Origin of the sequence: Luteibacter sp. (genome assembly GCF_009912395.1) — a bacterium.
Lineage (GTDB): Bacteria > Pseudomonadota > Gammaproteobacteria > Xanthomonadales > Rhodanobacteraceae > Luteibacter.
Map to the genome: position 1 here is coordinate 1 of NZ_WNDO01000001.1, position 57,070 is coordinate 57,070.

Consider the following 57,070-nt stretch of genomic DNA (forward strand, 5'->3'; position numbering starts at 1 on the left):
TGCCTGCTGCCTGAACTCCAGGCTGAACTCCTGCCCCTTTCTGCCTGCCTTGCTCTTGGTCATCGTCCACCTCCTATTGCGATAGTTAATCGCTTATAGGGGTGTCCGTGAAACGGGGGCAAGATCAGTAGGTGACGGCTGGCACCTTCGTGCCCTCTTCGTCATTTTGGTCGAGTCAGGACTTCGACTCCGCGAGGCGTTGAACTTGCGATGGAGAGACCTGGTAATGAAAAAAGAAGCCGGTCTCATCCGCCTGTGGCGCGCAGGTGAGTTGAAGAACGGTCGAACACGCACTGTACCGATGACCGCAGCGTGTTACGAGGTTCTAGACGCGTGCAGGAAGGTCCCAGGCGGTGCCTTCTCGACCATTACTAACTGGCGAGCAGGTCACGCCTGGAAGAAGGCCAAGAAGCATGCCGGGATCACTGAGCGCGAATGCGTCATTCACTCGCTCCGACATACCTGCACAACGCGCCTCCTGGAGAGCGTCAATGACCTCAAGTTAGTCCAGGAGTGGTTGGGCCACACCTCCATCATCACCACGGCGAGGACCTACGCTCACGTCCAAACTCACCGGATGGTAGATGCCGCTGCCGTACTCACTGCGGCGCGGCACCTGAATTGCAAACAGTCATGAGTTACAGGACAGGAACTATGCATTACACGCAACTGTTGCATATATGCGTGAATGCAAGTTCCTGCCCCGATTAACTTACTTCGCCGGCACGCCCATTTCCTTGAGCAGGTTGTCGGCGTGGTCGAGGTGGTGCATCACCCACAGCATGTAGCGGACATCCACCTGAATCGAGCGGTTGAGCTTCGGGTTGAACAGCCAGTCGCCGCTCACCGATTCCCAGTTGCCGTCGAAGGCGAGGCCCACGAGGTGGCCTTCGGCATCGAGCGCCGGGGAGCCGGAGTTGCCGCCGGTGATGTCGAGGTCGGCCAGGAAGTCGACGGGCAGCGTGCCCTGCTTCTTCGAGGCATACGAATCGAAGGCCTTGGCCTTGATCGCGTCGGTCTCGGCCTTCGGCGCGTTGAACGGCTCTTCGCCGGTGTCTTTCTCGACAATGCCATCGACCGTGGTGAACGGCGCGTAGCTCACGCCATCACGCGGGGCGACACCCTGCACGTTGCCGAAGGTGACGCGCAGCGAGCTGTTGGCGTCCAGGTAGACGGGCAGGCCCTGCGATTCCTTCCACGCGATGATCGCCTGCATGTAGCGCGGACGCAGGCGAGCGAGTTCGCCTTCCTGTGCATCCTGCTGGTCCTCGATCTTCTTGAGGTCCGGCAGCAGCGCGTTGGCGAGCTTCAGCATGCTGTCGTCGCTGGCGGCGATGGCCTTGTCGTCAGCCTTGAACCACTTCAGGCGCTCGGCGGTGTCGCCCAGCTTGCTACCCTTGTACAGCTCGGCCACCTTCGCCTGGATCGCCGGGCGGGTGTTGGCGCTGCCCAGCCACTGGTCGAGGCCCGGCAGGCGCTGGTCCTTCGGCAGGGTCACATAGCGGACCAGCGCGTTGGTCAGCAGATCCTGGTCGGTCTTGGCGTCGTAGCGACGCTCCATCTGCTTGAGCGCGCCCTCGATGCGGACCTCGTCACGCTGCTGGTAGCCAGCTTCGCGCTGCATGTCCGGCTTGGTGCGCTGCTGCGCCAGCTTGGCCAGGCGCACGCCGCTGGAGAACAGCTGGGTGCGCGAGATCAGCGACAGATCGACGTCGCGCTCGCGGGTGGCCTGGTAGGTGTTGAGCTTGGACTTCAGCTCGGCGATGTCCTTGATCAGCGCCTGATTCTCGGCGCCGCCCTGCTTTTTCAGCCACGCGTCGAGGTCGGCTTCCTGCTTCTGCTTGACCGCCACCGCATTGGCGCGGCGCAGGCCTTCGAGCTGGCCGCCGAAGTTCTTCAGGTAGTTGTTGAGGCCGGCGACGAGGCTAGCGTACTTCACCGTCACGTCAGGGTTGGCCTTGCCGTTCTCGGCGATGGTGTCCAGTTGCTCCTTGTAGAGCTTGATCTGGGTCGGGTACACCCAATCGATCGAGCTCTTCACTTCCTGCGCCAGACGGTAGCGATTCGTGCGGCCCGGATAGCCCACGACCATCACGTAGTCGCCGTCTTCCAGGCCCTGCGGGTTGACCTTGATGACGTGCTTCGGGTGATAGGGGACGTTGTCCTTCGAGTACGTGGCGGACTTGCCGTCCTTCGACACGTAGGCGCGCAGGTAGCTGAAGTCGCCCGTGTGGCGCGGCCACATCCAGTTGTCGACGTCGCCACCGAACTTGCCGATGGATTCGGGCGGCGCGTAAACCAGGCGCACGTCCTTGATCTCGAGCTGCTTGATCAGCTGGTAGCTGTAGCCGCCGTGGAAGGTGTAGACGTCGCAGCGGTAGCCGTCGCTCTCGCAGCCCTTCACCAGCTCCTTCTTGGCCAGGTCGATGGCCTCGTAACGCTGCTTGCCGGTCATCTGCGGAGTGATCTTGGCGTTCACTTCCTTGGTGACGTCACGGATCTCCTCAGTGACGAACACGCGCATGTCCGGCGAGCCGGGCAGTTCCTCGGCGACGATCTTCGCGAGGAAGCCCTGCTCGATGAGGTTCTTCTCCTTGGTGGAGTTGTACTGGAGCGCGCCGTAGCCGCAGTGGTGGTTGGTGACCACCAGGCCGTCGGGCGACACGAAGGAGGCCGTGCAGCCGCCGAGGCTGACGATGGCGCCCATCGGGTAGGCGGTCAGATCGGTGAGCGTCGACGGGTCGAGCTTCAGGCCGTGCTGCTTGAGCGTGCCTGCGATCTTGGGGAGCTGGGCGGGCTGCCACATGCCTTCGACGGCATGGGCGGCGGGAACGAGCCCGGCCGCGAGGGCCGTGGCTAGTGCGAGTCGACGCATGAGGATTCTCCTGGAGGAACGACAACGTCCATGGCCCGAAGGGCGAGACGTTACACAGTAACATTGGCGCACATGACCTCCGGCAGGGAGTGCCGGAGGTCATGTCGCGACATCACTTGCCGGGAACGCCCAGCTCGCGCAGCAGGGCCGGCGACGGGTAAACCTTGTCCATCAACCAACGCATGTAGCGCATGTCCACGTGAATGGCGCGCTTGTAGCGCGGGTCGTACATCCAACTGGCGCTGACGGCTTCCCAGTTGCTGTCGAAGTTCAGACCGACCAGCTCACCCTTGGCGTTGAGTACCGGCGAGCCGGAGTTACCGCCCGTGGTATCGAGGTTGCTGAGGAAGTCCACCGGCATCTCGCCCGTCTTCGGATCGGCGTAGCCGGCGAAGTCGCCCTTCTTGATGGCGTCGAGCAGCGGCTTGGGGGCGTCGAACGGCGCCTTGCCGGTGTTCTTCTCGACGATGCCCTTGACCGTGGTCAGCGGTGCGTAGGCGACGGCGTCGCGGGCGATCAGCGGCGTGACCTTGCCGTAGCTGACACGCAGCGTGGAGTTGGCGTCCGGATAGACGGCCTTGCCCTGCTTCTCGCGATAGGCGATCAGCGCTTCCATGTAGGCCGGGCGCAGGCGCAGCAGGTCGCCGTCGCGGCCCTTGCGCTCTTCCTCGATGCGCAGCAGCGCCGGACGCAGCGTACGCGCGGCGACGAGCAGCGGATCGGCGCTCTTTTCCACATCGGCCGGCGAGGCCTGGAACAGGCGCAGGCGCTCGGCCTCGTCGCTGAACTTCGTGCCCGCGTAGATGGCATCCAGCGCCTTCGCCAGTTCCGCCGGCGTGCGACCGAACACCTTGTCGACCTCCGGCAGGTGACGCGCCGCCGGCAGCTTCTGGTAGCGAGTCATCAGCGAGGTGATCAGCGCCTTCTCGACACGCGGGTCGTAACGACGCTGGATCTGCTTGAGCTGGCTCTGGATCAGTTCCTCGTCGCGCTTCTGGTAGCCGGACTCGCGATCCGCGTCGGCCTTGGGGCGCTCGACCGAGAGGCGATCCACGGCCAGGGCGCCGCGAAGCAGCTGGGTCTGGCTGTTGAGGATGGCCAGCAGCAGGTCGCGCTCGCGCACGTCCTTGCCCTGCTCGATCAGGGTCATGACCTGGTCGATCTCCGGCTTCAGCGTCTTCGCCTCGGGGCGCGTCGCCAGCCAGGCCATCATCGCCGTTTCGTCCTCGCGACGGACCGTGACGGCATCGCTGCGCTCCAGGCCTTCCAGCTCGCCGCTGAAACGCTTGATGCCGTTCTTCAGCGTCTGCAACTGCGAGGCGTAGCGGATGCCCGCGTCCTTGTCGGTCTTGCCCTGGGCTTCGATGATGTCCTGCAGTTCCTTCATCACCGCCACCGTGGTGGGCAGGCGCCACTGCACCTGATCGGCGAACTCGGCCGCCGTGCGGTGGCGATAGGTGATGCCCGGGTAACCGGCAAGCATGACGAAATCGCCCTCGGCCACGCCTTCGGTGGCGAGCTTCAGGTGCGACGGCGGGTGATAGGGCTGATTGTCCGGGGAATAATCGGCCGGCTTGCCGTCCTTGCCGACGTAGGCGCGCAGCACGGTGAAGTCGCCGGCATGGCGCGGCCAGACGAAGTTGTCGACCTCGTCGCCGTAATTTCCGATGGCGCGCGGCGGCGCGTACACGAGACGAAGATCGCGCAGCTCCAGCTGCTTCACCAGGTAGAAGTCGCGGCCGTAGAACATGTTGGCCACGCTGCAACGGATGCCGTCTTCCTTCTCGCACTCGGCCACGAGCGCCTTGCTGGCGGCGTCCACGGCGTCGTAATAGGCGCGGCCCGTCTTGCCCTTGGCACCCGCGAGGATGCGATCGGTCACCTTATCGAAGCCGACGGTGACGCGCAGGCGGTAGTCCGGGTTGGCCGGCAGTTCGCCCGCGCGGTCGGGGGCGACGTAGCCGTTGGCGATCAGGTCGCGATCCGGGCGCGAGTTGTACTGGATCACGCCGAAGGCAACGTGGTGGTTGGTCACCACCAGGCCTTCGTCCGACACGAAGGCGCCGGTGCCGCCGCCGATACGCACCACGGCGTTGAGCGGTGCGCGGGTCAGATCGGCCAGGTCACGGGCGTCGCCACGGAAGCCAGCTTCCTTGAGGTTCTTCGCAATGCCGGGCAATCGGGACGGCATCCACATGCCTTCGTCGGCCTTGGCGTCGAGGGCGAGCGCCATCGCGGCGCTGAGCATCATCGTGCGGATTCGCATCGTACGGGTACCCCTGTCTGGTTCGCAAAACCCTGCGACCATAGAGGCCCGGACGAGCGCTGGCAATGGCGCAGCGCACAAGATGAACGCTTCCGGCAGGCCTATAATGGCGGTTTGGTCCGCGCCGCGGACCTTTCCCCACGGAATGCGAATCCCCATGCAGCAGACGATGAAGGCGCTGGTCAAGCGCAAGGCCGAACCGGGCATCTGGCTGGAAGAAGTGCCGGTGCCGCAGGTCGGTCCGAACGAAGTCCTCATCAAGATCGAGAAGACCGCCATCTGCGGCACCGATCTGCATATCTACAAGTGGGACGAGTGGTCCCAGCGCACCATCAAGCCGGGCCTGACCATCGGCCACGAATTCGTCGGCCGCATCGCCGAGATCGGCCCGGGCGTCACCGGCTACAAGGTCGGCGACCGCGTCTCCGCCGAAGGCCACATCGTCTGCGGCCACTGCCGCAACTGCCACGCCGGCCGCCAGCACCTGTGCCCGAACACCGTCGGTATCGGCGTGAACCGCAACGGCGCCTTCGCCGAATACATGACCATGCCGGCCTCGAACCTGTGGCCGATCCCTGACCAGATCCCGTCCGAGCTGGCCGCCTTCTTCGACCCGTACGGCAACGCCGCCCATTGCGCGCTGGAGTTCGACCTGATCGGCGAGGACGTCCTGATCACCGGCGCCGGCCCCATCGGCATCATCGCCGCGGGCATCGCCAAGCACGTGGGCGCCCGCAACGTGGTGGTCACCGACGTCAACGACTACCGCCTGAAGCTGGCCGCCGACATGGGCGCCACGCGCGTGGTCAACGTGTCCAACCAGTCGCTCAAGGACGTGGTGAAGGATCTCCACATCGAAGGCTTCGACGTGGGCCTGGAGATGAGCGGCAACCCGCGCGCCTTCAACGACATGCTCGAATGCATGTACCACGGCGGCAAAATCGCCATGCTCGGCATCATGCCGCGCGGCGCCGGCATCGACTGGGACAAGGTGATCTTCAAGGGCCTCACCCTGCAGGGCATCTACGGCCGGAAGATGTACGAGACCTGGTACAAGATGACCCAGATGGTGCTCACGGGCTTCCCGCTTCAGAAGGTGCTCACGCACCAGATCTCGATCGACGACTTCCAGAAGGGCTTCGACCTGATGGACGCAGGACATTGCGGCAAGGTCGTGTGCTCCTGGACCTGATCGTCCGTTAAAGAGCGCCGATAACGACTCCCTCGCGCAACCTCCACCGGTTTACACTGCCGGCGGGGGGGATTACGTGCGCGAGGGGTTTGGTATGGACACGCCCGGGAAACGGATCATCCACTGGAAAAAAGGGCGCGACGCCGCCCTCACCGTCTATCGCTCCCAACGGGGCCGGCGCATCGCGCTGGGCCTTTTCGTGGCGATCGTCGTCTTCGGCCTGCTCGGCTTCTTCGCCGCGCCACCGCTGATCCGGTCGCAACTGGCGTCACGCGCCAGCGCCGCGCTCGACCGCCCCGTGACGGTACAGAGCGTCAGCCTCAACCCCTTCACCCTGCGGCTCACCATAGAGGGCCTGCATGTCGGGGAGAAGGACGGCAAGACGCCCTTCGTCGATGTCGGCCAGCTCACGGCCAACGCCTCCTGGGCCTCGCTGTTCCGCTTGGCGCCGATCCTCGATTCGCTCACGCTCGACCGGCCCTACGTCCACCTCCAGCGCAGCGCCCCGCAGCGTTTCAACTTCTCGGACATCATGGAGCGCTTCGCCTCGCCGCCTGACGCGAAGCCCTCCGATCCGTCGCGCTTCGCGCTGTCCAACATCGCCGTGCACGGTGGCCGTGTCGATTTCGACGACCGGGTGCTAGATGCCACCCATCGCCTCGACGCCATCGAGCTGGGCATCCCCTTCATCGCCAACCAGCCCAGCGACGCCGACATCTATGTGCAGCCCCTGCTGACCATGACGGTGGACGGCAGTCCCCTGCGCCTGCAAGGACAGACCAAACCCTTCGCCGACAGCCGCGAATCAATCCTGGACCTGCGCCTCGACCGCCTCGACGTGCCCCGCTACCTCGGTTTCATTCCGGTCGACCTGCCGGTGAAGGTGCCCGACGGCAAGCTATCCGGTCGCCTGGGCGTGCATTTCCTTATGACGGCCACGCAGCCCAGGATCGTCGTCGATGGGCGCCTCGTCATCGACGACCTCAAGGTCGATGGCAAGGATGGCGGCGCCCTGCTCGGCCTACACCACGGCGAACTCGGCCTCACGGCGCTCGAACCGCTGACCTCGCGCTATCGCCTCGGCCAGGTCGCACTGGATGGTTTCTCGCTTCGCTACGCCCGCCTGCCCGGCGGCAAGAGCAACTTCGACGCGCTGACGGGCAGCTCCGATACGCCGCCCGCCGCCGACGCCAAACCGACCGATGTGCGCATCGACGGGCTCGCTCTCAGCGATAGCCGCATCGAGTACGCGGACCTCGCCGCCCCTTCGCCAGCGCATCTTGTGCTCGACCAGTTGCAAGGCAGCCTGCGCGGCTTCAGCACGGTCAAGGCACCCGAGGCCCAGCTGGACGTGAAGGCCCGGCTGGCCGGCGGCGCGATCGCCACGCAAGGCAAGTTCGACCTGCCGTCGAAGCGCTATGCCGGCTCGCTGGACTTGAAGAACGTGTCGCTGGCCACGCTCATGCCGCTGACACCGCCGATCCTCGCGGCGGACATCACCGGCGGCACCATCGGTGCACACGGCGAACTGGTCTTCGACTGGCATGACGCCGTGGCCTTGCGCATCGCCAAGGCGAAGGCGTCCCTCGATGGCTTCCAACTCGTGCCGCACAACGGCAGTGCGTCTCCGATGGCGTGGAAGTCGCTGTCGGCGGATATCGCCCTGGTCGACATCGCCACGAGCGAGGCACGCATCGACACGCTCCTGCTCAACGGCCTGACGCTCGACCTGAAACGACTCGCCAACGGCAACCTGGATCTCGCCAGCGTGATGCCACCCGGTGCACCATCGACAACGCATGCTCCCGCACCGAAAGCCACGGCCTGGCGTTGGAGCATTGGCCATGTCGGCCTCAGCGACGGCACGATGAGCCTGCGCGACGCCCGTGCCACGGGCAAGCGGGACGGCGTGACGATGCAGGCCACGGCCTTCGGCATCGACGGCCTGTCCGACGACATGCGTCAACCGGTGAAACTGGATCTCAAGGGAACCGTCGGCAAGGGCGGCTTCGATGTCACCGGCCAGATCAAGCCGCAACCGCTCGACGCCGACCTGACGATCGCCACCACGCGCCTGGACATTGCGCCACTGCAATCCCTGGTCACCGTCCCCCTCAACGTGCGCGTCGGCAGTGGCTTGCTCAGTCTCGACGGCCAGCTCCATTACACCGACCGCGGCACCCAGGCCGCCCTGGTCGCATATCGCGGCAAGGCCACGCTGGGCAACGTGCGCGTGCTCGACAAACTCACCGACGACGACTTCCTGCGCTGGTCGTCGCTCAGCGCGTCGAACATGGCGATCCGCCTCGGCGAGGATGTCCCGCACATCGCCATCGGCGGCCTGGCGCTCGACGACTTCTACGCCCGCGTGATCATCAACGCGAACGGACGCCTGAACGTGCAGGACGTGGTCGCCCATCCGGAAACCCAGGGCGCCGTGTCGGTGACCCAGGCCCAGGCGAACCCCGCGCCGGTCGCCCCGAAGGAAAAGGACGAGACGCCGCCCACGCAGGCGCTGGCCGCCGACGTGCACATCGGCCAGATCAGCCTGACGCGGGGCCGGCTCAATTACACCGACAACTTCATCAAGCCGAACTACACCGCCGATGTCGCCGAACTCACCGGCAAGATCGGCGCCTTCGGCACCGACACCGCCACCACGCCGGCCGAACTGACCCTGCAAGGCCAGCTCGACGGCAACGCGCCGGTGAACATCGGGGGCACGATCAACCCGCTCACGCCGGTCGCCTTCCTCGACATCACCGCCAAGGCCGAAGGCATCCAGCTGGCCAACCTGTCGCCCTACTCGGGCAAGTACGCCGGCTACCCGATCACCAAGGGACGCCTCAACGTCGATGTCCATTACCAGCTCGACCAGCGCAAGCTCACGGCCGACAACCACATCTTCATCGACCAGTTGACCTTCGGCGACCGCATTGAAGGGCCCGGCGTCAGCCACCTGCCGGTGAAGCTGGCCGTGGCGCTGCTGAAGGACTCCCAGGGCCGTATCGATGTCCGCATCCCCGTCACCGGATCGCTGGACGACCCGCAGTTCAGCGTAGGCGGCCTGGTCTGGCGGGCCATCGGCAACCTCATCGTGAAAGCCGTGACCTCGCCTTTCCGTTTGCTGGCCTCGGTGGGCGGCGGCCGCCAGGACCTCGGCTACGTGGAATTCGCCCCCGGCTCCGACGTGCTCGACACCGCTGGCCAGGCCAAGCTCGCGGACATCGTGAAAGTGCTCAACGACAAGCCCTCGATCAGCCTCGACATCGTTGGTCGGGTCGACCCCGCCAAGGACGAAAGCGGCCTGCGCAAGGTGATGGTCGATAACCTGATCCATGACGAGCAGGTCCGGGACAAGGGCGACGACGCCACGCCGCCTACGGCCGACGAACAGGAGAAATACCTGGAACGCGCCTACCGCCATGCCTCCTTCCCCAAGCCCAAGAACTTCATCGGCCTGGCCAAATCCCAGCCGCCGGAGGAAATGCGGACCCTGATGGAGACCAACATGCCGGTGGACGCCGATGCCCTGCGCCACCTGGCCGAGCGCCGGGCCAACGCCGTGCGCCAGTGGCTGCAGGGCAAGGCGGACGACAAGCGCGTGTTCGTCGTGGCGCCGAAGACCGACGCCAAGGGCATCGACGACGGCGGCAAGACCACCCGGGTGGATTTCGGGCTGCACTGAGGCCGACCATGCGCGTCCGAAGGTTTTCCCGGACGCGCAAAGGCGCCACAATCGGGAGTCTCCCACCCTCCCGGACCCAGCACCATGACCTACCCCGGCCAGACGCGTTTCGCCAGCGAACTCGAATCCATCCGCGAACAGGGCCTGTTCAAGAGCGAGCGCATCATCGTCTCGCCGCAGTCTGCCGAAATCGAGCTGGAAGGCGGTCGCAGGGTCCTCAACTTCTGCGCGAACAACTACCTGGGCCTCGCCGACCACGCCGACGTGATCCAGGCCGCGAAGGATGCCCTCGACACGCACGGCTTCGGCATGGCCAGCGTCCGCTTCATCTGCGGCACCCAGGACCTGCACAAGGAACTGGAAAAGAAGATCGCCGACTTCTTCGGCAAGGAGGACACCATCCTCTACGCCGCGTGCTTCGATGCCAACGGCGGCCTGTTCGAGCCCCTGCTGGGCGAGGAAGACGCCGTCATCTCCGACGCGCTCAACCACGCCTCCATCATCGACGGCATCCGCCTGTGCAAGGCCAAGCGCTTCCGCTACGCCAATTGCGACATGGCCGACCTCGAGGCCCAGCTCCAGGCGGCGGACGCCGCCGGCGCGCGCACGAAGCTGATCACCACCGACGGCGCGTTCTCGATGGACGGCTTCATCGCCCCGCTGGCCGAGATCGTCGCGTTGGCGAAGAAGTACAACGCCCTCGTCCACATCGACGAATGCCACTGCACCGGCTTCCTCGGTGACACCGGCCGCGGCTCCGCCGAAGTGCATGGCGTGCTCGACCAGATCGACATCATCACCGGCACCCTGGGCAAGGCCCTGGGCGGCGCGCTCGGCGGTTTCACCACAGGCCGCAAGGAAGTGATCGAGATGCTGCGCCAGCGCTCGCGCCCCTACCTGTTCTCCAACTCGCTGCCGCCGCACGTCGTGGCCGCCGGCACCAAGGTGTTCGACATGCTCGCCGCCGCGGGCGACCTGCGCGCGCAAGTGAAGGGGAACACCCGCTACTTCCGCGAGAAGATGACCGAGGCCGGCTTCGACATCCGTCCGGGCCAGCACCCGATCGTCCCGGTGATGATCTACGACGCCAAGCAGGCCCAGCAGATGGCCGCCGAGCTGCTCGACGAAGGCATCTACGTCACCGGCTTCTTCTTCCCCGTCGTCCCGCAGGGCAAGGCCCGCATCCGCACGCAGATGAGCGCGGCCCATACCCGCGAGCATCTGGACAAGGCGATTGCGGCGTTCACGAAGGTGGGCAAGAAGATCGGCGTGCTGAAGAGCTGAGAGACGCTTTTGATCCTGTAGGAGCGCGCTTGCGCGCGATCGCGCGCAAGCGCGCTCCTACAGGGCGATCTCGGCCCACCCGCCACGTCAGCGTCGGCGGAGTGCCGCAACCTCATCAGCGGTAAGGTGCCGCCACTGCCCCTTGGCCAGCTCGCCCAGCAGCAGGTCGCCGATGGCGACACGCACCAGACGTTGCACCTCGAATCCCAACACCAACATCAGCCGGCGGATATGCCGGTTGCGGCCCTCGTCGAGGGTCACCTCCAGCCAGGCGGTCTTCTCGCCACGCCGCAGCACCGACGCCGCGCCCGCCCGCAAGGCCTCCCCTTCGTCAACCACCCCTTCGAGCATGGCCGCGACCGTGACGTCGTCCGGCTGCCCCGACACCTGTACGTGGTAAGTCTTCGGCACATGGGTCGCCGGATCGGTGATGCCCGCCGCCCACACCGTGTCGTTCGACATCAGCAGCAGGCCTTCGCTGGCCTTGTCCAGCCGCCCCACCGCACCCAGCCAGGGCAAGCCGGCGCCATCCAGCAGGGAATAGACCGTGTCCCGCCCGCGCTCGTCGGAAGCCGTCACCACGAGACCACGCGGTTTGTTCACCACGATATAGACCGACGCCGCCGACTGCGCGCCTTCGCCGTCCACCTCGATCCGTTCATGCCCCGCGATGGGAAACTCCGGATCGCGTATCACGCGTCCGTCCACGCGTACCCGCCCCTCCCTGGCCAGGCGTTCGCCTTGGCTTCGTGAGCAGATGCCGCGCTTGGAAAGGACCCTTGCGAGGCCAAAGACGGGGACGGAGCGGACGGGACGAATGGGCATCAAGGAAGGATAGTGTAGGAGCGCGCTTGCGCGCGATCCCGCGACAGCGGGCTAGGTTGCCGCTACCGCGGGATCGCGCGCAAGCGCGCTCCTACAGTAAAGCGACCAAAAAAAACGGCATGCCGAAGCACGCCGTTTCGGAAATATACGTTGAAGGGTACCCGTCAGATCTTGGAGATGCCTTCGGGACGCTTGGCGCCCACGAAATGCTTGGCCCAGTAGGCCTCGTTCAGGCTGTCGACGCGGACGGTTTTTCCGGCCGACGGAGAATGAATGAACTGACCGTTGTCGATGTAGATGCCCACGTGGGAGATGGCCTTGCCACGGGTGCGGAAGAAGACCAGGTCGCCCGCCTTCATATCGGTGCGCTTGACCTTCAGGCCGGCGAGGAACTGGCTGGCCGAGTTGGCCGGCAGGTCGAGGCCGACGCTGTGCAGGAACACGTAACGAACGAAACCGCTGCAATCGAAACCGGTGGAGGGTGCACGACCGCCACGGTGGTAGCGGATATCGCGGAGCTTCATGGCGAAGGCCAGGAGGGCCTCGCGGGCATGACCGTCCACGTGGCCGGCCAGCTTGTCGGTGGCGGCGGCGACGAGGCTGTCGTCGTCATCGTCACCATTGTCGTCGGCGGCGACCGGGGCCTGGGCCACGGCGGGAGCCTTCGGAGCGACGATCGAGGCGAGGTCCGGGATAGTGGACTGCGCCAGGGTGGTCGCCGGGGCGAACACGGGAAGATCGGTGAGCAGAAGCGAAGCGGACTGGTCCAGACCCTTCGGCGCCGTGACGGTGTCGGCCATGGCGGGTGTGACGGCGGCGATGCAGCATGTGGCTAACGCGAGAGTGGTCAGTCGCTTTAAGTGCATGAGCGAGAAGGCCTATTCATCGTTGGGTTAAGCCGCCGAAAAGGTGGACGACCGTGAACGAGCGGTGAAGTTATCAAACCCCATCGCCCTTGTTGTTGGCATAAAGTTAAAAACTGCCATTCCTAGGAAATATTCAGAGAAATCGTAAGAATCCACCGTCACAAAGGTGAATTCTGAACAGATTGAGCCACTTGCATAAAGGACGCGTAAAGCGCCGAAATGGCTTTCTGATTCCGAATGTTAAAGCGCCTGACATCCCGGGGTTATGACTCAGATTAATTTCGGGCACCGAAAATGGCGTTGCCGATCCGCACCTCGGTGCTACCCTCGGCGATGGCCAGGGCAAAGTCCCCGCTCATGCCCATGGACAGGCGCTGCACGTCGTGTCCCTCGTCGCGGGCCCGGTCACGCCAGTGGCGCAGGTCGGCGAAGCAGCGGCGCACCACGGCCTCGTCGTCCGATGCTTCGGCCAACGTCATGAGGCCGCGGACGCGTAGCGACGAAAAGGCCTTCAACTCGTGCAGGAAACCGGGCAGCGACGACGGCGCGAGGCCCGACTTGGTGTCTTCGGTCGAGGTCTTCAGCTGGACGAGGACATCGATACCCCTGCCCTGCGCCTGCAAGGCCTTGTCCAGCGCCACCGCCAAGTCGAGTCGATCGAGCGACTGCACCTCGGCGGCGTACGTGGCGACGGCCTTGGCCTTGTTGGTCTGCAGGTGGCCGATCACCACCCAGTCGATGGCCTCGGCCTTCAACTCCGTGGCCTTGGCCTGGATCTCCTGCACCTTGTTCTCGCCGAAGCGGCGTTCGCCCAGGAGGACTGCCTCGCGGACGACATCCGCGCCGAAGGTCTTGCTCACCGGCAGCAGGGTCACCTCGGCCGGATCGCGGCCTGCCTCGCGGCAGGCCGCGATCCGCGCCCGCACGGCCGCGAGGCGGCCGGCGAGCGTGGACGGGTCGGCGCTCATGCGCGCGACGCTTCCTGGAAGTGGCGGGCGACGACGCTGGCGACCACCATGCTCACGCGCTTGCCTGTCGGGATATGCAGGAACTCGTTCGGACCGTGCGCGTTGGAGTGCGGGCCGAGCACACCCGTGATCAGGAACTGCGCCTTCGGGAACTTCTCGCCGAGCATGCCCATGAACGGGATGCTGCCACCCTCGCCCATGTAGGCGGCGGGCTGGCCGAAGTAATCCTTGGAGGCCTGGGCGACCGTCTCCTCGAGCCAGGGCGACAGCTGCGGCGCGTTCCAGCCGCTACCGTCCTTCTCCAGATCGAAGGTGACCTTCGCGCCGTACGGCGGATCCTTCTCGAGAAGTTGCTTGAGGAAGGTGCCGGCCTCGGCGCCGTTGAGCGTCGGCGGCACGCGCAGGCTGAGCTTGACGGCCGTCTTCGGGCGCAGCACGTTGCCCGCGCTGTCGAGCGGCGGCATGCCGCCGATGCCGGTGACCGACAGCTGCGGACGCCACGTACGGTTGAGCACCAGCTGGGTGAGGTCGTCGGTGGTGGGCTGCATGCCTTCGACGAACGGGAACTTGTCGTAGATGGCCGTGCCGAGCACTTCGGCTGACTTGCGGGCCTGCGCCACGCGCTGCTCCGGAATGTCGACGTAGAGTTCCTTCGGCACGATCGTGCCGGTGTCTTCGTCTTCCAGACGGCTCAGCAGGTCGCGCAGGATGCGGAAGCTCGACGGGACCACGCCCGATGCGTCGCCCGAGTGCACGCCCTCTTCCAGCACCTGCACGGTGAGGTTGCCGCCGGTCATGCCGCGCAGCGAGGTGGTGAGCCAGAGCTGGTCGTAGTTGCCGCAACCGGAATCGAGGCAGACCACCAGGGCCGGATTGCCGATGCGGTCGGCCAGGTGGTCGACGTAGTACGGCAGGTCGTAGCTGCCGGACTCCTCGCAGGCCTCAATGAGGATCACGCAGCGCGCATGCGGCACGCCCTGGTCGCGCAGCGCCAGCAGCGCGGCGAGCGAGCCGAAGATGGCGTAGCCGTCGTCGGCGCCGCCACGACCGTAGAGCTTGTCGCCCTTGATCACCGGCTTCCACGGACCGAGATCCTCGGCCCAGCCCGTCATCTCCGGCTGTTTGTCGAGGTGGCCGTAGAGCACCACGGTCTCGTCCGTGCCCTTGTCGCCGTTGAGACCCTGCGCGGGCACGTCGATGTAGATCAGCGGCGTGCGGCCTTCGAGCTGGACCACCTCCAGCGTCGCGCCCTTCAGCGCGCCCAGCTTGGAGTTCGCCCAGTCGGACATCAGCTTCACCGCCTGGTCCATGTAACCGTGTTCGCGCCAGTCCTTGTCGAACATCGGCGACTTGTTCGGGATGCGGATGTACTCGACCAGCTGCGGGACGATTTCCGCGTCCCAGAGGCCGCTGACGAAGGAAGTGATGCGGGAGGTATCCATGGGGAAAGGACTCGTTGGGCAAAAAACGATTGTAGCAGCGCCGACGGCGCCCCCTTCGTGCCGACGGCCGCGCCCGGGCGCGACACCGGCGCATGGCGCACACGGAACGGCGCATGGCGCCGGTTCGGCACGAACGCGCACATGCGCAAAGTTCGACGTCGCGTCGACCGACGCGCATCGAAAAGGAACCGACATGTCCCGACTTACTCTCGCCCTCGCCGCCTTGCTCGCGGCCGTCCCCGCCTACGCCTCCACGCCGGTCAACATCAACACGGCGGACGCGACCGCCCTCGCCCATGCCCTGGATGGCGTGGGCCTGTCCAAGGCGAAGGCCATCGTCGCCTGGCGCGAAGCCAATGGCGACTTCGAATCCGCCGACCAGTTGGCCGACGTGAAGGGCATCGGCCCGTCGCTGGTGGAGCGCAACCGCGACGCCATCCTCCTGGGCGACGACAAGCCCGCGAAGAAGAAAACCACCACCAAGGCACGGCACGCCGAGGCCGAGTGATCCGGCGGGCGGAAGGGCTCCCCCCTTCCGCCTTCGCCCGAACGCGCTACACTCGCGCCCCAAGCCGGGATGGACACCAATCGCCTCCCCGGACGGAACCAGGGGCCTGATGATCCAATGATCCTGCCGCGTTACCGCATCGCCGCCTCAGGCATCCCGGGGGCCGGCAAGGGCCTGTTCGTCGACGAAGCCGTCGCCGCCGGCAGCGTGGTCACCGCGCCGGATGCCATCGACCGCACCTACGGCTGGGCCGAGATCCAGGCCGACCCGGCGCTGTCCCGCCAGCTTCACGCCGCTGCTCGGTGGTTCGGGGATCGCTACACCCTTTCCCCCGACTGGCCTGACGAATGCTACGTGAATCACAGCTTCCAGCCGACCGGAATCTGGCATCTCGGCTTCATCTTCGCTGCGAAAGACCTTGCGCAAGGCACTGAAATTACAGTTGATTATCGTCATCTGCTCGCTCCGGGGCAGATCGAGGACTTTGACGACGGTCAAACTGGTGAGAAAATAACCGGCTTGTCCTGGCAGGAGAGCCTCGCGCAGAGCACCCGCGCGCTGGCTTCCCTGATCGGTTGAAACCCTTGGTCACTTCGATGCCAATCAGCAACATCCCAGTTATTGAAATGCCGCGCCTGCGGCTCACGGCGCTTACCGAGCACCATTTCGACGAGTACGCGAGCATGCTCGCCGACGCCGAAAGCACGCGCTGGATCGGCGACGGCCAGCCGCTCGACCGCATGAACGCCTGGCGCTCCATGGCCATGTTGCTCGGTCACTGGGCGCTGCGCGGGTGTGGCATGTGGGCCATTGAACTGAGGGACACCGGCGAATTCATCGGCCGCGCCGGACTCATGAAGCCCGAAGGCTGGCCCGACCTCGAACTGGGCTGGATGCTCAAGCCGGAGCACCGCCACCATGGGTATGCCACCGAAGCCGGTGCCGCCATCCTCGATTTCGCCTGGAACCAGATGCACGCGCAGCGCGTGATCAGCCTGGTGCGTATCGGCAACGAGGCCTCGGACCATGTCGCCGAACGCCTCGGCGGCGAGCATATCGACAACATCGATTTCCTGGGCGGCGCGACCCACCTGTTCGCCTACTATCCGCCCCACCGCGAAGCCCGCCGCGCGGCAGGCTGATCGCAATCGTCGCGCCGGCCCGCTAGAGCGCCGGCGCGAAATCCGTGCGACGCCGGCGATGGGCCGGGTTCGTGGTCGCCAAGCTTGCAAGCGCCAGCAGACGTGCCGTCTTCGTCCACGCCACGATGGCCACGCCCAACTGCACAATGAGGAAGGCGCCAAGCACTCCCATCCCCACCGCCGTCGTATGGCCGCGCCATGCAGCGACCGCGACCGAGCCGGCGCCACCGACGATCGTGATCGCGGCATAGGCGAAAAGGTTGGCGAACGGACGTCGGCCGACCTGTAGCAGACCGCGCCCCATGGCTCGGAACGCCGAGCGCAAGCCGATATCGGCAATGAACTGCGCGCGTGCCGACTCCACCACCGCCTGCACGATGCCGAAACAGGCGGCTATCACGGCCATGCCGCCATACTGGTACCAGCGTGCATGCGATTCGAGCAACGCCATGTCGACCCGATCGTCCGCCAACGAAGATACGCCGCGCGCCACGGCAAAGAACACCGCATAGGGCAACAGCGCCAGGATCGACAGGCGCAGCTGCCGGCCGTATTCCGTCGCGCCACCCTGGAGCAACGCGCCGAAGCCCAGCGCACGACCGGCCCGACCCGTGGCCACCGCCATACCCGTGAGGAAAGGGGCAAAAGTCAGCATAAGCAGCAGGCCGGCAAGAAACGCAGCGCCGGTCTGCGGGCGTCCACGCAGGGATTCGTACACGTCACCGAACATGAGTCCGTCGAAATGGACCGCCCAGGCCTGCGCGTGCACGGAATGCGCCAGCAGCTCGTCCAGCGCCTTCCACAGGGGAAGCGCCACGACGAGCGTCGGCAGCAACGTCACGAGCATCCACACAATGACGAGCCGCCATTGCAGCGCATCGAGGGCGCCGCGACCGACGCTGGCGAAGGCGGAGCGAGGGGCGCGCGTGTTCATAGGGTTCCCAGCAGTGCGTAGATGCCTTGCAGCAAGGCGGCGAAGTCCGATCCCCAGCGCGTCGACGCCGAATGGTCCGCCTTTACCGTGCGGCTGTCGTTGAGCTTGTTGGCATCGAGGTAGATACGGCGTTCGGGATCCAATTCGGCCGATACGCCCCTGGCTGGGCGCGTGAACGTGAAACGCGCCCAGCGCCGCCCGTCGTTCCATGCCACGGTGTCGCTCGAGCCATCGGCGAAATTCACCTTCAGCGACTGCGGAACGGCCTCGCCGTCACGCCATACGGTCACCGTCGTCCGCCACGGGAACGGACCTTCCCCCGGGCCAGCGCTGGGATGGGCAGCCTCCCACGCTTTCCGCTGCCGCTCGATTGCCGCTTCGTTGTCGTCGGGAGACGTTTCCACGCGCTTGCCGTCCTTCAGGGCCATGCCGGCCAGCGGCAACACCTCCTCCGTGACGATATCGCTCACCCGATCGTCGACACGCGCCGTACCATGGACGTAACGGGAGAAGATCTCGTCCACCACCTCCGGCTTGCCGGAGGCTTCCACGAGACTTTGCCGGAAGTCGGCAATGGAAGGATGGCGGAACTTCCATCGCTCGTAATAAGCGCGAAATGCCTTGTCGATCACCTCGCCGCCGAGCCGTTGCTCGAGGTCGTGCATGGCGGTCGCGGTCCGCGAGTACACCGTGCCGTATTCGGCACTGGAAAGCCGGTTCCAGGAATTCTGGCCCAGCGGGTCGGCGGCATGCGACAGCAGCGCGGTCATGCGCTCGAGCATGAAGGGACCCATCTCGGGATCCACGCCGAAGAAACGCCAGAACGGTTTCGTGAGATGCACGCCCTGCTTACGCTCACGCAGCATGCGATCGTCCCAGAACTCGTTGAGGCCTTCGTCGAGCATAGGCTCCTCGAATTCGTTCGAAGCCAGCAGTCCGTAGAAATAACCGTGTCCGAATTCGTGGATCGTGGTGAAGTCGATCAGGAATTCGGTCAGCGTCTTCGGCTCGACACGCAGCGCATTGTCCACCGTGTAGAACGTGGGGTACTCCATCCCCCCCGCCTCCTCACCGTGGAAGGGCGGCACGATCGCCGTGACCGTGCGATACGGGTACGGACCAAGCGTGCGGGAGAAGTAGCTGAGCGAATCGGTGCTCGCCTTGAGGATCGGACCGGCCACTGCCTCGTATTCCGGCGGATAGACCACGCGCACCTTTACCGGCGGACTGCCGGGCCCGTTCCACGTGGTCTCGCGCGAAAGAAAGCCAGGTGCCGCCATCCAGGCGAAATCGTGCACGTCGCCCTGGACGAAGTGCCAGGTCGCCTGGTCGCCCTCCACCACCGGCGCGCCCTGCTGCTCGCCCACGGCCGCCACCACGAAGTCCTTCGGAACCGTGAGCTGCACGTCGTAGTCGCCGAAATCGGCGTAGAACTCGCTGTTGAAATGAAACTCGTGCACGTTCCAGCGCGGCTCCGTAGCACCGCGCTCACCCGGCAACTCCAGCACGCCGATCTTGGGGAACCACTGCGCCACGAGATGGAAGGCCCCCTGGTAGCCCGTACGTGAGACGACCTTGGGCAATTGAGAGCGGAAGGTCATGTCCAGCGAGACGGACGCGCCGGGTGCCACCGGCTGCGCGAGATCCACGCGCACGACAGTGTGGTCGGTATCGGCGCCGCCATCCGGATGAACATAACGCCAGGCCAGCGAGGCGCCGTCCTGGTCGATGGACGACAGATCGATGTATCCCCATTCGCCCTTGCCGATGTCGCCCGATCCACGCGAGCGCCCTTCCGAGAGCAGGCGACGCTCAGTAAGGAACGTGCTGCCTTCGTTCTCGAACGCGTTGAGGTACATGTGCAGGAACACCGCGGACACCGGCCGGTCGCTGCGGTTGCGCCAGGTCAGTTGCTGGCGCCCTTCCACCACGTGGTGCTGGGCGTCGAGGCGCGCCTGGATACGATAGGAAACGACACGATCGGACAGGTGCTCCTGCCCCTCATGGCGAGGGCCACCCCATGCCTCGGGGGAACTGGGCTCAGTCACGTAGGCCGCGTCACGCGAAGCGAAGGGGATCTCGATCGGATAGGCAGGTGGCGCGACCGAGGTGGTCGCCGCCGGCACGGACGGAACGACCGGCGTGTCCTGCGACCAGGCGCATGGCGCCCAGAGGATCAGGCAGGACAGAACTCCACGCATCACTTCGCTGGCGGCCATTCGGCGCATCGACACACTCCCCTGGAATCCATCGAGATTGATCGAGCGCACGATACGTCGATATAGGCCGAAGGTCATGCCTTCGACGAAATCAGGGGAACGTCCGCTCCCGCATCCACTTGGTCACGATCCACTTCTCGCCACATGTCACGGGAGCACCACCGTGGAGAGTCATCGGGTCCAGCCGACCATCGGCGGACGCATACTCGAAATACAGACCCTGGCCCTTGCGTGGCACGTAGCTGAAATCGACACGGGGGAAGATCGTCTCGCCACCACCTTCGACATCGTTGAGATACATGATCAGCGTGGCGACGCGCTGGCCACCCTCGCGCATGCAGGCGATACCGCCCGCCTCGTTGGGGTCGAAGTAATCGAAGTGCGGTTGGTATTCGCCACCGACGCCGTAACGCATCACCTGCAATCCTTCGCCGCGCTCCTCGGGCCAGCGCATGATCCGGGAGATGCGGGCATCCAGGCGCGCGACGAGTTCGTTTTCGCCACGCTGGAAATAGGCGCCGTCGCTCGTGCGGATGTCCATCACCACGGTGCCGCCCTGCTGCCCCCCGACCACCATGGAGCGCTTGAGTCGTGCCGCGGCCATGTCGCGAAACGCGTCGCACTCCTCGATCGACAGTACGCCGTCGAGCACGGCAACGACCGGCTGTGCAAGGCGGACAAGCACGCGGACATCGCGATCCCCCGCATCGATGACATGGCCCTCGTCGAGGCGTCCGCGCCACGGGCGCGATGCTGGCTGCGCGGCCGACACAGCCTGCCCTTCGATCCGCTGCCGCGCCTCGTTGACCGCCGTCCACGACGTACGCTCGTCAAATCCGTTGTCGATCAGGGTCTGGAGCACGTCGATCGCACGGGCGTCAGCACGCAGCGAATCGTCGATCCAATGGCCCCAGTCGGGCGGAATGCGCATGTGTCGGGCGTGCGAGGTGGCTTCCATGGCGTTGCCTCCCTTGTCAGAGGGACGACCCTGTCCCATCGTGTACGGAGCGGGCCGTCGAGCCTGCTTCGGCGCGACAACCGCGACAGCGCATCCTAGCCGCTCCACGAACCTGACCGGTAGCCCCATGACCCTGACCGCATATGGCGTTTTCGACGTAAAGATCCTCCCTGCCGGCACCGCCGAAGGCGCCGTCGACCATCTCGGCACCCTGGCGCTCGACAAGCACTACCACGGCGACCTCGACGCTGCGGCGAAAGGGCACATGCTCACGGCGGTGAGCGCGAGCGTGAAGGGCTCGGCGGCCTACGTCGCCGTGGAGCGCGTCGACGGAACCTTGCATGGCCGAAAGGGTGCGTTCTCGCTCGTCCATCGCGGCATCATGTCGGGGAACAGCCGTGAACTGCATGTCAGCATCGTGCCGGATTCGGGCGAAGGCGGCCTCCAGGGCATCGCCGGCACGCTGCAGATCGTCATCGACGCGGATGGCACGCACCGCTACGAGCTCGACTACACGCTGCCTTCGTCGCCCTGAATCCCCAGCCAGGCCAACTTCCGCCCCTTCGGTAGCCGCTTCAATGCGTATTCGGCCTTCGACGCAGCGGACCGGTCGGGGAACGGACGCGAACCAAGCAGGCGCACGGGGGGATGGGCACGCGTGTACCACGCACCCTTGCCCGCCACATGCGCGGCGTAGCGCGCGGCAAGGTCGTTGGTGATACCCGCGTACCACGCTCCGTTACGGCATTCGATCAGATAGACGCACCACATGGCCGCAAGGGTAATGTGCCTACAATGCCGATATGCGTCCCTTCTACGATCTTGCCGTCAACCTGCCGCTGCGCTCGGTCGTCGCGAGCCGGCTGACCCACCGCCTGCATCGGCACGCTGTCGATACCGACACGCTGGGTTACCCGTACCCCGCGGGACACCCCCGGGTGCTCGCGGCCATCGCGGGCTGGATGGATCGCCATGGAAGTCCGGGCGCCGTTGATCGGCTCACGCTCACCCTGGGCGCACGACATGCGCTTTCCCTCGCCCTGGACATGACCTGCGCGAAGGGCGATGTCCTCCTCATGGAGGCGTTGACCTATCACGGCTTCCGCGGCGTCGCCGAGGCACGTGGCGTGCGGATCGCTCCCGTCGCGATGGATGAGCAGGGCTTGCTACCCGCCGCCTTGGCGCAGGCCGCCCGCACGACAGGCGCTCGCACGGTCTACGTGCAGCCAACGCTGCACAACCCCACGACCGTCACCATGCCCACAACGCGTCGCCACGAGATCGCGGAAGTGGCGACCCAGCTCGGACTCACGATCATCGAGGGCGATGTCTACGGGCCGCTTGCCACGGATCGTCTTCCGTCACTGGCCAGCCTCGTACCCGAACGCTGCTTCCACGCGGGCGGCATCGGCAAGGTACTCGGCCCCGGCCTGCGTGTCGGCTGGCTGATGGCGCCTAACCCGGAACGCCACGCCCAAGTCGTCCGCACCGTCACCGATGCCACCGACGGGCTGCCGGCACTATGGCCTGCCATCGTCGCCGACTGGCTTACGGACGGCACGGCGGACGAGCTTCTGGAGACGCTCAGGACAGCACTACGCGAACGTAACGCGCTGGCGCGCTCGATCCTGGGCGAGGCACTGGTGACGGCGGACGGGCTTCACGCGTGGCTGCCATGCGCCGACGCCGAGGGCTGGGCCACCCGAGCGGCACAAGCAGGCATCAAGACGACGCTGGGTCGACGGATCGGCGACGACCAGCCTCAAGGGCTAAGACTGAGCCTGGCGACGGAAGAGGATCCGGAGCGACTGACAACTGCCCTGCGGACCCTCGCCGCCCTGCGCTGATCAGGCCTTGACGGCCTTGGTGAGCTTTTCCAGGGCCTTGCCGACGGCGGCAAAGGCAAAGGCGCCGGTCACATGGGTGGCCGCGCCGAGCCCACCGCCGCAGTCGAGCTTCAAGGCATCGCCACCCGGCGGACGCACGCCGCAGACACTGCCGTCGGCCTGCGGATACTGGACATTCTGCAGCGAATAGACGGCGGACACACCGAAGAAGCGATCAGGGTTGCGGGGGAAGCCGTGATCCTGGCGAAGCTTCTTGCGGATCATGCTGAGCATGGCGTCATGCTCCGTCCGCGACAGGTCCCGCACACGGATCATCGTCGGATCGGTGCGGCCACCCGCAGAGCCCACCGTCACCAGGGGCAGCTTGCGCCGTCGGCACCAGACGATCGTCTCCAGCTTCACCTTGAGGGCGTCGCAAGCATCGATCACCACGTCGTATCCCCTGTCGAGCAGGTCGTCGAGATTGGACGGGGTAAGGAAGCTCTCAACCGCCTCCAGGCGCAGCAGCGGGTTGATGGCATGGGCGCGCTCGGCCACGACACCCACCTTGAGCTTGCCGTACTGGCCGTCCAGGGCATGCAACTGCCGGTTGGTATTGGAGACGCAGACATCGTCCCCGTCGATCAGGGTCAACCGGCCGATACCGCTTCGTGCCAGGGCCTCCGCGGCCCAGGATCCGACGCCACCGACGCCGATCACGCAGACATGGGCGTCGGCGAGGCTCTGCAGGCTGCCTCGACCGTACAACCGTTCGATGCCGGCGAATCGCTCGGCCTGGGCGCTGCTCACGGGAATCTCTGCTGGGGACAAAGGGGCTATTCTCTCATATTGAAAGAACCGGACCGTCGGCTATGCTGGCAGTCTCATGGTCCATGGAAATCCGATGCGCGCCCTGCTCCTCGTCCTACTCGGTCTCGCCATCGGCGCGATCGGAGCGACATTCGCCCTGTCGGCGTTGCGGCAGGGCACGCCCTACCACAAGGCCGTGATGGCGGTGATGCAGCATCACATGGGCGCGCTGCGCGAAGACGTGCGGGCGAACCGCTGCGAAGCCAAGGGCACCGCGGCCCACCTGGGACGCATGCGGCAGGACGCGGGCGACATCGGGGCGGCCTTTCCCGACATGGACAAGGGCTTTCACGACGCTACCGACCGGCTGACCGCATCGCTGGACCGCGCCCTGACGGCGGCTCCGGGCGACTGTGCGGCACTTGGTGCGGCGCTGGCACCGATCGGTGAGTCCTGCCAGTCCTGTCACCGGCAGTACCGATGAAGGGTGTTCGCCGCGAGGGCCCGGGGAGGCCAAGATGAGCCCAATGGACGACAAGCCGCCAACGCAGAAACCCTTCGTCCACATGCAGTGGTGGTTGCTCCTGCGCGCGATGGCGCGCTTCGAGACCACCATGTTCCTGCGCACACGCTACTCACAGCCCAAGATGGTGGCGATCGGCGTGGTGGGCAGCTTCTCGCTCGCGGTGTACTACCCGATCTGGGCCTACCTGTTCCCGCAGCCGTACGAAAACCTGCCGATGCGGCTGATCTGCAGCGCCACGTTCATACCACTGGCGTTGCTGCCGTGGTGGCCGCGACGCCTGCGTACCCACCTGCCCACTTACTGGTATTTCGCGATGACCGTCGCGATGCCGTTCTTCGTGGGCTACATGACCCTGCGCAACGCCACGCCCGCCTGGCTGATGACCCACCTGGCGTGCGTGATGCTGCTGATGATGCTGTTTGACATCGCCAGTTTCTTCTTGGTGTTCACCCTGGGCAGCCTGCTCGCCGCCTTGGTCTTCGCCCTGTCGCCGGACGCGCACCTGCACGGCCAGACCATGCTGGAATACATTCCCCTGCTTTTGTTCGGCATGGTGGGCGGCGCCACCTGCACGGTGTCGTCCAACATGGCCGAGCAATCGCGGATCGACGCCCTCACGGCAGCATCGAACAACATCGCCCACGAGCTTCGCACGCCGCTGGGCTCGTTGCGCATCGCCGCACGAGCCGTGGCCCGCTTCATGCCCGACCTGCTGCGCAGCCACCGCCTTGCCGAAAGCGAGGGCCTGCCGGTGCCGGAAATCCGCACCCAGAACCTGCATGCGCTGGAGCGCAGCATCGGGGTCATGGAGCGCGAGGTCACCTACGCGAACACCATCATCGACATGCTCCTTCTCTCGGCCCGGCCCATCGGCGAGGTGCCGCTGTCACCCCTGAGCGCCCGCGACTGCGTGGAGCAGGCCCTGCGCCGCTTTCCCTATGGCTCCCGGGCGGAGCGCGAGCGGATCGTGCTGTCACCGAACGGCGACTTCGCTCTCAGGGGCGAGGAGACGCTCGTGGTGCATATCCTCTTCAACCTGCTGAGGAATGCGCTTTTCCATACCGATCGCGCCGGCAAGGGCGATATCCGGATCTTCGTAGAACCTGACGAACCGGCCAACCGGATCCGCGTGTATGACACCGGCCCGGGCATCCCCCCGGATGTCCTTCCCCGCATATTCAACCGTTTCTACTCCTACGCCAGCACCAGCGCAGGCGCCGGCACCGTGACCGGCCTGGGCATAGGCCTCGCTTTTTGCCGCGCGGCGATGGAGCATATGGGCGGTAGCATCGTCTGCCGAACCAACCTGGGTGAGTTCACCGAATTCATCCTAACTTTCCCGCATCCAGATTCCGGGGACCGGCAGTGATGACGTTGAACTCGCAGGGCGATATCCAGCCCTTCCATTTTCCCACCACCACGGTGCTGGTGGACGACCACGAGGAATACCTCGACGTCGTGCCGCTGCTGCTCGACCCCATGGTCCGCGTACGCACCTTCAGCTCCCCGCGCAGCGCGCTTGCCACCCTGGGCAACAACGGTAGCCGTCCCGTGCCCGGCGGCGGCTGGCTCTATCGCTGGAAGGACCGCCCATCCGAGACGCAGGAACTGGTGGCGCTGGACATCGACTCCATCCATCGTGTGGTCTACGACCCCGAGCGATTCGCCGAAATCTCGGTGGTGGTGGTCGACCAGGCCATGCCGGAAATGGACGGCATCACGTTCTGCAAGCGCCTGCCAAATCCCCATATCGGCAAAATTCTTCTCACTGGCCGGGCCGATGACGCCACGGCCATCGACGCGTTCAATTCGGGCGTGATCGACCGCTTCATCCGCAAGAGCGACCCGCTCGCGATCGAGAAACTGCAAACGGCCATCGTCGAGCTGCAGCGCCGCTACTTCGACCGTGCCAGCGCCTTCGTCGCCGAGACGCTCGCGCTGGGCAACTTCCGATTCCTGCGCGATCCGGCGTTCCGCGAAGTACTTCAGAGCGTCACCGCGACGTTCCAGCCCGTGGAGTGCTACGTGCACTGCAACCCGACGGGCCTGTTGTTGGTGGATGCATGGGGAATCGGTCGGTTCCTGCTGGTCCAGACCGACGAAGACCTGCGTACGCACTATGAAATTGCGGCAGATCTGGGCGCCCCCACGGCGGTTCTCGTTGCGCTGCGCAGCGGCGAGGCCCTGCCCTGGTTCGCATCTCGCGACGGCTTCTACCACAAGGGCGTGGAGAACCCGGAAGCGCACATGTACCCCGCAACGGCGGTTTCAGGCGAGCAGTGGTACTACTACGCGCTCATCGATGACGTGGAACGGTTCCGGCTCCAGCACGTGAAATCCTACCGTACGTGGCTGCGTGAACAGGATCTGAGCCTGTCAGCAGATAGTCGCCCACGCTTCATCTGAGTTGTCCAAATTTCTCAAGCAGTGCGATGTCACCGTGGCCCACTATCCGGGCCTCGGTGACATCCCCTGCCAACAGCATAGGCATTGTCGTTCATACCCGACCGGGTTAACGACGTCTCTCTGGTAAGGCACGAGGCAGGATTCGTCCGCGAATCCGTAAGGATGCCTCATCCAACATTACGCGCCGGCCGGGCGAGGTCTGCGCGCGTGCGCAGTACGCCGTGTACGGCGCACGTGGATATCGCCCATCCCCAACACCGACAGAGAGATGACCATGGAGAAAGTATCCGTTCTGCACCGCATCGCGAAGGCGCCGGCACTCCCTGATTTCGTCCATCGCAGGGTAGAGAAATTCCACAACGAACGCGTCGCCATCGACTGGGGTGGTCGTCACATTTTGCGCGGCCGCCGTCCCCAGGCCGATGCGTTGATGCTCCAGAGCAACGACTACCTGGCGATCGCCGGACACCCGGCCATCGTGGAAGCCCAACGCGACGCTCTTAGCAAGGGCGGCCTGGGCATGATGATGTCCGCCCTGTTCCAACAGGATGCCGACGAGCCGATCCATCGCGCCGAACGCGAACTGGCTCGCGCGGTGGGTAGCGAGGACGGCATCCTCGCCCAATCCGGCTATGCCGCCAACGTCGGCCTCATCCAGTCCATTGCGGAAGATCGCATACCTGTCTACGTCGACATGCTGGCCCACGCGTCGCTGTGGGAAGGCGTTCGCAGTGCGGGCGCCAAGGCCGTATCCATCCTGCACAACGACGTGACCCATCTCGAACGGCAGATCCTGCGCAACGGCCCGGGCGTGATCGTGGTCGATTCGGTCTACAGCACCAACGGCAGCCTTGCGCCCCTGGAACGTATCGCGGATATCTCCGAGGCGAACGGCTGCGTACTCATCGTGGATGAGTCGCACTCGCTTGGTACCCACGGCAACCTCGGTGAAGGCCTGGTGGCCAGCCTCGGACTCAACGACCGGGTACATTTCATCACCGCCAGCCTCGCCAAGGCCTACTGCAGCCGCGCCGGCTTCATCGCCTGCACCACAAGATTCAAGGACTACTTCGGTTGCGAGGCACTCCCCGCCATCTTCAGCTCCTCGTTGCTTCCGCACGAACTGGCCGGCCTCAGCGCCTCCCATCGCGTCATCCAGGCGGAAGGCTGGCGTCGCCATCGATTGCGCGACGTGACCCGGCATGTGCGACGGGAATTGCTGGCGTTGGGCTACCCCATCGCAGATGGCACCGAGCAGATCGTGGCCCTCGAAGGCGGCGGTGAACTGCTGACCGCCCACTTTCGCGACGTCATGGAGCGGTACGGCATCTTTGGTTCCGTGTTCAGCGCACCGGCGACCACCCTGAATTGATCGCTGCTACGTCTCACCTTGAACGCAGGCATGAGCGATACGGATGTCGAACGCCTGGTCGACACCTGCCGCGTCGCTCGCGACGAGATGCGCCTGGACGAATGGAGCGCAAGCCGCCGGGCGGCCCGGGAAGGCGTGCCGCTGCCCGTCACCGAGGTCGCGTGAAACATTTGATCATGACGCGTCCGGCTTGCGTTCAACGCAGCCGGACGCGTCCACGGAGAACATCCCAGAACATGCGCCAATCACCCATCAGGCTGTACAGCGGATGGGTGAACGTGGCGGGACGGTTCTTTTCGAATACATAGTGCCCCACCCACGCGAAGCCGTAGCCCGCGACAGGCGCGAGCAACAACCACCACGCGTTGGCACTGGCGATGGTCACGGCCACGACCAACAGCACCACCCAGCTACCGGCGAAATGCAGTCGCCTGCAGCGCAGGTCGGCATGTTCACCCAGGTAGTAGGGATAGAACTCGCGAAAGCTGCTGAACGTGGCCATGGGTGACCTCCCGATCAATACGCAGGCAAGGGAATACGCTCGTGTTCATCACCGGGCACGACGGGAAACCGCTCCGCCGACGCAGCCCAATCCGCCTTGGCCGCCTCGATCAGTTCTTTCGAGCTGGCAACGAAATTCCACCACAGATGGCGTTCGCCATCGAGCGGCGCGCCACCGAAAAGCATGACAAGCGAATCCTCCAGCGCTTCGAGCACCGGCGGCTCGCCGCCATGCGCGACGGCCATATCCAGAGCATTCAACGGCTGGTTGCCAAAACGGGCCTTACCTTCGACCACATAGGCGCCCCACTCCGCATGCTGCGCCGGCATCGACAACCGCGCACCCTGCTTCAGGCGCGCCTCGACGAAGAACATCGGTGCGAACACGCGCACGGGCGAAGTGACGCCAAAGGCATCGCCGGCAATCACCACCAATCGACCGCCATCGACGGCCACCACGGGCAGTTTGCTCGCCGGATGGTGATGGAACTCGGGCGCGATCGTTTCGTGGGTCTTCGGCAACGCCACCCACACCTGGATGCCATGCAAGTTCTGGCCACGATGACGCTCGTCAGGCGGCGTACGCTCGGAATGCACGATGCCGCGACCGGCGGTCATCCAGTTCACGTCGCCCGGATGGATATCGACATGACTGCCCAGGCTGTCGCGATGACGGATCGCTCCATCGAACAACCAGGTGACTGTCGCCAGGCCGATATGCGGATGCGGGCGCACATCCATGCCGGTGTCCTCACCAAACGCTGCCGGCCCCATCTGGTCGAAGAAGACGAAGGGACCGACATGGCGGGCTTTCAGGTGAGGCAACATGCGACGCACGACGAAACCGTCGCCGAGATCGCGCTGCTTGCCGTCGATAAGATCCACAGTCATCGTCACGCTCCGGAAAGACTGCCTGCAAGCCTAACGCAAGAGCCGTTACCGTTCCCTCAGAGGCTGTCGGCAATACGCTGAGCCAATGGTTCCGGCGCCTTCATCCATGCGAAATGATCCGCCTTCGCGCCGTCGAGATCATCACTGGACAGCACGGTGGCGACCCTCGGCGCGCCGGGCATCTTGTCGAGCAACCACTCAAGCGACGGCATGGGCGCGAGCCAGTCATCACGAAGCAGCCACGCGTGTACGGGCGCCTTCTGGCGTGACAGCGCCGACTCGAAATCCACCGGCATGCCGCGCGCAGCGTAGCGCCCTGTTCGCCCACTGCGACCCCAATCCGCAATGACACCGCGCGCCTCGTTGCCACCGAAGCCGATACGATGCCCCGGCAAACGACCGACGAGGTTCGCAAGCACCGGCGCCAACAGGTAGGCGACGTACGTCCACGGCTTGAAGCGTCGCCAGTAGGGCGCGCCGCTCGCGACAAGCACGACGCCGGACAACGGTGCCGATGTCGTTGCGGCCAGCAGGCAGGCGAGTTGACCGCCAAGGCTATGGCCCCCAACCAGCAGGGGCGAGCCGGGCGAAACCTCGCGCAGGGCATCGAGACTGCGCGGCAGGTCGTCCCCAAGCAGTTCCCGGTATCCCCAGTCCTGTCGCCGGCCAGCCCGCCGGTCGCTCGATCCATGGCCCCGCCATTCGTGCACGCCGACGGCGACACCACGCGCGGCCAGTGCCTGCGCCAGCCCCCGGTAGTGCTTTGCCGAGACGCCCATCGCCGGAACCCAGAGAAGGCTGGCCCGAGTGTCCCCGGACGGCCTGTAGAGCATGAGATCGGCCTGGGCACCGTCCGCCATGCGAAGAGGAATGCATTCCACCGAGAGGCCGGGGGTGACCTGGGGCTGACTCATGGGCTTCCTACGGACAAACAAAAACTCCCCCGGGGACAGGACCCGGGGGAGCGGAAGTCGACTCGGATGCGAGAGGTAAACCCGATCCGTCGATCGTCACCTTACTTCGGGACGACGTTATCGGCCTGCGGGCCCTTCTGGCCCTGCGTCACCGTATATTCCACCTTCTGACCTTCCTGCAGCGACTTGAAGCCGTTGCCCTGGATCGAACGGAAATGCACAAACACGTCGGGGCCACCCTCGTCCTGAGTGATGAAACCAAAACCCTTAGCGTCGTTGAACCACTTCACCGTACCAGTTGCCATTACACACACCTCTATCGAACACACAAAAACCCGGCCGACGGGCCGGCGACGTTACTGGGAATGCATGGTGGGGTGATGCGATGGAGCGTAAAGAGTCGCTTACATCGGGTCACTCGCGTGACCGCGCAAACACAGTAAGGGGATCATAACCACATTTTCCGGAAGTTCTGTAGGGGAATTCCTACAGGGGGCGAATTTTTGACGCCGATCACGCCTTGATACGTGAAGAAACCGCGAAATCAAGCCCTCTATTCCGGAATTGGTCCATCCAACCGTCCCAAACCACGCCGACCATCATCCGGAAGCTATTGCCTCAACAGGTAATTATGCCGACCGCCCTGCATGTCAGAAAAAGACGACATGGATTATATGCAGATTCGGCATGATCACTTCAGCGTTTGCCCAAATAAAAAAGCCGGGCGTTTCGGCCCGGCTTTTCAAACTTCAAAAATGAACGAGGCTTAGGCCTTGTTCACTTCCTCAGCCTGCAGGCCCTTCTGGCCGGTGACGACCTTGAAGGAGACCTTATCGCCCTCGGCGAGCGACTTGAAGCCGTTACCCTGGATGGCACGGAAGTGCACGAACACGTCCGGGCCGTTCTCACGGGAAATGAAGCCGAAGCCCTTGGCGTCGTTGAACCACTTGACGGTGCCGATCTCACGATCCGACATAGAAACACTCCAATAACAATCATAACGAATAAAACCAGTAACTTATGAGAAGTTACCGCTTACTGGTGTGCAAGGAAACGCGAGGAGCGAAGCGATGTTGCGGACTCGTGATCAGCGGCATCGGGTCAACGTAACTCAATGACCCCGGCAAACACAGTGCGGCGATCATACTCGGCTCTGAGACAAATAGCGATGCCGGGAACCGTTCGAGGCCGGCCCGGTCCGGCCGCTAACGCCACGTTCACCCATTCCGGGCACATCCTTGCGAAGTGTCGCATGCCTCGTGCGACCACCAGACCATCCACTGCCCACGCTCAACAAGGGGGACCGCCGACCATGACCCAATCCCTGACTCGTATTCTTCCGCTGGCCCTCGGCCTGCTGGCCCTGGCGGCCTGCTCGGACCACAACACCCGCTCCACCAGCACCTCGACCCGGACGACGACGTCCACGACGGCGGCCCCCGCCACATCGGGAACCAGCAAGACCGTCACCAAGACGAACACCACAAGCGCCCGCCCGATCGCCGCGAAGGAAGCCCCGCTGCCCGACAGCACGGGTATCGCCGCCTGTGACGAGTACCTCGCCAGCTACAAGAGCTGCCATCTGGCAGCAGGCGTGTTCCCCCGCGACCAGATCGAATCGCGTTACGAGATGATGCGGACGAGCCTGCTCAAGCAGTCCCAGGATCCGGACATGCGCGACCAGCTCGGCGCCCGCTGCTCCTCGCTGGCCAGCCAGCTGAAGGACGTGCTCAAGGGCCGGTCCTGCACGGACGTGCCCGCCCCCGCCTCAACCCGCTGATCGCACAGCCAAGGCACGCGTGAGCAAGCCGGCCAGCCCCCTGGGGCGGCCGGCGTCCACGGCAATCCGAGGCGTGCCGTGCCAATCCGCGCATTCATGGATCGCGGCGGCGACGCCCTTGAGCAGCTCCTGGGTAGGCTCCACACCGTCTTCCAGCCATAGGCCCAGCACCTGGAAAAGCCCCGCCTGCCGGTGCGCCTTGGCGTCGAGTCTGCCCACCAGGCGGCCGCGATGCAGAATGGGCAACACGTAGTAGCCGTAGCGGCGCTTGGCCGCCGGCACGTAGCACTCGATCGTGTACTCGAACCCGAACAGATCCAGCGCCCGCGCACGATCCCACACGACGGGATCAAAAGGCGACAGCAACGTGCTGCGCGTCGCCCGCAGTGCGCCGCGAGCCGCCTCGCCAAGAAGATCCGCGTGATCGCGATGCACATAGGCGGGCTCGTCCCATCCCACGACATCCACCTCGAGCAGCATGCCCTCAGCGACGAGCGGCGCGAGTTCGGCAGGCGTGACACGCGGACGCAGGCGGAAATAGTCGGCGATCCAGCGCGCCTTCGCGATGCCCAGTGCATGAACGCTGCGCAAGATGAAATGCCTGCGGACCGCGTCTTCGTCCATCGACGCCTGTGGGGGCGGATCGGACCAGCGCGCCGTCACCCGTTCCGCCAGGTCGTAGACGCGCTGGAACCGATCGCGTCGCAACACCATCAGGTCGCCCAGGGCGAACCAGGCCTCCAGCCAGCGCTTCTCGGGCTTCCATCCCCACCACCCTGACGTCCCCGGCGATTCGCGCTCGAAGTCTGCCGCGCGCAGCGGCCCCTGCTCGCGGATTCGGTGCAGCAATGCGTCCATGTCCGCGCGGGATTCGTCATGCGCACGCCTGGCGTTCTTCGATGCCCAGTGGCCCGCACGACCCAGTCGATAATCGCGGTGATAACGGTATTCGGCAGCCGGCACGAACGAGGCCTCGTGCGCCCAGCATTCGGCGATGCGCCCCTCGGCGAGCGCGTCGTCGAGCCATTCCGACCGGTACGCGCCGAGCCGGGAGAACAACACGAGATAGGGGCTTCGTGCCACCACATGGATGGTGTCGATCTGCAACACCTCCATCGCGGCGATGCAGGCATCGACGTCCGTGGGCCTCGCCTTGCGCGTGCGTTTGCGCAACAGGCCCTGCGCCGCGAGATGCAGCAACTGGGCAGAGCGATGGGAGAGCACAGGGCGCGTGGAGGGATCGTCGGATGCGCGTGACGCCACGGTGGAGGCCTGTTCGCAGTTGGGCCGCCATTAAAACGCTCCTTGCTAGCGTCGGCAATGCCGTCGCGGAAACTATGCCGCGATACCTTACCACGCTGACCCAAGGAGGCTTTCATGAAGAAGCAAGTTCGCGCCGCGATCCTCGGTGCTTCACTGCTCATGGCCGGTACCGCGTTCGCACAGAACGTGCCGGCCGCCGGCCAGCAGGTTCCACCGCCGCCGCCGGGTGAGGCGACGCCGCCCCCGCCGCCGGGCTCGATGCCACCCCCGCCTCCGCCGCCGGCCAACGACGCGACGATGCAGCAGAACCCGCCCGCGCCGGCCATGCCGCCGCAACCGGCATCTGCAGCCCCGCCGCCCCCGCCGCCGGGCGGAGCCGCCGCCATGAACACGCCGCAAGGTCAGGTCACGGTGAACAGCGCGCCGGCGCCCGCCAAGCCGTCCGGCCCCGCCCCGGACTTCAAGTCGCTGGCGGGCAAGAAGGGCTATATCACCGAGAAGGACGCGTCGCAGTATCCGCTGCTGGCCAATGACTTCGACTACGCAAGCCACAAGAGCGGCAAGGTCACCAAGGCACAGTACGAAGCCTGGGTAAAGAAGTCGGGCGCCAGCGGCCAGTAACCGCGAACGATCCGATGCACCTATGACGGAGGGCTTCGGCCCTCCGTTTTCGTTCATGGCGCCGCTGCACGTTTTTCACACATCGGCAGCGGCTACACTCCCCGCGTCGATCGGCCGGAGCGCCGATCCAAGGGAGCCAACCATGAATCGTCACACCGCCGCGCGTGCGCTCGGCGCCTGGGCCTGCATCCATGCGGGACTGGCGTTCGCGCAGAACCCCAGCCCCACGGACATCCGTGCCTGCTCGGCCATCGAAACCGATGCGCAGCGACTGCTCTGCTATGACAAGGCCGTGGGTCGCACGCAGATGCCACAGGCCGCGAAGAAAGAAGACATCAAGGCCGACTCCGTCAGTGTGGACCTCGCCACGCGCAACTCGCGCGATGTCGCGCGTCCGCTATCCTTGCTGGACAGCCGCTGGGAACTATCACCCGAGTCCAAACTGGGTACGCTCAACCTGCGCGGCTACAAGCCCACCTATGCCCTGCCCGTCTTCATGGCGTCCCGGCAGAACACCTTGCCGCACAGTCCGGCGGAAGGCCGCACCGTCACCACGCCGCAGGACCTCGACAAGGTCGAATCGAAGTTTCAGATATCACTCAAGACCAAGGTCGCCGAAACCCTCTTTGGCGACAATGGCGATCTTTGGGTGGGCTATACCCAGTCGTCGCGCTGGCAGGTCTACAACAAGGAGAATTCGCGCCCCTTCCGCGAAACCAACTACGAGCCCGAGGCCCTGCTCGTTTTCAACACGCATTACGACGTGTTCGGCTGGACGGGCCGCCTGGCCAGCATCGGCATCAATCACCAGTCCAACGGCCGGGCCAATCCGCTGTCGCGCAGCTGGAATCGCGTGGTGGCGGACATCGGCTTCGAACGCGAGGGCTGGACGATCATGCTGCGTCCGTGGTGGCGCATCCCCGAAAACCGCAAGAACGACGACAACCCGGATATCCAGGACTACATGGGTCGGGGTGAGATCCAGGTCGTGCACGAACTGGGCCGCAATGAATTCGCCCTGGCGGCACGACATTCGTTCCGCACCGGCGACCGCTCGCATGGCTCGCTACGCTTCACCTGGAGCTTCCCGGTGATCGACAACCTGCGCGGCTACATGGAAGTGTTCAACGGGTATGGCGAGAGCATGATCGACTACAATCACCACGCGACGTACCTGGGCGTGGGTGTGTCGTTGCTCGATTGGTACTGAGGTTATAACTGGTCGCGCGCAAGGCGCGCGACCAGTTCAGCGCTTTCGACGATCAGTGGTGATGACCACCCTCACCATGCACGTGGCCGTGGGCCAGCTCTTCGTCGGTCGCGGCGCGCACGTTGGTGATTTCCACCGCGAAGTGCAGGGTCTGGCCGGCGAGCGGGTGGTTGCCGTCGACGGTGACGTTGTCGCCGTCGATCTTGGCGATGGTCACGTTGATCGAGCCCTGGTCGTTACGACCCTGGAACTGCATGCCCGGCTGCAGGTCTTCCACGCCCTGGAACGCCGCGCGTGGCACCACCTGGACGAGTTCGTCGTGACGCACGCCGTAGCCCTCTTCCGGCGCCACGTCGACCTTGAACTGGTCGCCCGTCTGGCGGCCAGCCAGGGCGTTCTCCAGGCCCGGGACGATGTGGCCTTCGCCATGGATGTAGGCCAGCGGCTCGCGACCTTCCGAGCTGTCGATGACGTTGCCCTGGTCGTCGGTCAGCGTGTAATGGAAGGAAACGGCGTGGCGGTCGGCGATCTGCATGAAATTCTCGCTTTAAAGGGAAAGAAGGGGGCGAAGACCCGTCCCCGGATGTCCAAGGCTAGGGGACCTGCCCCCCTCACTGCAAATCCGCGGCGCCGCCGATGCTGCGCCGCAACCCGCCACGACGGCGGATTCTGCTAGTTTTGGCGGTTTCCCACTCCCCCTTTTCGCCACGCCGGGAACCGCATGTTCGACTGCATTCTGATTGCCAATCGTGGCGAAATCGCCTGCCGCGTGATCCGGACCTGCCGCCGCCTGGGCATCCGCACGGTCGCCGTCTACTCCTCCGCCGATGCCGACGCCCAGCACGTCCGCCTGGCCGACGAGGCCTGGCCCATCGGCGGTCCGCGCCCCGCCGAGTCCTATCTGCGCGGCGACGCCATCATCGAGGTCGCCCGCCGTACGGGCGCGCAAGCCATCCACCCGGGCTACGGCTTTCTGTCCGAGAACACCGACTTCGCCCGCGCCTGCGAGGCGGCAGGCATCGTCTTCATCGGCCCGCGTCCCGCCAGCATCGACGCCATGGGCTCCAAGGCGGCCGCCAAGGCCTTGATGGAAAAGCACGCCGTGCCGCTGGTGCCCGGCTACCACGGTGAAGACCAGGACCCCGCGCACCTTGCCGCCCAGGCGGAGCGCACCGGCTTCCCGCTGATGATCAAGGCCGCCTCGGGCGGCGGTGGCAAGGGCATGCGCATCGTGCGCGATGCAGCAGCCTTCGCCGAGGCCCTGGCATCCGCCCAGCGCGAGGCGGCCAACGCCTTCGGCGACACCCGGGTGATCCTCGAACGCTACGTTGAGCATCCGCGCCATATCGAGTTCCAGGTGTTCGGCGACACCCACGGCAACGTGATCCACCTCAACGAACGCGAATGCTCGGCCCAGCGTCGCTACCAGAAGGTGCTGGAGGAAACCCCCTCGCCCTTCCTCGACGAGGTCCGCCGCGCCCGCATGGGCGAGGCAGCCGTCGCCGCGGCCCGCGCCGTGGACTACGTGGGCGCAGGCACCGTCGAGTTCATCGTGGGCCAGGACGGCGAGTTCTTCTTCATGGAGATGAACACCCGTCTCCAGGTCGAACATCCCGTCACCGAGGAAACCCTCGGCCTCGACCTCGTGGAATGGCAGCTGCGCGTCGCCGCCGGCCTGCCCTTGCCCCTGCGCCAGGAAGACATCCACGCGAACGGCCACGCCATCGAGGTACGCCTGTACGCGGAAGATCCTGAAGCCAACTTCCTGCCGGGCTCCGGCAAGCTGGTCGCCCTGCGGCTGCCGACACCGTCGCGCCATGTGCGCCTCGACGGCGGCGTGGTCGAAGGCGACACGGTGACGATCTTCTACGACCCGATGATCGCCAAGCTGATCGTCCACGACCGCGACCGCACCCAGGCGCTGGAGCGCCTGCGCGAAGCACTTGCCGTTACCGACATCGTGGGCCCCAAGTCCAACGTGGCCTTTCTCGAGCGCCTCTCCCGGCATCCGATCGTGGTCGAGGGACGCATCGACACGGGGTATCTCGATCGCCACCTCGACCAATTCCTCGCCGCCGGCACCGTCGCGGGCGACACAGAACGCTCCGCTGCCGCCGTGGCGCTGCTGCTGGCCGACGAAGTCTCGCCGATCCGAGCATCCGGCGATCCGCACTCGCCCTGGGCCAGCGCCGACGCCTGGCGCCTGGGTCACGCCGGCAAGCGTGTCGTGGCCTTGATGGAAGGCGATGTCCGCCATGAGATCGAAGCCCACGGCCACGACGGTCATTACGTGCTTCACGAAGGCGGCACGAGCTGCACCGTGGCTGGCGCCCGCCTCGTGGATGGCGTGCTGTCCGCGCGCTTCGACGACCGCTCGCGCCGGATTCCCCTCGCCATCACGGGCAACCGCGTCCGCCTGCACGACGAACAGGGTCGCCGCTGGCTGTTCGAACGCGCCCCCGCCTTCGCCTGGGGTGGCGCCGAAGGCGCCGGTGCGGCGCAACTGGTGGCGCCGATGCCGGGACGCATCGTGCTGGTGCGTGCCGCACCGGGCGACACGGTCGAGGAAGGCCAGGAACTGCTGGTGATGGAAGCCATGAAGATGGAACTTGCCTTGAAGGCGCCGCGTGCCGGCACCATCGAGTCGATATCCGCCGCCCAGGGCGATTTCGTGGACGCCGACAGCGTCCTCGTCCGCTTCGCCGAGACGGCTTGACCGGAGTTTTCATGAACGACCATGTCCGTATCGTCGAAGTAGGCCCGCGCGACGGCCTGCAGAACGAGAAAACCCTGCTGCCGGCGACGGTGAAGATCGAACTGATCGACCGCCTGTCCGACACCGGCCTCGCCACCATCGAGGCCACCAGCTTCGTCAGCCCGAAATGGGTGCCGCAGCTGGCCGACGCCGCCGAGGTGTTCACCGCCATCCGCAAGGCGCCCGGCGTGGTGTATCCCGTCCTCGTGCCCAACCTGCAGGGGTACGAGCGGGCGCGCGAAGTGGGCGCCACCGAAGTCGCGGTATTCACCGCCGCGTCGGAAGCCTTCAACCGGAAGAACATCAACGCCTCCATCGACGAATCGATCGAGCGCTTCGCGCCCGTGCTCGAACGCGCCCGCGCCGATGGCGTGGCCGTGCGCGGCTATGTCTCCACCGTGCTCGGCTGCCCCTACCAGGGCGAGGTACCGGTGAGCGATGTCGTCCGTGTCGCGAAGCGCCTGCACGACCTCGGCTGTCATGAAATCTCGCTGGGCGACACCATCGGCGTCGGCACGCCGGCCAAGGCGCGCGCCATGCTTCGCGCCGTCGCCAGCGAGGTGCCAATGGCCGCGCTCGCCGTGCATTTCCACGACACCTACGGCCAGGCGCTCGCCAACATCCTTGCCTGCCTCGAAGAAGGCGTGCGCGTGGTCGACAGCGCCGTCTCCGGCACGGGCGGCTGCCCGTATGCGAAGGGCGCGACGGGCAACGTCGCCAGCGAGGACGTCGTCTACATGCTGCACGGCATGGGCATGACCACGGGCGTCGACCTCGACCGCCTCGTCGCCACCGGCGCATGGCTGGCGACGCAACTCGGCAAGGACACCGCCAGCCGCGTGACCAAGGCGCGCACGGCCGCCTGACCGGAACGGCCGCGCGCCAGGCGACGATTCGTCTCGCGCGCGGACAGCCACTGTAGGAGCGCGCTTGCGCGCGACCCGCCAACGAAGCGGTGACGCGGCGCCCCTCCCCATGGCAGCATCGGACCATGCCATCCGATCTCATCCTCCGCCCCATCGAACCGCGCGACGATGCCCAGGTCGCTGCGGTCATCCGCAGCGTCATGCCGGAATTCGGCGCCGACGGTCCCGGCTTCGCCATCCACGATCCTGAAGTGGACACCATGTCCACCGCGTACGCGATGCCACGCAGCGCCTACTTCGTCGTCGAGAAAGACGGCAAGGTCATCGGCGGCGCAGGCATCGCCCCCCTGGAAGGCGGTGACGGCGACACCTGCGAGCTGCGCAAGATGTACTTCCTGCCCGAGGCACGCGGCATCGGTGCGGCGTCGAAACTCATGCGCCTGTGCCTGGATGCCGCACGACGCGCCGGCTTCTCGCGTTGCTACCTCGAAACCCTGACGGGCATGGACGCCGCACAGGCGCTTTACCAGCGCCACGGCTTCACCCGCATCGACGCGCCGATGGGCGGCACCGGCCATTTCAGTTGCGACCGTTTCTACCTGCGCGGCCTCAACGACGGCGACCTCACCGTGGCGCCCTCGCCGCCGTCGCTGAGCTTCGCCATCGACGATCCCGGTCGTCCGGACGTGCTGCCGCTCATCGAGCAACTGCACGGCTACCTGTCGGACCTCGACCGCCATCCCGTGCCGCCCTCGGTCACCATCGACAGCCTGCAACGCCCCCACGTCACATTCATGACCGCCCGTGTGGACGGCACGCCGCTCGCCTGCGGTGCGGGCGTGGGCTACGACGACTATGTCGAGCTGAAGTACATGTACGTGCTGCCGGCCTGCCGCGGCATGGGCCTGGGCAAGCAGATGCTGGAGGCGCTGGAGAACGAGGTCCGCCGCAGCGGTGGTCGGATGGTCCGCTTGGAGACCGGCACGGCGCAGACCGAATCCATCGAACTCTACGAGCGCGCGGGCTACCGTCGCTGCCCGCCCTTCGGCGAGCACAGGGCCAACGCGGCCAGTATCTTCATGGAGAAATCCCTTTGATCCGCATCGCCACCGAGGCCGACGCCGACGCGTGCCACGCCATCTACGCGCGCGTGGTCGAAACCAGCGCGATCACCTTCGAAACGGAACTGCCCGGCGTCGAGGCCATGCGCGGACGCATCCGCACCCGCCTCGCCACGCATCCGTGGCTGGTCTGGGAAGATCAGGGCGAAGTGATCGCCTATGCCTACGCGGGCCGCTTCCGCGAGCGAGCCGCCTACGACTGGATCGCCGAGACCTCGATCTACGTCCATGAGAAAGCCCGTCGCCGCGGCATCGCCCGCCGCCTCTACGGCGCGTTGCTGGAAGCGATGAAGCGGCAGGGCATCAACCAGGCCGTGGGCGTCATCACCCTGCCCGGCGAGGGCAGCGTGGCGATGCACGAGGCCATGGGCTTCGCCCCTGTCGGCGTCTGGCCCAAGGCCGGCTACAAGCTCGGCCAGTGGTGGGACGTCGGCGTGTGGAGCCTGTTCATCAGCGAGCCCGCGGTGCCGCCCGTACCGGTCGTGCCGTTCGAAGAACTGGTGGCGCGGGGCGACCTCACGTACTGAGGCTATCGCGCGCAAGCGCGCTCCTACAGAGCAATGGCGGCACATTCGGTCGCAGCCGTGCGCGCGACCGCTCCGGACATCGTGCAGCGCCACAACCAGCGCCCCCGGAAGCCGCTAAACTGGGCCTCTTTGCCTTACGTCATCCTCTGGAGTCCCCATGCAGCTCGATCAGGTCAAGGCCGTCATCACCGGCGGCGCTTCCGGTCTCGGCCACGCCGTGGCGCAGCGCCTCGTCGCCGCTGGCGCGAAGGTCGCCCTCTTCGACGTCAACGAAGAGAAAGGCCATGCCGCAGCCGCCGCGCTCGGCAGCCATGCCAGCTTCCAGCGCACCGACGTCACCTCCGAAGACGGCGTGGTCGCCAACGTCGCTGCCGCCCGCGAGGCCATGGGTGGCCTGAACGTGGTCGTGAACTGCGCAGGCATCCTTGGCGCCGGTCGCGTGCTGGGCAAGGAAGGCCCCATGCCGCTGTCGACCTTCTCCGGTACCATCATGGTGAACCTCGTCGGCAGCTTCAACGTCGCCAAGGCCGCCGCGCAGCTGATGCAGTCCAACGAACAGGGCGAGGACGGCGAGCGCGGTGTCATCGTCAACACCGCATCGGTCGCGGCCTACGAAGGCCAGATCGGCCAGGCCGCCTATTCGGCATCCAAGGGCGGCGTGGTCGGCATGACCCTGCCGATGGCCCGCGAACTGGCCCGTTTCGGCATCCGCGTGAACACCATCGCTCCGGGCATCTTCTGGACGCCGATGGTCGATGGCATGCCGCCGCAGGTGCAGGAGTCCCTGTACGCCTCCATCCCCTTCCCGTCGCGCCTGGGCAAACCGGAGGAATTCGCCGACACCGTCGCCTTCCTCATCACCAGCCGCTACGTCAACGGCGAGACGATCCGCCTCGACGGCGCCGTCCGCCTGGCCCCGAAGTGATTCAACCCACCTACGTGCAGACACCATGAAAGCATCCGACGTAAAGAAAGGTAACGTCGTCGAGAACGACGGCATCGTCTATCAGGTCCGCGACATCGAGCGCAGCTCGCCCACCGCGCGCGGCGGCAACGTGACGTTCCGCTTCACGCTGTATTCGATCCCGGGCAACCGCAAGTTCGACCTCAGCCTGCGCGCCGACGACGAACTGAAGGAAGTCAGCCTCGATCGTCGCCAGGCGAAGTTCTCGTACATGGACGGCGAGGCATTCGTCTTCATGGACGACGAGGACTACACCCAGTACACGCTCGACGCGGCCGTGGTGGGCGACAACGCTGGCTACATCGTGGAAGACGTCGAGGGCTACTACGTGCAGGTGATCGACGACGCGCCGGTCGGCCTCCAGGTACCCACCTCGGTCATCCTGACCGTGAAGGACACCGCGCCAGAAATGAAGGGTGCCAGCGCCACCAAGCGCAGCAAGCCGGCGACGCTCAATACCGGCATCGAAATCCAGGTGCCCGAGTACATCACCAACGACGAAAAGGTGTGGGTCAACACCCTCACCGGCGAGTTCGCGGGCCGCGCCTGATGAACCGTGCGGGACGGCATCGTCGCCCGACGTTGCCGTCCCGCCTTGCCGCTCGCGCTACAGTCAGCAACACTGGGGCAGAATCCTGCGTTCAACGGATGAAACCCTGCACACCATGAGCAATGGCTACTCGCTCCGCGCCAGCGTCCTCGATGCGCTGATCCGGACGAAATGACCCGACGTCCCCATGCGGGTTGCGCTGCGCAACACCGCGGCCGTCGTGCTGCCGCTCGCCATCGGCCTCTACAGCGGTCATCCGCAGGTCGGCATCGGCATCGCCGCCGGCGCGCTCGACACCATGTTCTCGGACCAGCCTGGTCCATACCAGCAACGCCTCACCCGACTCTTCCTTGCCGCCCTCGCCGCGGCGGCGGCTTCGCTTGTGGGTTTTCTCATCGGCGACCACATCGTGCCCATGAGCATCGCCTGCGCGATCTGCGGCTTCCTTGGCGGCATGCTCGTAGTGTTCGGACCGGACATCGCCCGCGTGGGCATGACCAGCATGCTCCTGCTGGTGATCACGGCGGCCACACCACAAGATGTGCGCGGCGCGTTGTCGGGCGGCGGGTTGATCTTCGCCGGTGGCATGTTGCTGGCCCTGTTCTCGGTCACCGCGTGGCCCTTGCAGCGCTATCGCCCCGAACGCCTCGCGCTCGCCGACGTGTATCGCGGCCTGGCGGAGCTGGCCCGCAAGCCGCAGAAGGACGGCGAGGCGCCCGGACTCAGCGACGCGATGAACACGTTGCAGACCACCCTGCTCGGCCGCTACCACGCGCGCGGCCGCGCCATGGAAGCCTTCCGCGTGCTGCTGGAGCTGGCCGAGCGCATTCGTCTCGAACTGGTCGCCATGGCCGAGCTGGAAACGCGTCGCGACGGCATGGGCGAAATGTTCCGTAACGATGCGGCGCGCGTGCTCGCCGCCATCGCCGAAGCGGTCGACGCCGCCGAGCCGCCGCAGCGCGCCGAACGCGCGCTGGCGACCTTGCAGGCCAGTGAGCGCGCCCTGCTCGCCGGCAGCAGCGGCACGGGGTTGTCCGCCCATATCCAGGCCTTGTCGGGCCAGCTCGCCGCCGTGGTCCGTAACGCGAACTGGGCAGGCAGCCGCGGTGAAGAACGCGCGCAGCGTGCTGAAACCACGCTGCCCGACACATTGCGCAGCGCCTCGGCGCTATCCACCCTGCGCGCCAACATCACCACGGGCTCGGTGGCCTTTCGTCATGCGGTGCGCTGCGCGGTGGTGCTCACCCTCGCCTTCGCCGTGTCGCGCTACTACGAACTGCCGCACGGTTACTGGCTGCCGATGACCGCCGCAATCGTGCTTCGCCCGGACTTTGCGGCCACGTTCAACTTCGGCCTGCTGCGCGTCGTCGGTACGATTCTCGGCCTGGTACTGACCAGCCTGCTGCTGCGCTTCACGCCGGACGCCACCTGGGCGCACATTCTGATGCTGGGCGTGCTTTGCGTGATCTTCCGCTACCTCGCCGGCGCGCATTACGGCATCGCCGTCGCCGCGCTGACCGGCACCGTCGTGGTCCTGCTCGCCTTCGAAGGCGTGGAGTCGAACACGGCCATGCACGACCGCGTGCTCAACACGGCCCTCGGCAGCGGCCTCGCCCTGCTGGCCTATGTGTTGTGGCCGTCCTGGGAACGGCATCGCGCGCGCAACGCCTTGTCGGACATGCTTTGCGCCTATGCCGACTACCTCGACGCGCTCGTCGTGCCCGCCGATGCCGGGCGCCGCCACGAGGTTCGTATGGCCACGCGTACGGCGCGAACCAACGCCCTGGCCTCGGTCGATCGCATGCGTACCGAGCCGGGCACCCCGGGCGTGTTGCAGGAACTGGCGGAGACCCTCTACGCCAACGGCAACCGCCTTGCCCGAACGGCGATGACCCTCGAAGCCCTCATCGACATGGGCGACGTGCCGGAAGACTGGAAGCACGTCGGCCCGTTCATCCACGAGGCCTCGGTGGAACTGCGCCGCCAGGCCGAGGCGCTGACCCGTACCGAGGGCATTTCCATGCCACCCGCGCTGCGCGAGCACCAGCGCAACCTGGTCGAAGCGCTGTCGCGCGGCAAGGACCGCGAATTCGCCGATGCCGTAGGCCGCCTCACCGACCGCCTCACCGACAACGTCGACACCATCGCGCACGTGGTAACCCGCCGCAGCACCACCCCCTTGTAGGAGCGCGCTTGCGCGCGACCCACGGCAGCGGGCCAGGATTGCTGCACCGCCAGAGGCATCCCGCTGCGCTCGGTCATACACTCGGGCCATGCTGAAGATCGACACCCACGCGCACATCCTGCCCCGTGACTGGCCCGATCTGGCGGCCCGCCACGGCGATATCCGCTTTCCGGTGATGACCCACTCCCAGGGCCACCATCGCATCTACAAAGACGGCAAATTCTTCCGCGAAGTCTGGGAGTCGGCCTTCGACCCGGCCCATCGCATCGCGGACTACGCCCGCTTCGGCGTCGGCGTGCAGGTGGTGTCCACCGTGCCGGTGATGTTCTCGTACTGGGCCAAGGGCCACCAGGCGCTGGAACTGCACACCCACCTCAACGACGCGATGGCCGAGGTCTGCGAAACGCATCCGCGCCATTACGCCGGTATCGGCACCGTACCCTTGCAGGCGCCCGACCTCGCCATCCGCGAGCTGGAACGCTGCATCGGCGAGCTGGGGCTCCAGGGCGTACAGATCGGCTCGCACTGCAACGCGTGGAACCTCGACGCACCGGAGCTGTTCCCGTTCTTCGAGGCCGCCGCCGACCTGGGCGCGGCGATCCTGGTCCACCCCTGGGACATGATGGGCACCGACACGATGCCCAAATACTGGCTGCCGTGGCTGGTGGGCATGCCGGCAGAACAGTCGCGGGCAGCCTGCGCGCTGATCTTCGGCGGCGTGCTGGAACGCCTGCCCTCGCTGCGCGTGATGCTCGCGCACGGCGGCGGCAGCTTCCCGTATTCCATCGGGCGCATCGAGCACGGTTTTCGCATGCGGCCGGACCTCGTCGCCACCGACAACGCCCGCAATCCACGCGAGTACCTGCATCGCCTGTATTTCGACTCCTGCGTGCACGACGACGCGGCGCTGCGCTACCTGCTGGACACCGTGGGCGACGACCGCGTGATGCTCGGCACCGACTACCCTTTCCCGCTCGGCGAGCAGGAGCCCGGTAGCGGCATCGAGGCGCTGGGCCTCGACGACACGACACGCGCGCGGCTGTTCCACGGGACCGCCCTGGAATGGCTTGGCGTCCCCTTGCAACGCTTCCAGCCCGTCGCTGCCGTGGCGTGACGGGGCGCACAGGCGGCGAGCGCGACACCTACGCCGCTTGTGCCAAAATGCCGCTGTTACGCGGCCTGGCCGCGTCCAGAACCCAGGGGAACACGAGTGATCCGTCCGCTGCCCTTCCTGCCGCTCGCCCTGCTGCTCGCGAGCGCCGCCGTCGGCGCCACCGATGTCACCATGGCCGGCGGCGATATCCGCTTCGCCGTGCCCGACAAGTGGGTTTCCATCATGCAGTCCGAGGGCGAGACCGAGTCGCAGGTCTTCCAGGTGCCCGGCTCCAGCGCCGCCGACGCCACGCTCGCCCGGGTCTCGGTCACCCTGAAGAAAGTCCCCAACCTGATCGCCTTCCAGCAGTTCTCGGGCGACCTGCGCAATCGGGCGACCAGTCTCAAGGAGTATGCCGCCGGCAAGCCGAAAGGCCCGACCGAGAACATCTACTCCGCGAAGGAAGGCACCGTGAAGCTCGACTACTACGAGCGTTATTTCTTCGCCAACGGCTACGCCATCCAGCTGCGCTGCATCCGCCCGGCCAACGACGCGAAATTCGGCGCGACGTTCGACAAGGGCTGCGCCGACGTCGCGGCCAGCATGCCCTCCTGATCCCCTTGAGTCGCGTTCCATGACCTCATTCGAAGCCACGCGCGCCTGGGCCGATGCCCAGGATGCCGCCGATCCGTTGCGCGCCTTCCGCGACGACTTCCACATCCCGCCGCACCACGGTCGCGACACGCTGTACTTCTGCGGCAACTCGCTAGGCCTCCAGCCGAAGGGCGTGGCCGCCGCGCTCCAGGCCGAACTGGAAGACTGGTCGACGCTGGCGGTGGAAGCGCATTTCCGCGGTCGTTCGCCGTGGATGCATTACCACGAGTACGTACGCGACGGCCTCGCCAGCGTGGTCGGTGCGAAGCCCGTGGAAGTGGTCGCGATGAATTCGCTGGGCGTGAACCTGCACCTGATGATGGTGAGTTTCTATCGCCCCACCCCCGAACGTCCCGCCATCCTCATGGAAGCCGGCGCGTTTCCCACCGATCGCTATGCGCTGGAATCGCAGGTGCGGTTCCATGGGTTCGATCCGGCGACCGACCTGATCGAGCTTCAGCCCGACGGCCCCGGCGGCACGCTGTCGATGGACGCCATCGAGCGCGCCATCGCCGAGCACGGCCACCGCGTGGCGCTGGTGCTGTTGCCGGGCGTGCAGTACCGCACCGGCCAGGTCTTCGACATCCGACGTATCGTCGAACTCGGCCATGCCGCCGGCTGCATCGTGGGTTTCGATCTTGCGCACGCCGCCGGCAACCTGCCGCTGGCCCTGCATGACGATGGCCCGGACTTCGCCGTGTGGTGCACGTACAAGTACCTTAACGCCGGCCCCGGCGCCGTGGCGGGCGCGTTCGTGCACGAACGCCATGCCCGCGCCGACGTGCCACGCTTTGCCGGCTGGTGGGGTCATGACAAGTCCACCCGCTTCCAGATGGGACCGACCTTCGTGCCGACGCCGGGCGCGGATGGCTGGCAGTTGTCCAATCCGCCGATCATGGCGCTGGCACCGCTGCGTGCGTCGCTAGAGGTCTTCCAGCGTGCGGGCATGCCTGCGCTGGTCGCCAAGAGCCGCCACCTCACCGCCTATCTCGATTGGCTGATCCGCGAACGGCTGGATGACACGCTCGACATCGTGACGCCCAACGATCCGGCGCAGCGTGGCGCGCAGTTGTCGATCCGCGTGCGTGCGGGTCGTGATGCGGGTCGTGCTCTATTCGAATATCTCGAACACCACGGCGTCATCGGCGACTGGCGCGAGCCCGACGTGATCCGTCTCTCGCCCACGCCGCTCTACAACCGCTATGCGGATTGCCTGGGCGCCGTGGAAGCCATCGAAGCCTGGCGGAATACGCAGGCATGAGCGCAGGTAACCTTTACCCCTCGCCACACGTGGAGCGCGGCGACGGCTTCGCGATGCAGGCAACCACGTACTGGCTGCGTGTTGTGCCCAGTCGCGTGTTGTTCGGGCTGATGGCCGGTGGTCGCACCGTCGCCCTGCCCGAGGTACCGAAAGGCATCGGGCACGGTGGCCTGGAGGCGGTCGCCATGCGCTATCGCACGGCCGTATACAACGTGAGCAGTCACTGGTTGCGTGACAACCCCGCCGTTACCGACCGCTACGCCGAGGCGTTTCGCGAGGTGGTCGCCAGCAAGCATGCGCGCCTCGATGGCTATGCGAAACGCGTCGCCACCATGGGCACCATCGAGTTCTTCCTGGGCCCCGAACTGGATCGCACGGAACTCGACGTGGAGCTGGAGGACGGTTCGTTCGCCCATGCCATGCACCTGTTGAAAACCACGCCACGCGATGCACGCGTCGCATTCGCCGCCGCGCCGGAACCGGGTGCGTCGCCCTATGCAGATCCCTATTTCCTCGCGGGCAACCAGTCGTGGATCGACGGGAATCGTCTCTTGATCGAGTTCGATCCTGAAGAAGGTGGGCGCGCGGAGACCATCGCGCTGGATCGCGATCAGTTCGCGGGGGCGTTGGAGCGGTGTTGGTACACGATGATGGACGTGTCCGATCGCATTCGTGCAGGATTGGGCGAAACTCTCGATAAATAAGCCGCTGCAGGAGCGCGCTTGCGTGCAATGGGCGTTAAGGGCAACCCCGTATCGCACGAAAGCGCGCCTCTACACTTCGGACTCCGGAAAGACAGGACGCACCGCATAGTTTCGACGACTAGCTGTGCCAATCAGAACATATCTTGCGCGAGAGATTATTGGCATCTGCTACGCCCATCGACGTCGCCGCGAGCAGTATTCATTTGACCACATATGCGCCAATCGTCAGAGGCAGTACCCGCGGTGCCGCCGGATACAGGTCGAATTCCGGCTCCCAAACGCCGCCAGGCGGCACGTCAGCTTCGAGAACATCGACGTAGTTGCCTGCGTCAGTCGTACCGGCCACATTATCTACCGAGGCCACGCGTCCACTAACGTATCGAATAGTATATCCGATCAATCCATCGTTGGGGCCACAGCTATTTCCAATAGCGACACGCATCCTCGCCACGCTGGCACTCCTATTGACCAATGGCCATCGAACATGGATACCTCGGCCATACAGTGCGCCCACGTAGCCATCCCCATCGGGAGACCGCAAGGGAATGCCAGTACCATCGTCTTCAAGCCCCCCGCCCGAGTGGCAATGAAGCAACCCGATGCGATACGCCTGATACTCGGTAGAGGCAGCATCAAATCCTGATTCGACCCTCAGGGACAAGGCGTAATAATCACCAATGCCACGTTCCCAGCCACCGCTCTTCACGACTGGCATGGAGGCGTAATCACGTGACAGGAGAGATGCTTCACTGTCATCAGTCCACACGATATCGGTCATTTCGGCTCTTGCCGTCGTGTGCTTATCTTCCTCACGCGTCACTTCGACTTCGGCGATGATTCCAAAGGCATTGCCGTGCGCTGGCACGTTATGCTTGAAGTAAATCGCCTGCTTGCCCGGAGCCAACGTGGCACTAACCACCGGGGCGCCAGCATAACGACGCCATGCTGCATTGTTATCGTCCCGAGCGTCATCCATTGCCGCCCATGCAACTGAAGAAACATGAATAGGGAAATCATTCACGTTTCGCACAAGGATGCCATGAAACATGTTACGAGCCGTGTCATTGGCATGCCAGGAGAATACTTGACCCAGTCCCACAACCTCGCCGCGAAACAGAACGTAAGGAGAAGGCCCATCTATCATGCAATTGGATATGTTGCATACCGAACTATCCGAAGCAGGATCGTCCTCCACTATGGTTTCGGGCCGATTGGAATAAAAGAAAAATCGTCCGGATGGATGCTCGTACCCCTTCGTAATCCAGGATCGATCCAGGCCTCCTATCGACCATGTCCGCGTTGTAGTTTGAAACTGCTTTCCATCCTCTCCCAAGGTTCCCGACGCCGTGTCTCGTAGCAACTCCCTTCCCCGTGACACAACCTGCACCGTCAGGTGCGACGCGACTTGAATCGGCAATACTTGAGCAAATGCGATAGATGTTTGCACGAGAAGAACGACGAGTACCATTCGACTGTGATTCATGGTCGAAGACTCAACTCGCGATCATCTGAAAAACACACGCGGCAGTCCCGTCATTATTCGATCCCGATCCAATCGGGTTAGCAATGGTAAACCAGATCAATCTACCGTTAGCCTGTGCCGACAACAGCATGGCGTACTTGGCGTCGAACGCTGGATCGTTCGAAAGCAAGCGCACCTCGTTATACCCTACGCCATACGTGTTGCACGTAAGTCCGGCCAGCGAGTCGAAGCGCACCTTGACGGAATACGGCCCAGTCCCGTCGGCCCAGTTGACCAGAATGGTACTGATTCGTGCCCCGGTACATTGGCTTCCATCCGAGCATGTTGCCGCCTGAATCGTGGCGCTCAACGTGACTAGAACTGGAACAAAGCCCCACTTCACCCAACGATTGATACATTGCCCGATCGATCGACGCTTGCGCGGGTGCTCGTACGTCAGGTCATCGCCAAAGCACTTCGATACAAAGATAGACATAACCGCCCCCTAACATTCCGAGCCCATCGTGGACAAGGTTCTGGTGGAGGATGCACCGCTTTCCCTCGGCAGTCTGTAGGAAAAACCTTACAAGCCATGGAAGTATGGTGCAACTGGCACCGGGGGCACCCACGCGACCATCGACAAGCCGACTGGGCAGCTCAAGTTGCGTGGTTGGGGCGTCGTGTCAGACCATGCGAATGGGCCTATACGCAAGGATGGGGTGCCGCCGGGTATCGCCGAGGAGATGACTGATCACGATTCCGTTGACGTGTAGAAGCGTGCTTACGCACGATGGGTGCTCGCGATAGAGCCCCACCGCGCGCAAGCGCGCTCCTACAGTTCAGGTTCCCGCGAGATGAACCACATCCAGATCGCGCCCAGCGTCGAACCGATGAGCAAAGCGCCGGAGAATTCCAGCCAGTTGTCCGGCCATTCGTATTGGTGGGGACGCAAGTCATAGCGACCGGCGAAACTGCCTAGCGCGAAGGCTGCGATGATAAAGGCGATAAAGGACAGCCCGGTGAATACCTTCGCGCCGATGGCCAACGAACAATGCTGGTAACGGCGCGCAATGAAAATCAGCGCATTGATCGGCAGCAGGATCAATGCGATCGCGATCTCCCATAATTCGATCGTCATTTCGCACCGCCTAATGCGCGCACTTCATCCCACATGCGCCGAACATTTGCCTGCTTTGTGCATTGCAGGCTCATCCTATGTAAAAGGTTGACGCCCGACATCGCCCGCGTGAGATACCGCCGATTCGGCACCTCGTTCTCCATCATGTACTCCGTCAACATCGCCTGCATGGCTTCGGCATACGCCTGCATCGCCGTCGCGTCATTCATCAGCATGTCTACGCTGGCGTCCAGATTCAGGGCAAAGCTGCCCTCCCCAAGGACGCTGTCGTCTTTCGGTTCAGTCATTTCTCAAATCCTCATCACCGCTTTCGAGCGGGGCACGCCAACGGCCGTGCCCCTCATCGACTCGGGCGGTTCGATCTCACAGGGTCCGACTGTCCGATGTTCTCATTCGCCCACGGCGCTACGCGCCGGGTGGCTCGGCGGAAGGGAATACCATGAGAATGTCGGACAGGCCGGGCGTTTAGCCGCGTCCGGAGGGGCTCCGGGACGTCTGTGGACCGCGTGGGTCGGGCGGTGGGTGTGAGAATGCCTTAGACTTTGGCTTAGCCATCGTCAACTCCATAGGTTGATTGCTGGTCAGCGGGTCGTAGGTGCGCTAACATCTGCGGCCCGCGCTTCTTACCGCTTACGAGCGATGGTTGTTTGCCGACACGTGACATGAAACAGCAAACAACGCGAGCACGGTAGCAAATTACGTGCGTGCTTGCATATGGAAGGATTCTCAAAAGTGCCGCGCTTTTTTTTGCGCGCGATTACACGTTATCGATGACCTGGCCCGCTGCGCGGGGTCGCGCGCAAGCGCGCTCCTACAAGAGACGGGATGCGATAACCGGATGCATCGCCGTGGGCACCGGCCTGCGCCGGTGCGACGACGCGCTTCGTCGTTCCTGCGTACGCAGGAACCCAGCGCCTCGGTTTCCCAGCAACACGACGACGCTGCATCGGCTTTTGCGTAGGTAACGCACTCGCTGGAACGACGTGGGGCGCGATCAGACCGTGACGATGACCTGGCCCGCTGCGCGGGATCGCGCGCAAGCGCGCTCCTACAGGCGTAGGTGACGATTCGGGTACCTCACCGTCGTTCCAGCGCACGCTGGAACCCAGCGCCTCGGTTTGCCAGCAATGCGGCGGCGCTACATCGGCTTTTACGTAGGTAACCTATTCGCGACAACCCATTGCATTGCGCTGGGTTCCTGCGTGCGCAGGAACGACGTGAGGGGGTTTATACGTTTCGCGAAAATCGTATGCGCTAGAGGAGCGTGTTGCGTTAGCTGGGGTGGCGTACTTGTCCTGTGCCGCGAACGACGAAACGTTCGACGGTGAGGGATTCTGCGCCCATGGGGCCGTAGGCGTGCAGGCGGGTGGTCGAGATGCCGATTTCGGTGCCGAGGCCAAGTTCGCCGCCATCGCTGAAGCGGGAGGAAGCGTTGACCATCACTACCGCGGAGCGGATGGCACGGATGAAGTATTCGGCGGTTGCTGTGTCGCGTGTGGCGATGACTTTGGTGTGGTCGGAGCCGTAGCGGCGAATATGGGTGATCGCGTCGTCGATGGAGTCCACCACGCGCAGGGCGATCACCAGGTCGAGGAATTCGGCGGCGTAGTCGTCGTTGGTAGCTTCGGCTAGATCGGCGACCAGGTGCTGGCTTGTCGCGTCGCCACGCACGTCCACGCCCCGCTCGCGCAGGCGGGCGACGGCCTTTGGTACGAACGAGGGGGCGATGTCCTTGTGGACGAGCAGGGTTTCCAGCGCGTTGCAGACGCCGGGGCGGCTGGTCTTGCCGTCGATCAGCAGGTCGAGCGCCAGGGCTTGGTCGGCCGTACTGTCGACATAGAGGTGGCAGACGCCTTTGTAGTGCTTGATCACCGGCACACGGGCGTGTTCGGCGACGAAGCGGATGAGGCCTTCGCCGCCGCGCGGGATGGCGAGGTCGACGATGTCGGTGAGCTGGAGCAGTTCCACCATCGTTTCGCGACGAGGGTCGTCGATGACCGTAACGGCGGCTTCCGGCAGCCCTTCCTCGCGCAGCGCGCGTTTCAACGATGCGGCGATGGCGAGGTTGGAGCGCATGGCGTCGCTGCCGCCGCGCAGGATGGTGCAGTTGCCTGCCATGAGGCATAGCGCCGCCGCGTCCGCCGTGACGTTGGGGCGGGCCTCGTAGATCATCGCGATCACGCCGAGCGGAATGCGGACGCGCTCCACCTCGATGCCGTTAGGGCGGGTGTCACGGCGCGTCACCAGGCCGACGGGATCGGGCAAGGTGGCGACTTCGCGGACGGCTGCCACGATGCCATCGAGCCGTTTCGGATCGAGGCGCAGGCGGTCGAGCATCGCCGTGCTGGTGCCGTTGGCTTCCGCTGCCTTCATGTCCTGTGTGTTGGCATCCAGCACGAGCGCTTCGTCGGCGGCGAGCGCGTCGGCCATGCGATGCAGCAGGCGGCGCTTGGCGACGGTGTCGAGCGAGGCGATGGTCGCCACCGCGTCGCGGCAGGCCAGGGCGTATGCGTGTAGCGAGTGCGTCATGGAGGCCTCGTTCATTCGGGCAGGACGATGAGATCGTCGCGATGGACGATGTTTTCGCCGTAGCTGTAGCCCAGCAGTGATTCGATGTCGCGGGTGTGTCGCCCGGCGATGCGTCGTACATCGGATGCCGCGTATTGCACGACACCGCGCGCCACGATGCGGTCGTTTCTGACGATGTCGATCACGTCGCCTCGGGCGAAGTCGTCGGCGGCCTCGATCACGCCGCCAGGCAGCAGGGAGGCGCCGCGTGTACGGAGTGCCATCAGCGCGCCTTCGTCCACGACCACCCTGCCCGCGCCTGGCGCGTGGCGCAGCCAGTACTTGCGGGCGGCGAGTCGGGAGCGTGGCGCGCGCAGGCGCGTGCCGGTGAGGTGGCCTTCGGCCAGGCGGGCGACGCAGGCAGCGTCGCGACCGTCGAACAGCAGGGTTTCGATGCCGGCGGCGGCGGCCTTGAGCGCGGCTTCGAGCTTGGTGCGCATGCCGCCGGTCCCGGCGGCGGTACCGGCACCGCCGGCGCTGGCCAGATGCTCCGGGGTGACTTCGGCGACGTCCTGCACCGGTGTCGCCGTGGGATCGGTGCGCGGATTCGCGGTGTAGAGCCCGGGGATGTCGGAGGCGATCATCAATACGTCGGCATCGACCAGCGCGGCGACGATGGCGGCGAGGTTGTCGTTGTCGCCGAGCTTCAGCTCATCCACCGCGACGGTGTCGTTCTCGTTGATGACGGGGATGGCGCCGAGCGCCAGCAGTTCGCGCAGCGTCGAGCGTGCGTTGAGGTAGCGGCGGCGGTTGCGCAGGTCGTCGTGGGTGAGCAGCACCTGGGCGACCGGCGCGTCGAAGAAGCCTTGCCAGAGCGCGACGAGGCGGGTCTGGCCGAGGGCGGCGAGGGCCTGGCGGCCGCTGAGGCCAGTGCTTTTCACAGGAAGGGCCAGGCCGCGTCCCGCGGCGACCGCGCCGGAGGAGACGATCACCACGTCCCTGCCCGCGCGACGGCTGGCCGTGACGAACGCGGCCAGTGCGTCGGCATGGCGGCCGTCGAGACGGCCTTCCGGGGTGGTCAGGAGGCTGCTACCGACCTTCAGGACGGCGCGGTGCCAGTCGGGGGCGGGTTGTTCTGTGAAACGACCTTCCATGACGGTTCCTCTACCGGGGGATCGCGCGCTAGCGCGCTCCTACAAGAGCAAGATCCGATCTTCAGCCTGGCCGATGCTTCCGCCATGTCCTTGTAGGAGCGCGCTTGCGCGCGATCGCGCGCAAGCGCGCTCCTACAGGGTTATCGCAGGGCGTCTAGGCGGGTGCGCAGCGTGTCGAGCATCAGGTCGTGGCCGGAGCCTGGCGAGGTGCGTGCTGCCAGGCTGGATTCCGGCGAACGGCCCTCGCCTGCCGATGCCGCCGTTTCGGCCGCGGCGCGGTAGGCGTCGCGGAACGGTACGCCGGCCACGGCCTGCTCGATCGCCACGTCGGTGGCGTACATCGCCGGTTCGATGGCGGCGCGCATCTTGTCGGCCTTCCATTCGAAGCGGGCGAGCATGTCCGGCAGCAGTTCCAGCGCACCGAGGCCCATGGAGAAGCCATGGAATAGCGAGCCCTTGGAGAACTGCAGGTCACGCTGGTAGCCCGAGGGCAGCGAGAGCAGCTGTTCGATCTCGGTGCGCGCGGCGGCCACGCTGGCGTAGCTGGCACGGAGCAGTTCGACCACGTCGGGATTGCGCTTGTTCGGCATGATCGACGAACCGGTCGTGTACTCGGCCGACAGCTTCACGAAGTCGAATTCGGCGGTGGTGAACAGCGAGAGGTCCCACGCCAGGCGACGCGTATCGAGCAGCGCCGTGCCGACGGCGTCGAGTGCGGCCATCTCGAACTTACCGCGCGAGAGCTGGGCGTAGATCGGCGAAACCTGCATACGACCGAAGCCGAGTGCCGTGGTGGTGTGGGCGCGGTCGAGCGTCACGTTCACGCCGTAGCCTGCAGCGGTGCCGAGCGGGTTGGCGTCGATCAGCTCCAGCGCCTGGCGGGCACGCAGCGTGTTGTCGATGAAGGCTTCGGCGAACGCCGCGAACCACATGCCCGTGGACGAGACCACGGCACGCTGGATGTGCGTGTAGCCGGGCATCGGCAGCGCATCGCCTGCCGCGCGCTCCAGGCACACCTCGGCCACGCGACGGCACAGGGCCTCCAGCGTGGCGAGCTTCTCCTTGAGCCACAGGCGCGTGGCGACGAGGATCTGGTCGTTGCGGCTACGACCGGTATGCACGCGGCGCCCCGCGTCGCCGAGGCGTTCGGTCAGGCGCGCTTCGATGGCGGAGTGGCCGTCTTCGAAGCGCTCGTCGAGCACAAAGGCGCCGGCGGCGAAGTCGCCCGCCAGCGTATCCAGCTCGCGCAGCAGCGCGTCACGCTCGTCGTTGGAGACCACGCCGATATTGGCGAGGCCTTCCACGTGCGCCTTGCTGGCGGTGATGTCGTGCAGGAAGAACTCGCGGTCGAGCACCACGTCGTTGCCGGCCAGGAAGCGCATGATGCGCGCGTCGACCTGGGTGTCGGATTTCTGCCAGAGCGGCTGGGTCATCGTTGCGTTCCTTTCGCTCAGAGCGGAATGGCGGTGAGCTCGTCGAAGCCGAGCGAGCGGTTGACGTTCTGCATCGCCTGCGTGGCGGCACCCTTGAGCAGGTTGTCGAGCGTGGCGACCACGACGACACGACGGCTGTCGCTGGACACCGTGAAACCACCGACATCCAGATGGTTCTTGTTCGCGATATGGCTCACCCACGGGGCTTCGTCCACCACGTGGATCAGTTTCTCGTTCTCGAAGCGCGCCTCGAAGCGACGGACGATGTCTTCGCGCTTGTGCGGCTTGGCGAGATACAGGTTCGTGGTGACGGTGAGGCCACGGAAATGCGGCGCCACGTGCGGCATGAATTCCACCGGCATGCCGAGATGGCGGCTGGCTTCCTTCTCGTGCATGTGCCCGGTGAGCGAGAACGGCATCAGGTTGTCGCGCAGCTTTTCCGGATCGTTGCGGTCGGAGGGCGTGGTGCCCGCGCCGGAGTAACCGGAGACACCGAACGACACCGGCGGTGCCGCCAGCAGGTCCTTGATGGGCGCGATGGAGCACTGGATGGCCGTGGCATAGCAACCGGGGTTGCTGATGCGCTTCTCGCCGCGCCAGCGATCGCGGTACAGCTCGGGCAGGCCGTAGTACCAGCGCTCGTCGAAGCGGTAGTCGGCCGACAGGTCGACGATCACCGTCGAACCGCCGGCCTTGTCGATGGCTTCCACGTACGGCGCCGCCTTGCCGTTCGGCAGGGCGAGCACGACGACGTCGGCGCCCTGCTCCGCCACGGCGGCCGGATCGAGGTTGCCGTAGCGCAGCTCGCCCGTATAGGCATCGCTATGGTCGGCTAGGCGCTGGCCGTCGAGTTCGCGCGAGGACACGAACACGAGTTCCAGCGACGGATGGTTGGCGATCAACCGGATCAGTTCGGCGCCCGTGTGGCCACGTGCGCCGACGATGCCGATGGTCTTGGTCGACATGGCCGTTCAGTCCTTGAGGGTGGGGGTGCGCGTGGCGCAATGCGCGACGCAACGCTCGATGTCGGCGAAGTTGTCCAGGCCGTACCAGAACACCTTCCAGCGGGCCTGCTTGTAGCAGCCGTCCGACTCCGCGTAATAGAAGTGATTGATGACGTTGCCGTGGCGCGAGCGCCAGAACAGCTTCGGGTTCTCGTCGTGCATCACCTGCCACACGGCGCGGCCCAGGCCTTCGCCCTGGGCGTCGTCGAGCACGGCGAACTTGTCGAGGTAGGCGAAGCCTTCTTCCTCGGTCAACACCATGGCGGCGCGGTAATTCTCCGAGACGTACAAGCGATACAGCGACGTGCGCTCGAAGTAATCCTTCACCAGCGTGCGTCCGAAGCTCGATTCGATGAGCTGGCGCATGCGGTCCAGATCCACGCCTTCCCACGAGTCGAAGCGCA

Annotated in this window: 54 protein-coding genes and 1 pseudogene (1 of these 55 cut by a window edge); 28 read left to right on the plus strand and 27 right to left on the minus strand. The window is 65.3% G+C overall.

Annotation, left to right across the window (positions count from 1 at the left end; genetic code table 11):
* Positions 1–712: 712 nt before the first annotated feature.
* Together GAK28_RS00005 and GAK28_RS00010 are read right to left on the minus strand one after the other, a co-directional pair.
* Entirely contained in the window at positions 713–2,875 is a 2,163-nt protein-coding gene (locus tag GAK28_RS00005; RefSeq protein WP_291773513.1) for a S46 family peptidase, read from the minus strand.
* Between the two features lie 112 nt (positions 2,876–2,987).
* Entirely contained in the window at positions 2,988–5,141 is a 2,154-nt protein-coding gene (locus tag GAK28_RS00010; protein ID WP_291773515.1) for a S46 family peptidase, read from the minus strand.
* 157 nt (positions 5,142–5,298) lie between these two features.
* Between GAK28_RS00010 and tdh the strand changes: the two genes are divergently transcribed.
* The 3 genes from tdh (at position 5,299) to kbl (ending at position 11,305) form a co-directional block, all read left to right on the plus strand.
* The gene (gene tdh, locus GAK28_RS00015) at positions 5,299–6,333 is read left to right on the plus strand and encodes an L-threonine 3-dehydrogenase (protein ID WP_291773518.1); all 1,035 of its coding nucleotides are present in this window, start codon (positions 5,299–5,301) and stop codon (positions 6,331–6,333) included.
* A 94-nt stretch (positions 6,334–6,427) separates the two neighbouring features.
* Positions 6,428–10,021: a DUF748 domain-containing protein gene (locus tag GAK28_RS00020; protein WP_291773520.1), complete on the plus strand. Its 3,594-nt coding sequence runs from the start codon at positions 6,428–6,430 to the stop codon at positions 10,019–10,021.
* Positions 10,022–10,105: 84 nt separating this feature from the next.
* Complete coding sequence (gene kbl / locus GAK28_RS00025) at positions 10,106–11,305, plus strand: glycine C-acetyltransferase (protein WP_291773523.1); 1,200 nt, start codon at positions 10,106–10,108, stop codon at positions 11,303–11,305.
* Between the two features lie 87 nt (positions 11,306–11,392).
* Here the strand turns inward: kbl and GAK28_RS00030 are convergent, their stop codons facing one another.
* From GAK28_RS00030 to GAK28_RS00045, 4 genes are all read right to left on the minus strand, one after another.
* Complete coding sequence (locus GAK28_RS00030; protein WP_291773529.1) at positions 11,393–12,130, minus strand: pseudouridine synthase; 738 nt, start codon at positions 12,128–12,130, stop codon at positions 11,393–11,395.
* Positions 12,131–12,294: 164 nt separating this feature from the next.
* On the minus strand, positions 12,295–12,930 hold the full coding sequence (locus tag GAK28_RS00035; RefSeq protein WP_291773532.1) for a C40 family peptidase: 636 nt from the start codon (positions 12,928–12,930) through the stop codon (positions 12,295–12,297).
* A 341-nt stretch (positions 12,931–13,271) separates the two neighbouring features.
* Complete coding sequence (locus GAK28_RS00040; RefSeq protein ID WP_291773534.1) at positions 13,272–13,964, minus strand: YggS family pyridoxal phosphate-dependent enzyme; 693 nt, start codon at positions 13,962–13,964, stop codon at positions 13,272–13,274.
* Positions 13,961–15,406: a M20 family metallopeptidase gene (locus GAK28_RS00045; protein ID WP_291773537.1), complete on the minus strand. Its 1,446-nt coding sequence runs from the start codon at positions 15,404–15,406 to the stop codon at positions 13,961–13,963. The genes GAK28_RS00040 and GAK28_RS00045 overlap by 4 nt, the downstream gene beginning before the upstream one ends.
* Positions 15,407–15,599: 193 nt before the next feature.
* On the opposite strand from GAK28_RS00045, the gene GAK28_RS00050 reads away from it, so the two are divergent.
* The 3 genes from GAK28_RS00050 to GAK28_RS00060 all read left to right on the plus strand — a co-directional run bounded on the left by GAK28_RS00050 (position 15,600) and on the right by GAK28_RS00060 (position 17,056).
* Positions 15,600–15,914 (plus strand): helix-hairpin-helix domain-containing protein, encoded by a 315-nt coding sequence (locus GAK28_RS00050; RefSeq protein WP_291773540.1) that lies wholly within the window; start codon positions 15,600–15,602, stop codon positions 15,912–15,914.
* Between the two features lie 117 nt (positions 15,915–16,031).
* Positions 16,032–16,493: an SET domain-containing protein gene (locus GAK28_RS00055; RefSeq protein ID WP_291773543.1), complete on the plus strand. Its 462-nt coding sequence runs from the start codon at positions 16,032–16,034 to the stop codon at positions 16,491–16,493.
* Positions 16,494–16,516: 23 nt separating this feature from the next.
* Positions 16,517–17,056, plus strand: a complete 540-nt coding sequence (locus GAK28_RS00060) for a GNAT family N-acetyltransferase (protein WP_343161826.1) — start codon at positions 16,517–16,519, stop codon at positions 17,054–17,056.
* A 22-nt stretch (positions 17,057–17,078) separates the two neighbouring features.
* On the opposite strand, the gene GAK28_RS00065 is transcribed toward GAK28_RS00060, so the two are convergent.
* From GAK28_RS00065 to GAK28_RS00075, 3 genes are read right to left on the minus strand one after another with little or no spacing between them, the layout of a single operon-like run.
* Positions 17,079–17,990 carry a hypothetical protein gene (locus tag GAK28_RS00065; protein WP_291773548.1) on the minus strand — a complete coding sequence of 304 codons (912 nt, stop codon included), beginning with the start codon at positions 17,988–17,990 and terminating at the stop codon, positions 17,079–17,081.
* The gene (locus tag GAK28_RS00070; protein ID WP_291773549.1) at positions 17,987–20,287 is read right to left on the minus strand and encodes a M1 family metallopeptidase; all 2,301 of its coding nucleotides are present in this window, start codon (positions 20,285–20,287) and stop codon (positions 17,987–17,989) included. The genes GAK28_RS00065 and GAK28_RS00070 overlap by 4 nt, the downstream gene beginning before the upstream one ends.
* 13 nt (positions 20,288–20,300) lie before the next feature.
* On the minus strand, positions 20,301–21,167 hold the full coding sequence (locus GAK28_RS00075) for a 2OG-Fe(II) oxygenase (RefSeq protein ID WP_291773551.1): 867 nt from the start codon (positions 21,165–21,167) through the stop codon (positions 20,301–20,303).
* A 127-nt stretch (positions 21,168–21,294) separates the two neighbouring features.
* Here GAK28_RS00075 and GAK28_RS00080 point away from each other — a divergent pair, with 127 nt between their 5' ends.
* On the plus strand, positions 21,295–21,702 hold the full coding sequence (locus tag GAK28_RS00080) for a DUF3224 domain-containing protein (protein WP_291773553.1): 408 nt from the start codon (positions 21,295–21,297) through the stop codon (positions 21,700–21,702).
* Here GAK28_RS00080 and GAK28_RS00085 read toward each other — a convergent pair.
* Complete coding sequence (locus GAK28_RS00085; protein ID WP_291773555.1) at positions 21,678–21,938, minus strand: GIY-YIG nuclease family protein; 261 nt, start codon at positions 21,936–21,938, stop codon at positions 21,678–21,680. The genes GAK28_RS00080 and GAK28_RS00085 overlap by 25 nt on opposite strands.
* Positions 21,939–21,970: 32 nt before the next feature.
* Between GAK28_RS00085 and GAK28_RS00090 the strand changes: the two genes are divergently transcribed.
* Complete coding sequence (locus GAK28_RS00090) at positions 21,971–23,014, plus strand: PLP-dependent aminotransferase family protein (RefSeq protein WP_291773557.1); 1,044 nt, start codon at positions 21,971–21,973, stop codon at positions 23,012–23,014.
* Here the strand turns inward: GAK28_RS00090 and GAK28_RS00095 are convergent, their stop codons facing one another.
* Positions 23,015–23,803 carry a tRNA threonylcarbamoyladenosine dehydratase gene (locus GAK28_RS00095; protein WP_291773559.1) on the minus strand — a complete coding sequence of 263 codons (789 nt, stop codon included), beginning with the start codon at positions 23,801–23,803 and terminating at the stop codon, positions 23,015–23,017.
* Between the two features lie 94 nt (positions 23,804–23,897).
* Between GAK28_RS00095 and GAK28_RS00100 the strand changes: the two genes are divergently transcribed.
* The 5 genes from GAK28_RS00100 to GAK28_RS00120 all read left to right on the plus strand — a co-directional run bounded on the left by GAK28_RS00100 (position 23,898) and on the right by GAK28_RS00120 (position 28,272).
* Entirely contained in the window at positions 23,898–24,287 is a 390-nt protein-coding gene (locus GAK28_RS00100) for a cytochrome c (protein WP_291773561.1), read from the plus strand.
* Between the two features lie 34 nt (positions 24,288–24,321).
* Positions 24,322–25,698, plus strand: a complete 1,377-nt coding sequence (locus GAK28_RS00105) for a HAMP domain-containing sensor histidine kinase (RefSeq protein ID WP_291773563.1) — start codon at positions 24,322–24,324, stop codon at positions 25,696–25,698.
* Positions 25,698–26,735, plus strand: a complete 1,038-nt coding sequence (locus GAK28_RS00110) for a response regulator (RefSeq protein ID WP_291773565.1) — start codon at positions 25,698–25,700, stop codon at positions 26,733–26,735. Before GAK28_RS00105 ends, GAK28_RS00110 begins: the two co-directional genes overlap by 1 nt.
* Before the next feature lie 274 nt (positions 26,736–27,009).
* Positions 27,010–28,107 carry an alpha-hydroxyketone-type quorum-sensing autoinducer synthase gene (cqsA, locus tag GAK28_RS00115; protein ID WP_291773567.1) on the plus strand — a complete coding sequence of 366 codons (1,098 nt, stop codon included), beginning with the start codon at positions 27,010–27,012 and terminating at the stop codon, positions 28,105–28,107.
* 30 nt (positions 28,108–28,137) lie between these two features.
* Positions 28,138–28,272, plus strand: a complete 135-nt coding sequence (locus GAK28_RS00120) for a hypothetical protein (protein WP_291773569.1) — start codon at positions 28,138–28,140, stop codon at positions 28,270–28,272.
* A gap of 31 nt (positions 28,273–28,303) precedes the next feature.
* Here GAK28_RS00120 and GAK28_RS00125 read toward each other — a convergent pair whose 3' ends face one another.
* From GAK28_RS00125 to GAK28_RS00145, 5 genes are all read right to left on the minus strand, one after another.
* Positions 28,304–28,609, minus strand: a complete 306-nt coding sequence (locus tag GAK28_RS00125; protein ID WP_291773571.1) for a DUF962 domain-containing protein — start codon at positions 28,607–28,609, stop codon at positions 28,304–28,306.
* A 14-nt stretch (positions 28,610–28,623) separates the two neighbouring features.
* Positions 28,624–29,499, minus strand: a complete 876-nt coding sequence (locus tag GAK28_RS00130; protein WP_291773573.1) for a pirin family protein — start codon at positions 29,497–29,499, stop codon at positions 28,624–28,626.
* Between the two features lie 56 nt (positions 29,500–29,555).
* Positions 29,556–30,413, minus strand: coding sequence for an alpha/beta fold hydrolase (locus GAK28_RS00135; RefSeq protein WP_291773574.1), 858 nt, complete (start codon positions 30,411–30,413; stop codon positions 29,556–29,558).
* A 101-nt stretch (positions 30,414–30,514) separates the two neighbouring features.
* A complete protein-coding gene (locus GAK28_RS00140; RefSeq protein ID WP_089973954.1) occupies positions 30,515–30,718 on the minus strand; it encodes a cold-shock protein in 204 nt (67 codons plus the stop codon).
* Positions 30,719–31,179: 461 nt separating this feature from the next.
* A complete protein-coding gene (locus GAK28_RS00145) occupies positions 31,180–31,389 on the minus strand; it encodes a cold-shock protein (protein ID WP_291773583.1) in 210 nt (69 codons plus the stop codon).
* 336 nt (positions 31,390–31,725) lie between these two features.
* On the opposite strand from GAK28_RS00145, the gene GAK28_RS00150 reads away from it, so the two are divergent.
* Complete coding sequence (locus GAK28_RS00150) at positions 31,726–32,193, plus strand: hypothetical protein (protein WP_291773585.1); 468 nt, start codon at positions 31,726–31,728, stop codon at positions 32,191–32,193.
* Here GAK28_RS00150 and GAK28_RS00155 read toward each other — a convergent pair.
* A complete protein-coding gene (locus GAK28_RS00155) occupies positions 32,182–33,456 on the minus strand; it encodes a crosslink repair DNA glycosylase YcaQ family protein (RefSeq protein WP_291773587.1) in 1,275 nt (424 codons plus the stop codon). The genes GAK28_RS00150 and GAK28_RS00155 overlap by 12 nt on opposite strands.
* 114 nt (positions 33,457–33,570) lie before the next feature.
* Here GAK28_RS00155 and GAK28_RS00160 point away from each other — a divergent pair, with 114 nt between their 5' ends.
* Entirely contained in the window at positions 33,571–34,077 is a 507-nt protein-coding gene (locus tag GAK28_RS00160) for a hypothetical protein (RefSeq protein WP_291773589.1), read from the plus strand.
* A 142-nt stretch (positions 34,078–34,219) separates the two neighbouring features.
* The gene (locus GAK28_RS00165; protein ID WP_291773591.1) at positions 34,220–35,287 is read left to right on the plus strand and encodes a phospholipase A; all 1,068 of its coding nucleotides are present in this window, start codon (positions 34,220–34,222) and stop codon (positions 35,285–35,287) included.
* Between the two features lie 52 nt (positions 35,288–35,339).
* On the opposite strand, the gene GAK28_RS00170 is transcribed toward GAK28_RS00165, so the two are convergent.
* Positions 35,340–35,822 (minus strand): peptidylprolyl isomerase, encoded by a 483-nt coding sequence (locus GAK28_RS00170; protein WP_291773593.1) that lies wholly within the window; start codon positions 35,820–35,822, stop codon positions 35,340–35,342.
* A 186-nt stretch (positions 35,823–36,008) separates the two neighbouring features.
* Here GAK28_RS00170 and GAK28_RS00175 point away from each other — a divergent pair, with 186 nt between their 5' ends.
* The 12 genes and pseudogenes from GAK28_RS00175 to GAK28_RS00230 all read left to right on the plus strand — a co-directional run bounded on the left by GAK28_RS00175 (position 36,009) and on the right by GAK28_RS00230 (position 47,967).
* Positions 36,009–38,003 (plus strand): biotin carboxylase N-terminal domain-containing protein, encoded by a 1,995-nt coding sequence (locus tag GAK28_RS00175; RefSeq protein WP_291773594.1) that lies wholly within the window; start codon positions 36,009–36,011, stop codon positions 38,001–38,003.
* 11 nt (positions 38,004–38,014) lie between these two features.
* Positions 38,015–38,908: a hydroxymethylglutaryl-CoA lyase gene (locus tag GAK28_RS00180; protein ID WP_291773595.1), complete on the plus strand. Its 894-nt coding sequence runs from the start codon at positions 38,015–38,017 to the stop codon at positions 38,906–38,908.
* A gap of 125 nt (positions 38,909–39,033) precedes the next feature.
* Positions 39,034–39,519 (plus strand): annotated as a pseudogene (locus GAK28_RS00185) (GNAT family N-acetyltransferase); the annotation flags it as partial.
* A 132-nt stretch (positions 39,520–39,651) separates the two neighbouring features.
* Positions 39,652–40,005, plus strand: a complete 354-nt coding sequence (locus GAK28_RS00190; RefSeq protein WP_291774470.1) for a GNAT family N-acetyltransferase — start codon at positions 39,652–39,654, stop codon at positions 40,003–40,005.
* Positions 40,002–40,556, plus strand: coding sequence for a GNAT family N-acetyltransferase (locus GAK28_RS00195; protein WP_291773596.1), 555 nt, complete (start codon positions 40,002–40,004; stop codon positions 40,554–40,556). The genes GAK28_RS00190 and GAK28_RS00195 overlap by 4 nt, the downstream gene beginning before the upstream one ends.
* Before the next feature lie 157 nt (positions 40,557–40,713).
* A complete protein-coding gene (locus GAK28_RS00200) occupies positions 40,714–41,481 on the plus strand; it encodes an SDR family oxidoreductase (protein ID WP_291773597.1) in 768 nt (255 codons plus the stop codon).
* Between the two features lie 25 nt (positions 41,482–41,506).
* Positions 41,507–42,070: an elongation factor P-like protein YeiP gene (gene yeiP / locus GAK28_RS00205; RefSeq protein WP_291773598.1), complete on the plus strand. Its 564-nt coding sequence runs from the start codon at positions 41,507–41,509 to the stop codon at positions 42,068–42,070.
* A gap of 187 nt (positions 42,071–42,257) precedes the next feature.
* Positions 42,258–44,255, plus strand: a complete 1,998-nt coding sequence (locus GAK28_RS00210; protein ID WP_343161797.1) for an FUSC family protein — start codon at positions 42,258–42,260, stop codon at positions 44,253–44,255.
* A gap of 88 nt (positions 44,256–44,343) precedes the next feature.
* Positions 44,344–45,369, plus strand: coding sequence for an amidohydrolase family protein (locus tag GAK28_RS00215; protein ID WP_291773599.1), 1,026 nt, complete (start codon positions 44,344–44,346; stop codon positions 45,367–45,369).
* A gap of 96 nt (positions 45,370–45,465) precedes the next feature.
* On the plus strand, positions 45,466–45,963 hold the full coding sequence (locus GAK28_RS00220; protein WP_291773600.1) for a hypothetical protein: 498 nt from the start codon (positions 45,466–45,468) through the stop codon (positions 45,961–45,963).
* Positions 45,964–45,982: 19 nt separating this feature from the next.
* Positions 45,983–47,263, plus strand: coding sequence for a kynureninase (kynU, locus tag GAK28_RS00225; protein WP_291773601.1), 1,281 nt, complete (start codon positions 45,983–45,985; stop codon positions 47,261–47,263).
* On the plus strand, positions 47,260–47,967 hold the full coding sequence (locus GAK28_RS00230; RefSeq protein ID WP_291773602.1) for a hypothetical protein: 708 nt from the start codon (positions 47,260–47,262) through the stop codon (positions 47,965–47,967). The genes kynU and GAK28_RS00230 overlap by 4 nt, the downstream gene beginning before the upstream one ends.
* 199 nt (positions 47,968–48,166) lie before the next feature.
* On the opposite strand, the gene GAK28_RS00235 is transcribed toward GAK28_RS00230, so the two are convergent.
* The 9 genes from GAK28_RS00235 to GAK28_RS00275 form a co-directional block, all read right to left on the minus strand.
* A complete protein-coding gene (locus GAK28_RS00235) occupies positions 48,167–49,015 on the minus strand; it encodes a hypothetical protein (RefSeq protein WP_291773603.1) in 849 nt (282 codons plus the stop codon).
* Between the two features lie 445 nt (positions 49,016–49,460).
* Positions 49,461–49,925 carry a hypothetical protein gene (locus tag GAK28_RS00240; protein WP_291773604.1) on the minus strand — a complete coding sequence of 155 codons (465 nt, stop codon included), beginning with the start codon at positions 49,923–49,925 and terminating at the stop codon, positions 49,461–49,463.
* Positions 49,926–50,261: 336 nt separating this feature from the next.
* The gene (locus GAK28_RS00245) at positions 50,262–50,567 is read right to left on the minus strand and encodes a hypothetical protein (protein WP_291773605.1); all 306 of its coding nucleotides are present in this window, start codon (positions 50,565–50,567) and stop codon (positions 50,262–50,264) included.
* On the minus strand, positions 50,564–50,854 hold the full coding sequence (locus GAK28_RS00250; protein WP_291773606.1) for a hypothetical protein: 291 nt from the start codon (positions 50,852–50,854) through the stop codon (positions 50,564–50,566). Before GAK28_RS00250 ends, GAK28_RS00245 begins: the two co-directional genes overlap by 4 nt.
* 985 nt (positions 50,855–51,839) lie before the next feature.
* The gene (locus GAK28_RS00255) at positions 51,840–53,096 is read right to left on the minus strand and encodes a glutamate-5-semialdehyde dehydrogenase (RefSeq protein WP_291773607.1); all 1,257 of its coding nucleotides are present in this window, start codon (positions 53,094–53,096) and stop codon (positions 51,840–51,842) included.
* 11 nt (positions 53,097–53,107) lie between these two features.
* Positions 53,108–54,229, minus strand: a complete 1,122-nt coding sequence (gene proB, locus GAK28_RS00260; protein ID WP_291773608.1) for a glutamate 5-kinase — start codon at positions 54,227–54,229, stop codon at positions 53,108–53,110.
* Positions 54,230–54,369: 140 nt separating this feature from the next.
* On the minus strand, positions 54,370–55,662 hold the full coding sequence (locus GAK28_RS00265) for an argininosuccinate lyase (protein WP_291773609.1): 1,293 nt from the start codon (positions 55,660–55,662) through the stop codon (positions 54,370–54,372).
* A gap of 17 nt (positions 55,663–55,679) precedes the next feature.
* Positions 55,680–56,627, minus strand: coding sequence for an N-acetyl-gamma-glutamyl-phosphate reductase (gene argC / locus GAK28_RS00270; protein WP_291773610.1), 948 nt, complete (start codon positions 56,625–56,627; stop codon positions 55,680–55,682).
* 6 nt (positions 56,628–56,633) lie between these two features.
* A protein-coding gene (locus GAK28_RS00275) for an acetylglutamate kinase (protein ID WP_291773611.1) crosses the window boundary here: on the minus strand, positions 56,634–57,070 show its 3' end. Its footprint extends 880 nt past the window's final position; the window shows 437 of its 1,317 coding nt (coding positions 881–1,317); its start codon lies off the right edge, out of view; the stop codon is at positions 56,634–56,636.

Bases quoted from the DNA above. Each gene is read 5' to 3' on its own strand.
- GAK28_RS00005 (WP_291773513.1), bottom strand. From the start codon at position 2,875: ATGCGTCGACTCGCACTAGCCACGGCCCTCGCGGCCGGGCTCGTTCCC.
- GAK28_RS00010 (WP_291773515.1), bottom strand. From the start codon at position 5,141: ATGCGAATCCGCACGATGATGCTCAGCGCCGCGATGGCGCTCGCCCTC.
- tdh (WP_291773518.1), top strand. From the start codon at position 5,299: ATGCAGCAGACGATGAAGGCGCTGGTCAAGCGCAAGGCCGAACCGGGC.
- GAK28_RS00020 (WP_291773520.1), top strand. From the start codon at position 6,428: ATGGACACGCCCGGGAAACGGATCATCCACTGGAAAAAAGGGCGCGAC.
- kbl (WP_291773523.1), top strand. From the start codon at position 10,106: ATGACCTACCCCGGCCAGACGCGTTTCGCCAGCGAACTCGAATCCATC.
- GAK28_RS00030 (WP_291773529.1), bottom strand. From the start codon at position 12,130: ATGCCCATTCGTCCCGTCCGCTCCGTCCCCGTCTTTGGCCTCGCAAGG.
- GAK28_RS00035 (WP_291773532.1), bottom strand. From the start codon at position 12,930: ATGGCCGACACCGTCACGGCGCCGAAGGGTCTGGACCAGTCCGCTTCG.
- GAK28_RS00040 (WP_291773534.1), bottom strand. From the start codon at position 13,964: ATGAGCGCCGACCCGTCCACGCTCGCCGGCCGCCTCGCGGCCGTGCGG.
- GAK28_RS00045 (WP_291773537.1), bottom strand. From the start codon at position 15,406: ATGGATACCTCCCGCATCACTTCCTTCGTCAGCGGCCTCTGGGACGCG.
- GAK28_RS00050 (WP_291773540.1), top strand. From the start codon at position 15,600: ATGTCCCGACTTACTCTCGCCCTCGCCGCCTTGCTCGCGGCCGTCCCC.
- GAK28_RS00055 (WP_291773543.1), top strand. From the start codon at position 16,032: ATGATCCTGCCGCGTTACCGCATCGCCGCCTCAGGCATCCCGGGGGCC.
- GAK28_RS00065 (WP_291773548.1), bottom strand. From the start codon at position 17,990: ATGAACACGCGCGCCCCTCGCTCCGCCTTCGCCAGCGTCGGTCGCGGC.
- GAK28_RS00070 (WP_291773549.1), bottom strand. From the start codon at position 20,287: ATGACCTTCGGCCTATATCGACGTATCGTGCGCTCGATCAATCTCGAT.
- GAK28_RS00075 (WP_291773551.1), bottom strand. From the start codon at position 21,167: ATGGAAGCCACCTCGCACGCCCGACACATGCGCATTCCGCCCGACTGG.
- GAK28_RS00080 (WP_291773553.1), top strand. From the start codon at position 21,295: ATGACCCTGACCGCATATGGCGTTTTCGACGTAAAGATCCTCCCTGCC.
- GAK28_RS00085 (WP_291773555.1), bottom strand. From the start codon at position 21,938: ATGTGGTGCGTCTATCTGATCGAATGCCGTAACGGAGCGTGGTACGCG.
- GAK28_RS00090 (WP_291773557.1), top strand. From the start codon at position 21,971: ATGCGTCCCTTCTACGATCTTGCCGTCAACCTGCCGCTGCGCTCGGTC.
- GAK28_RS00100 (WP_291773561.1), top strand. From the start codon at position 23,898: ATGCGCGCCCTGCTCCTCGTCCTACTCGGTCTCGCCATCGGCGCGATC.
- GAK28_RS00105 (WP_291773563.1), top strand. From the start codon at position 24,322: ATGAGCCCAATGGACGACAAGCCGCCAACGCAGAAACCCTTCGTCCAC.
- GAK28_RS00110 (WP_291773565.1), top strand. From the start codon at position 25,698: ATGACGTTGAACTCGCAGGGCGATATCCAGCCCTTCCATTTTCCCACC.
- cqsA (WP_291773567.1), top strand. From the start codon at position 27,010: ATGGAGAAAGTATCCGTTCTGCACCGCATCGCGAAGGCGCCGGCACTC.
- GAK28_RS00120 (WP_291773569.1), top strand. From the start codon at position 28,138: ATGAGCGATACGGATGTCGAACGCCTGGTCGACACCTGCCGCGTCGCT.
- GAK28_RS00125 (WP_291773571.1), bottom strand. From the start codon at position 28,609: ATGGCCACGTTCAGCAGCTTTCGCGAGTTCTATCCCTACTACCTGGGT.
- GAK28_RS00130 (WP_291773573.1), bottom strand. From the start codon at position 29,499: ATGACTGTGGATCTTATCGACGGCAAGCAGCGCGATCTCGGCGACGGT.
- GAK28_RS00135 (WP_291773574.1), bottom strand. From the start codon at position 30,413: ATGAGTCAGCCCCAGGTCACCCCCGGCCTCTCGGTGGAATGCATTCCT.
- GAK28_RS00140 (WP_089973954.1), bottom strand. From the start codon at position 30,718: ATGGCAACTGGTACGGTGAAGTGGTTCAACGACGCTAAGGGTTTTGGT.
- GAK28_RS00145 (WP_291773583.1), bottom strand. From the start codon at position 31,389: ATGTCGGATCGTGAGATCGGCACCGTCAAGTGGTTCAACGACGCCAAG.
- GAK28_RS00150 (WP_291773585.1), top strand. From the start codon at position 31,726: ATGACCCAATCCCTGACTCGTATTCTTCCGCTGGCCCTCGGCCTGCTG.
- GAK28_RS00160 (WP_291773589.1), top strand. From the start codon at position 33,571: ATGAAGAAGCAAGTTCGCGCCGCGATCCTCGGTGCTTCACTGCTCATG.
- GAK28_RS00165 (WP_291773591.1), top strand. From the start codon at position 34,220: ATGAATCGTCACACCGCCGCGCGTGCGCTCGGCGCCTGGGCCTGCATC.
- GAK28_RS00170 (WP_291773593.1), bottom strand. From the start codon at position 35,822: ATGCAGATCGCCGACCGCCACGCCGTTTCCTTCCATTACACGCTGACC.
- GAK28_RS00175 (WP_291773594.1), top strand. From the start codon at position 36,009: ATGTTCGACTGCATTCTGATTGCCAATCGTGGCGAAATCGCCTGCCGC.
- GAK28_RS00180 (WP_291773595.1), top strand. From the start codon at position 38,015: ATGAACGACCATGTCCGTATCGTCGAAGTAGGCCCGCGCGACGGCCTG.
- GAK28_RS00200 (WP_291773597.1), top strand. From the start codon at position 40,714: ATGCAGCTCGATCAGGTCAAGGCCGTCATCACCGGCGGCGCTTCCGGT.
- yeiP (WP_291773598.1), top strand. From the start codon at position 41,507: ATGAAAGCATCCGACGTAAAGAAAGGTAACGTCGTCGAGAACGACGGC.
- GAK28_RS00210 (WP_343161797.1), top strand. From the start codon at position 42,258: ATGCGGGTTGCGCTGCGCAACACCGCGGCCGTCGTGCTGCCGCTCGCC.
- GAK28_RS00215 (WP_291773599.1), top strand. From the start codon at position 44,344: ATGCTGAAGATCGACACCCACGCGCACATCCTGCCCCGTGACTGGCCC.
- kynU (WP_291773601.1), top strand. From the start codon at position 45,983: ATGACCTCATTCGAAGCCACGCGCGCCTGGGCCGATGCCCAGGATGCC.
- GAK28_RS00230 (WP_291773602.1), top strand. From the start codon at position 47,260: ATGAGCGCAGGTAACCTTTACCCCTCGCCACACGTGGAGCGCGGCGAC.
- GAK28_RS00235 (WP_291773603.1), bottom strand. From the start codon at position 49,015: ATGTTTCATGGCATCCTTGTGCGAAACGTGAATGATTTCCCTATTCAT.
- GAK28_RS00240 (WP_291773604.1), bottom strand. From the start codon at position 49,925: ATGTCTATCTTTGTATCGAAGTGCTTTGGCGATGACCTGACGTACGAG.
- GAK28_RS00245 (WP_291773605.1), bottom strand. From the start codon at position 50,567: ATGACGATCGAATTATGGGAGATCGCGATCGCATTGATCCTGCTGCCG.
- GAK28_RS00250 (WP_291773606.1), bottom strand. From the start codon at position 50,854: ATGACTGAACCGAAAGACGACAGCGTCCTTGGGGAGGGCAGCTTTGCC.
- GAK28_RS00255 (WP_291773607.1), bottom strand. From the start codon at position 53,096: ATGACGCACTCGCTACACGCATACGCCCTGGCCTGCCGCGACGCGGTG.
- proB (WP_291773608.1), bottom strand. From the start codon at position 54,229: ATGGAAGGTCGTTTCACAGAACAACCCGCCCCCGACTGGCACCGCGCC.
- GAK28_RS00265 (WP_291773609.1), bottom strand. From the start codon at position 55,662: ATGACCCAGCCGCTCTGGCAGAAATCCGACACCCAGGTCGACGCGCGC.
- argC (WP_291773610.1), bottom strand. From the start codon at position 56,627: ATGTCGACCAAGACCATCGGCATCGTCGGCGCACGTGGCCACACGGGC.